53 protein-coding genes and 1 pseudogene are annotated in these 54984 nt (G+C 67.5%); 25 read left to right on the top strand and 29 right to left on the bottom strand.

Annotated elements, in window-relative coordinates; genetic code table 11:
* The first annotated feature begins 69 nt into the window (after nt 1–69).
* From VF522_RS03395 to VF522_RS03365, 7 genes are all read left to right on the top strand, one after another.
* On the top strand, nt 70–1317 hold the full coding sequence (locus VF522_RS03395) for a hypothetical protein (protein ID WP_330906813.1): 1248 nt from the start codon (nt 70–72) through the stop codon (nt 1315–1317).
* A gap of 5 nt (nt 1318–1322) precedes the next feature.
* Nucleotides 1323–2366: a GTP-binding protein gene (locus VF522_RS03390; protein ID WP_330906812.1), complete on the top strand. Its 1044-nt coding sequence runs from the start codon at nt 1323–1325 to the stop codon at nt 2364–2366.
* 51 nt (nt 2367–2417) lie between these two features.
* The gene (locus VF522_RS03385) at nt 2418–3551 is read left to right on the top strand and encodes an amidohydrolase family protein (RefSeq protein ID WP_330906811.1); all 1134 of its coding nucleotides are present in this window, start codon (nt 2418–2420) and stop codon (nt 3549–3551) included.
* Nucleotides 3552–3558: 7 nt separating this feature from the next.
* Nucleotides 3559–4668, top strand: a complete 1110-nt coding sequence (locus VF522_RS03380; RefSeq protein WP_330906810.1) for a flavin reductase — start codon at nt 3559–3561, stop codon at nt 4666–4668.
* Nucleotides 4665–5768, top strand: coding sequence for an LLM class flavin-dependent oxidoreductase (locus VF522_RS03375; RefSeq protein ID WP_330906809.1), 1104 nt, complete (start codon nt 4665–4667; stop codon nt 5766–5768). The genes VF522_RS03380 and VF522_RS03375 overlap by 4 nt, the downstream gene beginning before the upstream one ends.
* A complete protein-coding gene (locus VF522_RS03370) occupies nt 5765–6553 on the top strand; it encodes an alpha/beta fold hydrolase (RefSeq protein ID WP_330906808.1) in 789 nt (262 codons plus the stop codon). The genes VF522_RS03375 and VF522_RS03370 overlap by 4 nt, the downstream gene beginning before the upstream one ends.
* Nucleotides 6554–6666: 113 nt before the next feature.
* Nucleotides 6667–7098, top strand: a complete 432-nt coding sequence (locus VF522_RS03365; protein WP_330906807.1) for a response regulator transcription factor — start codon at nt 6667–6669, stop codon at nt 7096–7098.
* 48 nt (nt 7099–7146) lie between these two features.
* On the opposite strand, the gene VF522_RS03360 is transcribed toward VF522_RS03365, so the two are convergent.
* From VF522_RS03360 to VF522_RS03345, 4 genes are all read right to left on the bottom strand, one after another.
* Nucleotides 7147–8811: a Na/Pi cotransporter family protein gene (locus VF522_RS03360; RefSeq protein WP_330906806.1), complete on the bottom strand. Its 1665-nt coding sequence runs from the start codon at nt 8809–8811 to the stop codon at nt 7147–7149.
* Between the two features lie 92 nt (nt 8812–8903).
* Entirely contained in the window at nt 8904–9419 is a 516-nt protein-coding gene (gene lspA / locus VF522_RS03355; RefSeq protein WP_330906805.1) for a signal peptidase II, read from the bottom strand.
* A complete protein-coding gene (gene ileS, locus VF522_RS03350) occupies nt 9419–12283 on the bottom strand; it encodes an isoleucine--tRNA ligase (RefSeq protein ID WP_330906804.1) in 2865 nt (954 codons plus the stop codon). Before ileS ends, lspA begins: the two co-directional genes overlap by 1 nt.
* 124 nt (nt 12284–12407) lie before the next feature.
* Entirely contained in the window at nt 12408–13418 is a 1011-nt protein-coding gene (locus VF522_RS03345; protein ID WP_330906803.1) for a bifunctional riboflavin kinase/FAD synthetase, read from the bottom strand.
* A gap of 153 nt (nt 13419–13571) precedes the next feature.
* Here VF522_RS03345 and VF522_RS03340 point away from each other — a divergent pair, with 153 nt between their 5' ends.
* Nucleotides 13572–14132 carry an HNH endonuclease gene (locus tag VF522_RS03340; RefSeq protein WP_330906802.1) on the top strand — a complete coding sequence of 187 codons (561 nt, stop codon included), beginning with the start codon at nt 13572–13574 and terminating at the stop codon, nt 14130–14132.
* A 109-nt stretch (nt 14133–14241) separates the two neighbouring features.
* Here the strand turns inward: VF522_RS03340 and VF522_RS03335 are convergent, their stop codons facing one another.
* From VF522_RS03335 to VF522_RS03320, 4 genes are all read right to left on the bottom strand, one after another.
* Nucleotides 14242–15573, bottom strand: coding sequence for an alpha/beta fold hydrolase (locus VF522_RS03335; RefSeq protein ID WP_330906801.1), 1332 nt, complete (start codon nt 15571–15573; stop codon nt 14242–14244).
* Nucleotides 15574–15688: 115 nt separating this feature from the next.
* Nucleotides 15689–16813, bottom strand: a complete 1125-nt coding sequence (locus VF522_RS03330) for an acyl-CoA dehydrogenase family protein (protein ID WP_330906800.1) — start codon at nt 16811–16813, stop codon at nt 15689–15691.
* A gap of 11 nt (nt 16814–16824) precedes the next feature.
* Nucleotides 16825–18003 carry an acyl-CoA dehydrogenase family protein gene (locus VF522_RS03325; RefSeq protein ID WP_330906798.1) on the bottom strand — a complete coding sequence of 393 codons (1179 nt, stop codon included), beginning with the start codon at nt 18001–18003 and terminating at the stop codon, nt 16825–16827.
* 26 nt (nt 18004–18029) lie between these two features.
* The gene (locus VF522_RS03320; protein ID WP_330906797.1) at nt 18030–18707 is read right to left on the bottom strand and encodes a YceH family protein; all 678 of its coding nucleotides are present in this window, start codon (nt 18705–18707) and stop codon (nt 18030–18032) included.
* A gap of 29 nt (nt 18708–18736) precedes the next feature.
* Between VF522_RS03320 and purN the strand changes: the two genes are divergently transcribed.
* The 3 genes from purN (at nt 18737) to VF522_RS03305 (ending at nt 21926) form a co-directional block, all read left to right on the top strand.
* Complete coding sequence (gene purN, locus VF522_RS03315; RefSeq protein WP_330906796.1) at nt 18737–19318, top strand: phosphoribosylglycinamide formyltransferase; 582 nt, start codon at nt 18737–18739, stop codon at nt 19316–19318.
* A 7-nt stretch (nt 19319–19325) separates the two neighbouring features.
* Nucleotides 19326–20594 carry an RsmB/NOP family class I SAM-dependent RNA methyltransferase gene (locus tag VF522_RS03310; protein ID WP_330906795.1) on the top strand — a complete coding sequence of 423 codons (1269 nt, stop codon included), beginning with the start codon at nt 19326–19328 and terminating at the stop codon, nt 20592–20594.
* A 117-nt stretch (nt 20595–20711) separates the two neighbouring features.
* On the top strand, nt 20712–21926 hold the full coding sequence (locus VF522_RS03305; RefSeq protein WP_330906794.1) for a DesA family fatty acid desaturase: 1215 nt from the start codon (nt 20712–20714) through the stop codon (nt 21924–21926).
* 50 nt (nt 21927–21976) lie between these two features.
* Here the strand turns inward: VF522_RS03305 and VF522_RS03300 are convergent, their stop codons facing one another.
* The gene (locus VF522_RS03300; protein WP_330906793.1) at nt 21977–22369 is read right to left on the bottom strand and encodes a DUF3597 domain-containing protein; all 393 of its coding nucleotides are present in this window, start codon (nt 22367–22369) and stop codon (nt 21977–21979) included.
* 250 nt (nt 22370–22619) lie between these two features.
* Between VF522_RS03300 and VF522_RS03295 the strand changes: the two genes are divergently transcribed.
* Entirely contained in the window at nt 22620–23078 is a 459-nt protein-coding gene (locus tag VF522_RS03295; RefSeq protein ID WP_330906792.1) for a hypothetical protein, read from the top strand.
* 90 nt (nt 23079–23168) lie between these two features.
* Here the strand turns inward: VF522_RS03295 and rpmG are convergent, their stop codons facing one another.
* The 3 genes from rpmG to VF522_RS03280 form a co-directional block, all read right to left on the bottom strand.
* Complete coding sequence (rpmG, locus tag VF522_RS03290; protein ID WP_055899695.1) at nt 23169–23339, bottom strand: 50S ribosomal protein L33; 171 nt, start codon at nt 23337–23339, stop codon at nt 23169–23171.
* 14 nt (nt 23340–23353) lie between these two features.
* Nucleotides 23354–23587, bottom strand: a complete 234-nt coding sequence (rpmB, locus tag VF522_RS03285) for a 50S ribosomal protein L28 (RefSeq protein WP_330906791.1) — start codon at nt 23585–23587, stop codon at nt 23354–23356.
* Nucleotides 23588–23982: 395 nt separating this feature from the next.
* The gene (locus VF522_RS03280; protein ID WP_330906790.1) at nt 23983–25017 is read right to left on the bottom strand and encodes a P63C domain-containing protein; all 1035 of its coding nucleotides are present in this window, start codon (nt 25015–25017) and stop codon (nt 23983–23985) included.
* Between the two features lie 136 nt (nt 25018–25153).
* Here VF522_RS03280 and VF522_RS03275 point away from each other — a divergent pair, with 136 nt between their 5' ends.
* The 3 genes from VF522_RS03275 (at nt 25154) to VF522_RS03265 (ending at nt 26719) form a co-directional block, all read left to right on the top strand.
* Entirely contained in the window at nt 25154–25990 is an 837-nt protein-coding gene (locus tag VF522_RS03275; RefSeq protein WP_330906789.1) for an IS1 family transposase, read from the top strand.
* A gap of 103 nt (nt 25991–26093) precedes the next feature.
* Nucleotides 26094–26396, top strand: coding sequence for a hypothetical protein (locus VF522_RS03270; protein ID WP_330906788.1), 303 nt, complete (start codon nt 26094–26096; stop codon nt 26394–26396).
* A 14-nt stretch (nt 26397–26410) separates the two neighbouring features.
* Nucleotides 26411–26719, top strand: a complete 309-nt coding sequence (locus tag VF522_RS03265; RefSeq protein WP_330906787.1) for a hypothetical protein — start codon at nt 26411–26413, stop codon at nt 26717–26719.
* Between the two features lie 168 nt (nt 26720–26887).
* Here VF522_RS03265 and trxB read toward each other — a convergent pair whose 3' ends face one another.
* Nucleotides 26888–27838, bottom strand: coding sequence for a thioredoxin-disulfide reductase (gene trxB, locus VF522_RS03260; RefSeq protein ID WP_330906786.1), 951 nt, complete (start codon nt 27836–27838; stop codon nt 26888–26890).
* A gap of 157 nt (nt 27839–27995) precedes the next feature.
* On the opposite strand from trxB, the gene VF522_RS03255 reads away from it, so the two are divergent.
* From VF522_RS03255 to lolA, 3 genes are all read left to right on the top strand, one after another.
* Complete coding sequence (locus VF522_RS03255; RefSeq protein WP_330906785.1) at nt 27996–28670, top strand: Crp/Fnr family transcriptional regulator; 675 nt, start codon at nt 27996–27998, stop codon at nt 28668–28670.
* A gap of 79 nt (nt 28671–28749) precedes the next feature.
* On the top strand, nt 28750–31083 hold the full coding sequence (locus VF522_RS03250; protein WP_330906784.1) for a DNA translocase FtsK: 2334 nt from the start codon (nt 28750–28752) through the stop codon (nt 31081–31083).
* Between the two features lie 86 nt (nt 31084–31169).
* Complete coding sequence (gene lolA / locus VF522_RS03245; protein WP_330906783.1) at nt 31170–31805, top strand: outer membrane lipoprotein chaperone LolA; 636 nt, start codon at nt 31170–31172, stop codon at nt 31803–31805.
* A 79-nt stretch (nt 31806–31884) separates the two neighbouring features.
* On the opposite strand, the gene VF522_RS03240 is transcribed toward lolA, so the two are convergent.
* Together VF522_RS03240 and VF522_RS03235 are read right to left on the bottom strand one after the other, a co-directional pair.
* Nucleotides 31885–32733 (bottom strand): GNAT family N-acetyltransferase, encoded by an 849-nt coding sequence (locus VF522_RS03240; protein WP_330906782.1) that lies wholly within the window; start codon nt 32731–32733, stop codon nt 31885–31887.
* Nucleotides 32734–32742: 9 nt separating this feature from the next.
* On the bottom strand, nt 32743–33114 hold the full coding sequence (locus tag VF522_RS03235) for a hypothetical protein (RefSeq protein ID WP_330906781.1): 372 nt from the start codon (nt 33112–33114) through the stop codon (nt 32743–32745).
* Nucleotides 33115–33138: 24 nt separating this feature from the next.
* Here VF522_RS03235 and VF522_RS03230 point away from each other — a divergent pair, with 24 nt between their 5' ends.
* From VF522_RS03230 to VF522_RS03210, 5 genes are all read left to right on the top strand, one after another.
* Complete coding sequence (locus tag VF522_RS03230) at nt 33139–34437, top strand: replication-associated recombination protein A (RefSeq protein WP_330906780.1); 1299 nt, start codon at nt 33139–33141, stop codon at nt 34435–34437.
* 152 nt (nt 34438–34589) lie between these two features.
* A complete protein-coding gene (locus tag VF522_RS03225; RefSeq protein WP_330906779.1) occupies nt 34590–35519 on the top strand; it encodes a branched-chain amino acid ABC transporter permease in 930 nt (309 codons plus the stop codon).
* A 13-nt stretch (nt 35520–35532) separates the two neighbouring features.
* Nucleotides 35533–36654 carry a branched-chain amino acid ABC transporter permease gene (locus tag VF522_RS03220; protein ID WP_330906778.1) on the top strand — a complete coding sequence of 374 codons (1122 nt, stop codon included), beginning with the start codon at nt 35533–35535 and terminating at the stop codon, nt 36652–36654.
* Between the two features lie 10 nt (nt 36655–36664).
* Nucleotides 36665–37471: an ABC transporter ATP-binding protein gene (locus VF522_RS03215; protein ID WP_330906777.1), complete on the top strand. Its 807-nt coding sequence runs from the start codon at nt 36665–36667 to the stop codon at nt 37469–37471.
* Nucleotides 37468–38184, top strand: coding sequence for an ABC transporter ATP-binding protein (locus tag VF522_RS03210; RefSeq protein WP_330906776.1), 717 nt, complete (start codon nt 37468–37470; stop codon nt 38182–38184). The genes VF522_RS03215 and VF522_RS03210 overlap by 4 nt, the downstream gene beginning before the upstream one ends.
* Nucleotides 38185–38190: 6 nt before the next feature.
* Here the strand turns inward: VF522_RS03210 and VF522_RS03205 are convergent, their stop codons facing one another.
* The 10 genes from VF522_RS03205 to VF522_RS03160 all read right to left on the bottom strand — a co-directional run bounded on the left by VF522_RS03205 (nt 38191) and on the right by VF522_RS03160 (nt 49781).
* Nucleotides 38191–38739 (bottom strand): hypothetical protein, encoded by a 549-nt coding sequence (locus VF522_RS03205; protein ID WP_330906775.1) that lies wholly within the window; start codon nt 38737–38739, stop codon nt 38191–38193.
* Nucleotides 38740–38845: 106 nt separating this feature from the next.
* Nucleotides 38846–39817 (bottom strand): tripartite tricarboxylate transporter substrate binding protein, encoded by a 972-nt coding sequence (locus VF522_RS03200; protein ID WP_330906774.1) that lies wholly within the window; start codon nt 39815–39817, stop codon nt 38846–38848.
* A gap of 94 nt (nt 39818–39911) precedes the next feature.
* On the bottom strand, nt 39912–40370 hold the full coding sequence (locus VF522_RS03195) for a hypothetical protein (protein ID WP_330906773.1): 459 nt from the start codon (nt 40368–40370) through the stop codon (nt 39912–39914).
* A gap of 92 nt (nt 40371–40462) precedes the next feature.
* Entirely contained in the window at nt 40463–41296 is an 834-nt protein-coding gene (locus tag VF522_RS03190) for a tyrosine-protein phosphatase (protein ID WP_330906772.1), read from the bottom strand.
* A complete protein-coding gene (locus VF522_RS03185) occupies nt 41289–42752 on the bottom strand; it encodes an O-antigen ligase family protein (protein ID WP_330906771.1) in 1464 nt (487 codons plus the stop codon). Before VF522_RS03185 ends, VF522_RS03190 begins: the two co-directional genes overlap by 8 nt.
* Nucleotides 42753–43946: a tetratricopeptide repeat protein gene (locus tag VF522_RS03180; RefSeq protein ID WP_330906770.1), complete on the bottom strand. Its 1194-nt coding sequence runs from the start codon at nt 43944–43946 to the stop codon at nt 42753–42755.
* A gap of 11 nt (nt 43947–43957) precedes the next feature.
* Nucleotides 43958–45436 carry a J domain-containing protein gene (locus VF522_RS03175; protein WP_330906769.1) on the bottom strand — a complete coding sequence of 493 codons (1479 nt, stop codon included), beginning with the start codon at nt 45434–45436 and terminating at the stop codon, nt 43958–43960.
* A 35-nt stretch (nt 45437–45471) separates the two neighbouring features.
* Entirely contained in the window at nt 45472–47835 is a 2364-nt protein-coding gene (locus VF522_RS03170; protein WP_330906768.1) for a polysaccharide biosynthesis tyrosine autokinase, read from the bottom strand.
* Nucleotides 47836–47888: 53 nt separating this feature from the next.
* On the bottom strand, nt 47889–48572 hold the full coding sequence (locus tag VF522_RS03165) for a polysaccharide biosynthesis/export family protein (RefSeq protein ID WP_330906767.1): 684 nt from the start codon (nt 48570–48572) through the stop codon (nt 47889–47891).
* A 156-nt stretch (nt 48573–48728) separates the two neighbouring features.
* Nucleotides 48729–49781: a CDP-6-deoxy-delta-3,4-glucoseen reductase gene (locus tag VF522_RS03160; protein WP_330906766.1), complete on the bottom strand. Its 1053-nt coding sequence runs from the start codon at nt 49779–49781 to the stop codon at nt 48729–48731.
* A gap of 44 nt (nt 49782–49825) precedes the next feature.
* On the opposite strand from VF522_RS03160, the gene VF522_RS03155 reads away from it, so the two are divergent.
* Nucleotides 49826–50752: an NAD-dependent epimerase/dehydratase family protein gene (locus tag VF522_RS03155; RefSeq protein ID WP_330906765.1), complete on the top strand. Its 927-nt coding sequence runs from the start codon at nt 49826–49828 to the stop codon at nt 50750–50752.
* A gap of 4 nt (nt 50753–50756) precedes the next feature.
* Here the strand turns inward: VF522_RS03155 and VF522_RS03150 are convergent, their stop codons facing one another.
* The 3 genes from VF522_RS03150 to VF522_RS03140 all read right to left on the bottom strand — a co-directional run bounded on the left by VF522_RS03150 (nt 50757) and on the right by VF522_RS03140 (nt 54204).
* Nucleotides 50757–52901, bottom strand: a complete 2145-nt coding sequence (locus VF522_RS03150; protein ID WP_330906764.1) for a hypothetical protein — start codon at nt 52899–52901, stop codon at nt 50757–50759.
* Complete coding sequence (locus VF522_RS03145) at nt 52898–53110, bottom strand: hypothetical protein (protein WP_330906763.1); 213 nt, start codon at nt 53108–53110, stop codon at nt 52898–52900. Before VF522_RS03145 ends, VF522_RS03150 begins: the two co-directional genes overlap by 4 nt.
* A 71-nt stretch (nt 53111–53181) precedes the next feature.
* Nucleotides 53182–54204 (bottom strand): S1C family serine protease, encoded by a 1023-nt coding sequence (locus VF522_RS03140; protein ID WP_330906762.1) that lies wholly within the window; start codon nt 54202–54204, stop codon nt 53182–53184.
* 145 nt (nt 54205–54349) lie between these two features.
* Between VF522_RS03140 and VF522_RS03135 the strand changes: the two genes are divergently transcribed.
* The gene (locus VF522_RS03135; protein WP_330906761.1) at nt 54350–54679 is read left to right on the top strand and encodes an H-NS histone family protein; all 330 of its coding nucleotides are present in this window, start codon (nt 54350–54352) and stop codon (nt 54677–54679) included.
* A gap of 9 nt (nt 54680–54688) precedes the next feature.
* Here the strand turns inward: VF522_RS03135 and VF522_RS03130 are convergent.
* Nucleotides 54689–54984, bottom strand: a pseudogene (locus VF522_RS03130) (glycosyl transferase); the annotation flags it as partial.

The following is a 54984-nucleotide window of genomic DNA, read 5'->3' as shown; positions in this document are numbered from 1 at the left end:
ACGGCGTGGCGTCGCTTCCCGATCCAATCTATTATCAGTTGCTAAACAAGCACTTCCGTACTTTCCCGCATGAACCGGACTGCCTCCCCCGCCGCCCGCGCCGACCAGACGCTGTCGCTCAACATGAAGCTGCTGGCCCACCATGAGCTGGAAGGCTACGGCGGGCTCGGCGAAGGGATGGCGATGCAGGTCACCGGCGACGGACGGCGCATCCTCTGGCTGGCGCACGAGGCGGCGCCCAAGAACTTCTCCGGGGTGGACGTCACCGATCCGCGCAACCCGAAGCTCATCGTGCAGACCGAGCTGCCGCACATGAAGCTGCGCTCCAACTCGCTCGACCTCGTGGGCGACATTCTGGCGGTGGCCTACCAGGCGAGCAGCGTGGGCATCACGCCGGCGGGTGTCGATCTCTTCGACGTGAGCAAGCCCGAAAGCCCGAAGCGGATCTCGCACTTCGACTGCTCGGGCCCGCATTCGCGCGGGGTGCACGCCCTGTGGTTCGTCGATGGCAAGACCATCCACATGGCCGCGGGCGCGCCCGACTTCCAGCCGCGCAATCCGCTGGACGACCAGTTCTACCGCATCCTCGACGTGTCGAATCCCGCCAGGCCGGTGGAAACCGGCCGCTGGTGGTATTCCGGCACGCGCGAGGGCGACGAGGCGCCGGCGCCGCCGCGCCTGGCGAAGAAATTCGACATGGGCTTTCGCGCCCACAACACCAACGTGTTCCCCGAGCGGCCGGACCGCGCGTACGTCGGCTACATCGACGGCGGCGCCTTCGTGCTGGACATCGCCGACCACTCGGACATCAAGGTGGTGTCGCAGTGGAACCCGTCGCCGCCTTTCAACGGCTTCACCCACACGGTGCTGCCGCTGTTCGACCGCAAGCTCTGGATCGTGAGCGACGAATGCGTGCTGGACGAGGGGGCCGACTGGCCCAAGCTGGTGTGGGTGATCGACGCCCGGAACGAAGCGAATCCAGTGCCGATCGGAACCTTCCCGGCGCCGCCTTACGAGGCCTTCGCCAAGCGCGGCGGCCGCTTCGGCGCGCACAACATGCACGAGAACCTGCCGGGGCCGGCGTCCTTCCGCTCCGACAGCATCATCGTCGGCACCTTCTTCAACGCCGGCGTGCGGGTCTACGACACCAGCGATCCCTACCGGGTGGAGGAGATCGCCTACTTCGTGCCGGGCGCGCCGCGGCTCTCGCCGGCCGGCGCCATCCAGCTGAACGACGTGTACGTCGACGAACGCCGCATCGTCTACACGGTGGACCGTTTCACCGGCGGCCTCTACGTGCTGGAGCTGAACATCTGAACGCCATGAGCGGCCGCGACCCGCTGGCCGGCAAGCTGCCGGTCACGCTCATCACCGGCTTCCTGGGCAGCGGCAAGACCACGCTCGTTTCGAAACTGGTGCGGCACCCGGCGATGAACCGGGTGGCCGTCGTGATCAACGAGGTCGGCGAGATCGGCATCGACCACGACATCGTGGCGATGTCCTCGGAGAACATCGCGCTGCTCGCCAACGGCTGCATCTGCTGCTCGGTGCGCACCGACCTGCAGGAGACCCTGCGCGACCTGTTCGCGCGCCGGCGGGTGGGCGAGGTGGCCGATTTCGATCGCGTGGTCATCGAGACCACCGGCCTGGCCGATCCCGCGCCGGTGCTGCAGACGCTCGCCAGCGACACGCTGGTGGCGGCCCATTTCCGGCTCGATGGCCTGGTGACGCTGGTCGATGCCGTCAACGCGGCGACGCAACTGAAGAACCACGCCGAGCCGGCCAAGCAGATCGCCCTGGCGGACAAGGTGTTCATCACCAAGGGGGACCTCGCGAGCACCGAGGCGCTGGAGCAGGTCAGGCAGGCGGTGGCGGAGATCAATCCGGGCGCGCCGGTGGCGCTGGTGCTGCACGGCGAGGTCGACCCCCAGTCGCTGGTCGACCTGGGGCTCGCGAGCGCCAAGGCCGGTCCCGCCACGCTGCGCTTCCTCGGCGAGCCGCTGGAGGGCGAGGGCTCCGGCGGCGAGCGGCGCCTGGCCCGCCGGCCCGAGCTGCACGACGCCTCGATCCGCACGTTGTCGCTGCGCTTCGACCGGCCCTTCACCTGGAACGGCTTTTCCGCCGCGCTGGAACTGCTCACCACCCTGCGCGGCCCCGACCTGCTGCGCGTGAAAGGCATCGTCAACGTGGAAGGCCGCCCGGTGGTGGTGCAGGGCGTCCAGCACATCTTCCATCCGCCGGTGGACCTCGATCGCTGGCCGAGCGAGGACCAGCGCACGCGGCTGGTGTTCATCACCCGCAACATCGAGGCGCACACGATCCGCAACCTGATGGAGGCGGTGGCGCAGGTGGCGGCGGCGCCTTGACGAGTCCGCCTCCAGAGGTGATCATCCGATCAACAACAACGAAGGAACCCCATGCTCTACACCTGCTCGCCGGGCTGCAGCGACCCCAGTCATGACCACGGCCGCGCCCGCTCGGCGAACCTGCGCGCGCCCTCGGCCAAGGCCACGTTGTCCAGGACGGTCGCCCGTTCCCGCAGCGGCAAGACCAGGGTGGTCGACCTGCACTGCCACTACCTCAACCCGGTGGTGAGCGGAAAGACGAAGCATCTCAACATCGCGCAGCACGATCCCACCGCGGTCTTCGCGGACGCGCTCACGCGCGAAACCAACGTGAAGCAGATGGCGACGCGCGGGCCCAAGCTCACGGACATCGCGGTGCGGCTGAAGGACATGGACCGCATGGGCGTCGACGTGCAGGCGGTCTGTCCGGCGCCCTACCAGTTCTTCTATTTCACCGAGCCCGATACGGGCGCGCAGCTCGCGCGCGAGGTGAACGAAGGCATCGCCAAGCTGGTGGCCGACACGCCGGACCGCTTCGTCGGCCTCGGCTCGGTGCCCCTGCAGGACGCCGAACTGGCGGTGCGCGAGCTCGATTACGCGGTGAAGGAACTGGGCCTGCGCGGCGTGGAGATCTGCACCAACGTCAACGGCAGGAACCTGACCGATCCGGGCCTGGGCCTGGAGAAGTTCTTCGCCCGCGCCGCGGAGCTGGGCATCCTGGTCTTCATGCACCCGCTCGGCTACACGCAGGCGGACCGCCTCACGCACCACTACTTCAACAACGTGATCGGCAACCCGCTGGATTCGACGCTGGCGGTGTCCTCGCTGATCTTCGACGGCGTGATGGCGCGGCACTCCAAGCTGAAGGTGCTGGTGGCGCACGGCGGCGGCTTCGTCGCGCACTATTGGGCACGCATGGACCACGCCTGGCGCGCGCGGCCCGACTGCCGCACGGTGATCAAGCGGCCGCCTTCCAGCTACCTCGAGAGGTTCTACTTCGATACGATCACGCACGACCCGGAGATGCTCAAGCGCCTGATCGACCGCTTCGGCTCCGACCACGTCGTGCTGGGTACCGACTACCCCTACGACATGGGCGACGAGGATCCGCTGGGCATGGTCGCCCGCATCAAGCGCCTGCCCAAGGCCGATCGCGACCTCGTCACGGGCGGCAACGCGGCGCGGCTGCTGAAGATCAAGGGCTAGCGCGCCCATGGGTCACGAGGCCGCCTTCGACAGCCGGGCCCTGCGCCAGGTGCTCGGGGCCTTCGTGACCGGCGTGACCGTGATCACCACGCTCGACCGCGACGGCAGGCCGCAGGGCCTCACCGCGAACTCCTTCAGCTCGGTGTCGCTGGATCCGCCGCTGATCCTCTGGAGCCAGTCGCTCACCGCGCCCAGCCACCCGGTGTTCCGCGAGGCGGAGCGCTTCGTGGTGAACATCCTGGCCGACGACCAGGTGGAAGTGTCGAACCGCTTCGCGCGCGGCAGCGCCGACAAGTTCGCCGGCTGCGCCACGCGGCCCGGCCTCGGCGGCGTGCCGCTGATCGAAGGGTGTTCCGCCTGGCTCGAATGCCGGCGCATCGACAGCTTCCCGGGCGGCGACCACGTCGTGTTCCTCGGGCAGGTGGACCGCATCGAGCGCACCGGCCGGCAGCCGCTGGTGTTCGGCGGCGGCCGCTATCTGGTCGCGCAGCCGCACGATCTCGGCGACGCCGCGAGCGGTGCGGGCGCGAACATCGCGCGCCTGAAAGCCGTGCGGCTCGCGACCCGTGCCCTGGTCGAACTGTCGGACGAACTGGACGAGACCCTGGGGCTCGGCGTCTGGGGCAACAAGGGGCCGACCATCGTGCGCTGGGAGGAAGCGAGCCAGCCGGTCAGCGACAACCTGCGCACCGGCCTCGTGCTGCCGGTGCTCACCTCCGCGACCGGCCTCGCCTTTGCGGCCTGGCTGCCGCGCGAAGCGACGGCGCCCTTCGTCGAGGCGGAGCTCGCGCACGACGCCGCCGCGCGTGGACTGGACGCCGCGGAACTCGAGCAGCAACTGGCGCAGGTCCGCGCCACCGGCATCGTGCGCCTGGTCGGCACCGACGCCTTCGCCGACCTGTACGGCACCAGCATCAGCGCCGCCAGCGTGCCGGTGTTCGATGCCTCGGGCGCCATGGTGCTCGCGCTCACCACCATCGGCAACACGCAGCGCCTGGACCTCGGCGAAGGCGGGCGGCTGGTGGGCGGCCTGCGCCAATGCGCCGCGACCCTCTCGCATCGCCTCGGTGCACGCAGCACCGTCGCTGCCAACGATTCCCAGGAGAACGACCCATGAAACTCGGCTGCTTCATGATGCCCCTGCACCCGCCCAGGCGGGTGGCGACGGAAACGCTGGCGGAGGACCGCGAGGCCATCCTGCTGGCCGACAAGCTGGGCTTCTCCGAGGCCTTCGTCGGCGAGCATGTCACCGACCTCTCCGAAAACGTGACCTCGTGCCTGATGTTCCTGGCCTCGCTCGCGCACGACACGAAGGACATCGTGCTGGGCACCGGCACGATCAACATGCCCAACACCCACCCGGCGGCCGTCGCCGCGCAGGTGGCGATGCTGGACCACATCCTCAAGGGCCGCTTCATCCTGGGCATCAGCCCGGGCGGGCTGATGTCGGACGCCGAGGTGTTCGGCAACTACCGGAAGAACCGCAACGCGATGTTCGTCGAGAGCATCGACATGGTGCTGAAGATCTGGGAGAGCGAGCCGCCTTACGACCTGCAGGGCGAGTTCTTCAAGGTGTCGACCCAGCAGACGGCGATCCCCGAGATCGGGCAGGGCGCGATCCTCAGGCCGTACCAGCGGCCGCATCCGCCCATCGTCGGCACGGCCGTCGCGCCCTTCTCGCAGGGCGTCACCGAGATGGCCAAGCGCGGCTGGACGCCGATCTCGGCCAACTTCCTGCTGCCGGAATGGGTGAAGACCCACTGGCCCAAGTACGTGGAGGGCCGCGACGCCGTCGGCGCGAAGGCTTCGCCCTCGGAATGGCGCGTGGCCAAATCGATCTTCGTCGCCGACGACGACAAGACGGCGCAGCGTTACGGCAAGAGCGCGGAAGGCCCGTACCACTTCTACTTCAAGCAGCTGGTGCGCAAGCTGGTGGGCTTCTCCGGCCGCTCCAACCTCTTCAAGCTGGACCAGGCGCAGCCCGATTCGGAGATCACGCCCGAGTACGTCACCAACCGGCTCGTCATCGCCGGCACCGTGAACGGCGTCGTCGACCAGATCCTCACCTTCCGCGAACAGGTGGGCGATTTCGGCACCTTGCTCTATGCTTGCCACGACTGGGTCGACCCGGCGCTCGGCAAGCGCTCCATGCAGCTGATGGCCGAGGAGGTGATGCCGCGGGTGAACGCCGCGATCGCGGCCGAAGGAAAGCGATGAACCTCCTGCGCCTGCCGGACCGCGAGATCGCCTGGACGCAGGAGGGGCGCACGGGCGCGCCCCCGGTGCTGCTGGCGCACGGCCTGCTCTCGGACCACCGCATGTGGGACCGCGTGGTGGAACTGGTCTCGCGCGAGTTCTCCGTGCTGCGCTACGACCTGCGCGGACATGGCCGCAGCAGCGCGCCGCCCGCGCCCTACACGCTTGCGCAGCTCGCCGACGACGTGCCGGTGCTGCTCGATGCGCTGGGCGTCGATCGCGTGCACTTCGTCGGCACTTCGCTGGGCGGCATGATCGGCCAGCAGCTGGGCGCCCGCCATGCGCAGCGCCTGCTGTCGCTCACGCTGGCCAACACCGGGGCCGCGCAGGCGGCCCGCCAGGCCTGGGAAGAGCGCATCGCGGTGGTCCGCCGCAGCGGCGTGTCGGCTCTGGCGGATGCGACCATCGACCGCTGGTTCCCGTCGGTCTTCCAGCGCGCGATGCCTGGCGAGACCGCGCGGATGCGCAGCCTCCTGCTGGACACCTCGAACGAGGGCTACATCGGCTGCGCGTCGGCGGTGCGCGATCTCGCGCAACTGGACCTGCTGCCCCTCATCCAGGTGCCCACGCTGGTGATCGCCGGCACGCTCGACGAGGCGATCCCGCACGCGGCCACCGCGAAGCTCGCGGAGCTGGTCCGCGGTGCGAAGCTGGTCTCGCTGCCCACCGGGCACCAGGCGGCGGTGGAGCACCCGGAGGCTTTCGCCGAGGCGTGGCTCGCATTCGTGCGCAGTATCCGCGCCTGAGTTGCCCTCTCCTACATGGGCATGGCTTGGCGCCTCTCAGTCGGGCGGGAGAACGCTGCGTACATTCGTTTCCCAGGACGGACCGAACGAAGGCCGTCGCCGGGAGCATTGCCATGACCTTTCGCGCCTATATCGTCGACGACAGCTCGACGGTGCGGGACAACCTGATCGACACCCTGCGGGAGCTCGCGCAAATCGAGCCCGTGGGCCACACCGACAACGAGCACGACGCCAAGCGCTGGCTGCTCGAGAACGACTGGGACGTGGCCATCATCGACCTGTTCCTGCGGGTGGGCAGCGGCATGAACGTGCTGCAGGCGGTGCGCAAGAAGCGCCCCGGCCAGCGCGTGGTGGTGCTGAGCAACCATTCCTCGGCCGACGTGCGCTGGCGCTGCCGCCAGCTCGGGGCCGATGCACTCTTCGACAAGTCGACCGAGCTGGAAGCGCTGGTGGAGTATTGCAAGCAGCTGCGCGGCGCCGATGTGGCGGAGGCCGCGAGTGGCGCGCCGGCAACCCTCGGGTCGACGGCCCAGCCTGCGGCTTGACGGCCCCCGGCGGGGTTCGGCTACGCGCTCACCCCGCCCTGCGGGAAGTCACAGCAACGCGCCCTGACGGCTGTCCGGCGACCGGAACCGGCTCGGGGCGAGAGCGCCAGCCGAATCGAGGATCGGATACGCGATCGAGCAGATGTGCGAGTTGATCCGCTTCAGGTCGCTGATCAGGTCCAGGTGCAGCGAGCTGGTCTCGATGCTCTGCACCGTGTTCTCGGCCAGGCGCGTCAGGTGCGTGCCGGCGTAGGCGCGCTCGAGGTCGCCGAAGCGCACCTTCTCCTCCAGCAGCTTGTGCGCGTCGCGCACCGAGCCGTTGAGGAACACGCTCATGCCCAGGCGCAGGTTGTCGATCAGGCGCGCATGCAGCTCGCAGATCTCCGCCATGCCGGCATCGGAGAAGCTGCGGTTCTTGCGGATCTTCTTGTCCTCGATGTCCTGCAGGATCCGCTCGATGATGTCGCCGATCTGCTCCATGTTGATCGTGAAGCTGATGATGTCGGTCCAGCGGCGGCTTTCCTCCTCGCCCAGCGCCTCGCGCGAGATCTTGGTGAGGTAGTACTTGATGGCGGAGTAGAGCTGGTCGACGGTGTCGTCCATCTTGCGCAGCTCCTCCGACAGCCGCACGTCGTTGTCCTTGATCACGCGCAGCATGCCGATCAGCATGGTCTCGACGATGTCGGCCTGGTGCAGCGCCTCGCGCGCGGCGTTGGAGATCGCCAGCGACGGGGTGGCCAGCGCGGACGGGTCGAGGTGGTGCGGCCGGCCCGCCACCAGGCTCTTGTCCGGCTTGGGCAGCCAGTTCTCCACCCAGTGCGCGATGACGTGCGTGAAGGCGAGGAAGATCAGCGCGATCAGCACGTTGAAGACCAGGTGGTACAGCACGACCACCATCGACGGCTCGGGCAGGTAGGGCCGCAGGGTGTGGATCCAGAAGCCCACGAAAGGCGCGGCCATCAGCACGCCGGCGCACTTGAACACCAGGTTGCCCATGGGCACCTGGCGCACTTCCACCGAGGACTTGGCGGTGGCCACCACGCCCAGCAGGCCGCTGCCCAGGTTGGCGCCGAGCGTGAGGCCCAGTGCGACGTCGAGCGGGATCGCGCCGGAGGAGGCCAGCGTGGCCGTCAGCAGCACGATCGCCAGGCTGGAGTAGGCGACGACGGACAGCATGGCGCCCACCGTGATCTCCAGCAGGATGTCGCTGGTGAGGGACTGCAGCAGGGCTTTCACCGCCGGCGACTGCACGATGATGCCGGTGGATTCGGAGACCAGCCGTAGCGCCAGCAACATCAGCCCCAGGCCGATCAGCACGCGGCCGAAGCGTCCCACCGGCGTGGCCTGGCGCGTGATGAACAGCACCACGCCGATGAAGATGAACAGCGGCGACAGCCAGGAGAGGTCGAAGGAGAACACCACCGTCATCAGGCTGGTGCCGACGTCGGCACCGAGCATGACGGCCAGCGCCGTCGGCAGGGCGATCAGGCCCTGGCCCACGAAGGACGAGACGATCAGCGCGGTGGCGGTACTGGACTGCACCAGGGCCGTCACGCCGAGGCCGGCCGTCGCCGCGGCGGGCCGGGTGGAGATGCTGCGGGCGAGCACATGGCGCAGGTTGGCGCCGAAGACCCGCAGGATGCCCGTGCGAACGAGATACGTGCCCCAGACCAGCAGCGCCACGGCCGCCAGCAGGTTCAGCAGATGCTTCATGTTTGAAACAATGATACGCCCGCGACGCGGTTGACCGCGTAAACGTGAACCGGGAGTGTTGCTCCCTCCCCCACTGGGTGAGGGAGAAAGGCCTACTTCGAGCGCCGCACCCGCAGCAGCTCGTCGAGGATCAGGCAGGCGGCGCCGATCGTGATCGCGGCGTCCGCGATGTTGAAGGCCGGGAAGTACCAGCGGTTCTGCCAGTGCACCTGCAGGAAATCCACCACGTAGCCGTGCAGCACGCGGTCGATCACGTTGCCGATGGCCCCGCCCAGGATGCAGGCGAGCGCGAAGGAGAACAGCTTCTGGCCGGCGTGCGTGCGCAGCAGGTACAGGATGAACAGCGTGGCCGTCACCGCGATGCCGGTGAACAGCCAGCGCTGCCAGCCCGAGGCGCCGGCCAGGAAGGAGAAGGCCGCGCCGGTGTTGTGGGCCCGCACGATGTTGAAGAAGGGCGTGATGGTGGTCGAGTCGCCCAGCTTGTAGTAACCGAGGATCAGCACTTTCGTGAACTGGTCCACGATCACGAGGATCAGCGCCAGCGCCAGCCAGGGCAGCAGGCTGCCCGCGGTGGACCCCCCGATGGTGAGCGTGTTGCCGCGCGACATCAGGCGTGCACCCGGGTTTCGCCGGCTCCGAACAGGTTGCTCACGCAGCGGCCGCAGAGCGCGGGATGCGCCGGGTCCTGGCCGACGTCGGCGCGCCAGTGCCAGCAGCGGTCGCACTTGGTGTCCGCGCTCGGCACCGCCTCGATCGCCAGGGCGTCGCCCTGCTGCAGCGTCACGGCCGAAGTGATGAAGATGAATTTCAAGTCGTCTCCCAGGCCGGCGAGCAAGGCATGGTCCTCCGGCGGCGCGGTGATCGCGAGCTTGGCCTGCAGCGATGAGCCCACCTGGCCCTTCTCGCGCACCGCCTCGATCTCCTTGTTGGCGGCATCGCGGACCGCGCGGATGCGCTCCCACTTCGCCAGCAGTTCCGTGTCGGGGCTGCCGATCTCGGCGTACTCCTCGAGGAAGATCGACTGCGAGCTGCCGAACACCTTCCACGCCTCCTCCGCGGTGAAGCTGAGGAAGGGCGCCATCCAGCGCAGCATGGCATGCGTGATGTTCCACAGCGCCGTCTGCGCGCTGCGGCGGGCCAGCGACTTGGGCGCGGTGGTGTACAGGCGGTCCTTCAGGACGTCGAGGTAGAAGGCACCGAGGTCTTCCGAGCAGTACACCTGCAGCTTGGCCACGACGGGATGGAACTCGTACACCTCGTAGTGGGCCAGCACCTCGGCCTGGAACTGCGCCGCGCGCGACAACGCGTAGCGGTCGATCTCCAGCATCTGGGCCAGCGGCACGGCGTCCTTCGCCGGATCGAAGTCGCTGATGTTGGCGAGCAGGAAGCGCAGCGTGTTGCGGATGCGGCGGTAGGCATCCACCACGCGGGCGAGGATCTTGTCGTCGCCGGCGATGTCGCCCGAGTAATCGGAAGCGGCCACCCACAGGCGGATGATCTCGGCGCCCAGCTTGCCGCTCACCTGCTGCGGCTCGATGCCGTTGCCGAGCGACTTGCTCATCTTGATGCCCTTGCTGTCCACCGTGAAGCCGTGGGTGAGCAGGCCGCGGTAGGGCGCGCGTCCGTACATCGCGCAGGCGGTCAGCAGCGAGCTGTGGAACCAGCCGCGGTGCTGGTCGTGGCCTTCGAGGTAGAGGTCCGCCTCGGGACCGTTCTCGTGCGCGGCGCCCGCGTGCGAGCCCTTGAGCACCGTGGTGTGCGTGGTGCCGGAGTCGAACCAGACCTCCAGGATGTCCTGGCTCTTGGTGTACTGCGGCGCATCGGCGCCGGCGCCGACCTTGGCGAGGATCTCCTCGGTGGACGCCTTGCTCCAGGCCTCGATGCCGCCCGATTCGACCATGGTGGCGGCGAGGTCGAGGATCTCCATCGTCTTCGGGTGCAGGTCGCCCGAGTCCTTGTGCAGGAAGAAGGGCAGGGGCACGCCCCAGCTGCGCTGGCGGCTGATGCACCAGTCGGGCCGGCCGGCGATCATGTCGCGCAGGCGCGCCTGGCCGTTCTCCGGGAAGAAGCTGGTTTCCTCGATCGCCTTCAGCGCCATGTTGCGCAGGGTGTCGGGCGCCTTGTCCTTCGTGAACACGCCTTCGCCTTCGTCCATGCGGATGAACCACTGGGCGGCCGCGCGATAGATCACCGGCGTCTTGTGGCGCCAGCAGTGCGGGTAGCTGTGGACGATGCCTTCGGTGGTGAGCAGGCGGCCGGCCTTGTCCAGCGTGTCGATGATGTGCGGCACGGCCTTCCAGATGTTCTCGCCGCCGAACAGCGCGAAGTCCGGCGCGTAGGAGCCATTGCCTTGCACCGGGTTCAGGATGTCGTCGTACTTCATGCCGTGCGAGACGCAGCTGTTGAAGTCGTCGAGGCCGTAGGCCGGCGAGGAGTGCACGATGCCGGTGCCGTCTTCGGCGGTGGCGTATTCGGCCAGCAGCACCGGCGACAGGCGCCGGAAGCCCGCGTCCACGTCGTACAGCGGATGGCGGAACTGCAGGCCGGCGAGGTCCTTGCCCGGCGCGGTGGCCAGCACCTTGCCTTCCAGCTTGTAGCGCGCGAGCGCCTTCTCCACCAGCACCTCGGCCAGGATCAGGCGGCCGCGCGGCGTGTCGACCAGCGCGTAGACGATCTCGGGATTCAGGTTCAGCGCCTGGTTGGCCGGGATGGTCCAGGCGGTCGTGGTCCAGATGACGGCGAAGATGTCTGCAGCGCCCCCACCCCCGCCCTCCCCCGGAGGGGGAGGGAGCGAAAACGCTTCGTACACCTTCGCCGCGTCATCGGCCTGGAACGCGACGTCGAGCGTCTGCGATTTCTTGTCGGCGTACTCGATCTCGAACTCGGCCAGCGAGGAGCCGCAGTCGAAGCACCAGTACACGGGCTTCAAGCCGCGGTAGACGAAGCCGCGCTCGATCACGCGCTTGAAGGCGCGGATCTCGTTGGCCTCCGTCACGAAGTCCATCGTGCGGTACGGGTTGTCCCAGTCGCCCAGCACGCCCAGGCGCTTGAAATCGGCGCGCTGTAGGTCGATCTGCTCGGTGGCGAAGGCGCGGCTCTTGCCCTGCATCTCGTCGCGCGGCAGGTTGCGGCCGAACTTCTTCTCGATCGCGTTCTCGATCGGCAGCCCGTGGCAGTCCCAGCCGGGGATGTAGGCGGCGTCCAGCCCCTTGAGCTGGCGCGACTTCACGATCATGTCCTTGAGGATCTTGTTGACCGCGTGGCCCATGTGGATCTGGCCGTTGGCGTACGGCGGGCCGTCGTGCAGGATGAACTTCTGGCGGCCGGCGCGCGCCACGCGCAGGCGCTTGTACAGGCCCTGGTCCTCCCACTCCTTCACCCAGCCCGGCTCGCGCCTGGGCAGGTCCCCGCGCATCGGGAACGGCGTGTCGGGCAGGTTGAGGGTGGCGCGGTAATCGGTCTTGTCGGTCATGGGGAAGCCTTCACGAACTCGTCTTGCCGGGGCTGGCCCGGCATCCACGCGCTGGCGCGCGTGGGGGTGGATTGCGGGAGGATTCGAAGGATCCCTCCGGGATCGGCCCGCAAGGACAAGGTCGTTAAATTCGGTCGCGCGTGGTCTGCCGCCGGGTCTCGGCGTGCGTGGACGCGAAGAACGCGCGCGCGGCCTCGACGTCGCGCGCGATGCCCGCCTTCAGGGCATCGAGGCCGTCGTAGCGCAGCTCGTCGTGCAGTTTGTGCAGCAGTTCCACGCGGATGATTTTACCGTAGCCCCCCTCGTCGCCGAGGCTGGCGGGCCATTGCAGGCAGTGCGTCTCCAGCAGCACCCGGCCGCCGTTGACGTCCCGCGGGTCCAGCGAAGGCCGGATCCCGAGGTTGGCGACGCCCTCCACCGGGCCGCCGGGCAGGCCGTGGACCATGACGGCGAAGATGCCGCTGGCGGCCGGCTTCCAGTGGGCGAAGCGCAGGTTCAGCGTGTTGAATCCGAGGTCGCGTCCCAGCTTGCGCCCGTGCACGACGTGGCCGCTGATGCTGTACGGGCGGCCGAGCAGGGCGGCCGCGCCGGCCATGTCGCCGCGGGCCAGCGCTTCCCGGACCGCCGAGCTGGACACCCGCAGGCCGTGCACCTCGTAGCTGTTCATCCTGGCCACGTCGAAGCCCTGGCGGCTGCCGGACGAATCCAGCAGGGAATAGTCGCCGGCGCGCTTGGCGCCGAAGCGGAAATCGTCGCCCACCAGCACGTACTTCGCGCCCAGGCCCTTCACCAGCACGTCGGTGATGAAGGCTTCGGGCTGCTGGCTCGACAGGCGCGCGTCGAACTTCAGGATCACGCACTGGTCGACGCCGCACTTGCGCAGTTCGGTGAGCTTGTCGCGCAGGGTGGCGATGCGTGCCGGCGCCAGTTCCGGCTTGCGCAGGACCGAGGCGAAATAGTCGCGGGGATGCGGCTCGAATGTGAGCACGCAGCTCGGGACGCCGCGGTGCCGGGCCTCGCTGTTCAGCAGCGCCAGCATGGCCTGGTGGCCGCGGTGGACCCCGTCGAAATTGCCGATCGTGACCGCGCACGCCCGGGCAATCTGGGGGTGGTGGAAGCCTCGCAGGATCTGCATCGCGGGTGATATCTTTTTGATAGCAGTGGGTGGCCGTTGGGCGTGGCCAACGGACGCATGGCTTGCCATGAGCCGGTCACGAAAACACGGTATATTGTGTCTCACGCTGCCGGGAGGCGCATCGTTCTGTTCGTCGTTGAATGGAGGCGCGTTTTGAAGGTACTGAAGCTGTCCGCACAGGGACTGCCCCAGTCTTGGATCTCGCTGGAGCAGGCCGTCCTGCACTATGCCGCCGACCAGGTTCGCTGGGAGGCAGGCGCGGAAGTGGCCGTTTTCCGCGGGGGCTTCAACGCCCACAGCGGCCAGCAGTCGATCATCGCCGTCAACAGCATCATCGGCACCAAGGGCGTGCCGAACATCAATCCCTTCGACCTCAAGCCCGGCCTCACCAACGGCAAGCTGTTCGCGCGCGACCGCAACGTGTGCGCCTACTGCGGCGAACTGCACGAGGAGGACGAGCTCACCCGCGAGCACATCGTGCCCTTCGCCCAGAACGGCAAGGACCACTGGATGAACGTGGTGACGGCCTGCCGGGCCTGCAACCACCGCAAGGGCAGCCGCACGCCCGAGCAGGCGGGCATGTCGCTGCTGTACACGCCCTACGTCCCCAGCCTGTGGGAAGACTTCATCCTGCGCAACCGCCGGATCCTGGCGGACCAGATGGAGTTCCTGATGGCGCACCTGCCGAAGAATTCGCGGCTGCACGATAGTTGATCCGTCACCCCCGCGGAGGCGGGGACCCAGGGCATCGAAGAAGGCGGCCAGTGGCCGCCTTTGCACTCGAACGCGCTGGATTCCCGCCTTCGCGGGAATGACGGCAACGTCAATACGTCAATTCGAGAACGGCCACATGCCCCTCGGCCAGCGGCCAGCTGCGCCCGACGACCCGCTCCCCGTTGAACTCGCCCACGACCGCACGTGAGGGGCCGGCCGGCCGGATGCGCGAGCTCGACACGCCGGCTCCCGGCAGCGCCCCCGGCGGCGGCGTCTGCCCGTCGAACGCCATGCGGTCCCGGCCCGGATCGAAGTAGCCGCGCGGCCGGTCCAGGATCACCAGCGACGGGGCGCTGCGGTCCGCCTCGGCGATGCGTTGCGGCCGCATGTGGATCACGTTGCTGGAACGCGGGAAGGCGCTGCGGTAGACGTGCGTCGTCGCGTAGCCGGGCGCCGTGATGACGAACTCGTAAGGCATGCCGGGCTGCGCCTGGAACGGTCCCCAGCGGCCGTCGGCCCCGATGACTTGCGCATGCACCGCGCCGCCGCGGCGCTCGCCGCTCGCCGGGTCCGTTGCGAAGATGTCCAGCCGCGCCCCCGGCAGCGGCAGGTTCTGGTCGCCGACCTTGCCCGAGAGCACGATGCGCTCCTCCGGCACGATCGCCAGCGTGCGGGGCGGCTGCCCCGTGATGAAGCGCCAGGTCGCCTCGAAGGCCGCCGGCGAGAACGAGGTCTCGCGGTGGTCCACGCGCGGGATCACCACGTTGGTCGCGCCCTTCAGCTCGGGCCCGGCGAAGGTCACGCCGGTGGGCACGCCCCGCTTGCCGATCCACAGGCCGTCCGGCTGCGCGTACTTGTCGTTGCCGTCGGAGCGGATCGTGAGCCACTTCACCGGGCCGGTCACTTCGTCGCCGTTGGCGTTCTTCGGCGCATTCAGCGCGCGCAGGAAGGGACCCGCGCCGGCGAACTCGCTGCCGGCGTTCATGCCGGCCATCTCGTGCCACACGCCGTGGTTCGGCACGCCGCCGAGGATCGCGTGGCTCACGGTGCGGTCGCCGCCGCCGTTCTGGATGTAGTTGCGCACCGCATAGCCGCCGCGGGAATTGGCGACCAGCACCACCTGGCGCGCGCCGGTGGCCTGCAACACCTTTTCGACCTCCGACTTCAGGAAGGCCATGTGCTCCGCGCTGGAAGTGCGGCCCGGCTGCGGGCGGCCGTCGTCGTCGCGCGCGAGCGGATAGGGCAGGTCGATCGCATGCAGCCGCTCGCGCGGCCAGCCATTGGATTCGAAGCGCCAGATCGTCGTCTGCCAGAGGGCCGCGGTGTCGCCGTTGCCGTGGACGAAGACGATCGGAGGCGTGTCGGTCATCGAGGGGGTGGTTGCGCAGGCGCTGAGCAGAAGGCTGCCCGAAAGGCCCAGAAAGTCACGGCGGTTCGTCATGCTCGGGTCTCCTCTTGTCGTCATCCCCGCGCAGGCGGGGATCCAGGGCGTTCCACAAAAAAGCGGCCGGTGGCCGCTTCTCCGGGCCCCCGCCTCACGCGGGGGTGACGGAAATTCAGGCGAAGACGCCCGCCGTGTCCTGCATCCTCTCCGACACCTCGCCCAGGTGGTGCAGCGTATCGCCGAAGCTCATTTCCAGCTGCGTCAGCCGCTTGAAGTAGTGGCTGCCCGCGTATTCGTCGGTCACGCCGATGCCGCCGTGCAACTGCACCGAGTTCTGGCCGACGAAGCGCATGGACACGCCCAGCTGGTACTTCGCGCGCGACATCGCGCGGCGGCGCTCCTCCGCCGGCGCATTGAGCTTCAGCGAGGCGTAGTAGCTCATGGACCGGGCCAGTTCCTGCTGCATCTTCATGTCGGCCATGCGATGGCGCAGGGCCTGGAAGGTGGCGAGCGTCACGCCGAACTGCTTGCGCGTGTTCATGTATTCGGCCGTGAGCTGCATGGTCCTGTCGATCACGCCCACCGCTTCGGCGCAGGTGCAGGCGATGCCGATGTCCACCGCGTGCTCCAGTGCCGGCAGGCCGTCGGCCGTGACCAGCGTCGCCGGCGCGTCGCGCAGGCTCACTTCGGCGGCGCGGCCGCCGTCCAGCGTGGGATAGCCGCGCGTCGCGACGCCCTGGGCCTGGCGTTCGACCAGGAACAGCGCGATCTTGCCGTCGGCGCGCGCCGGCACGAGGAAGGCGTCGGCCTGGTCGCCCGCGGGCACCACGCTCTTGTCGCCGCTCACCTTCCAGCCGTTGCCGGCCTGCGTGGCCTGCGTGGCCTGCGTTTCGACCTGGTCGAGGCGGTAGCGGGCCTTGCGTTCCTGGTGCGCGAGCACCACCAGCGCTTCGCCGCTCGCGATCTTCGGCAGCCACAGCTGCTTCACCGCGTCGGGCGCATAGCCGCCGAGGACACCGCTCGCGACCAGTGTCTGCGCCAGCGGCTCCAGCACGATGCCGCGCCCGAGTTCCTCCAGCGCCACCATCGCCTCCACCGGACCCATGCTCATGCCGCCGTGGTCCTCGGCGACGTAGAGGCCCGCAAGCCCCAGTTCCGCCAGTTCACCGTAGGCCGCGCGATCGAAGCCGCCCGCCTTGGTGATGCCGCGCCGGCGCTCGAAGCCGTAGCTGCGGTCCACCCACTTGCGCACCGCGTCGCGCAGCTGTTCCTGGTCGTCGGAAAAGTTGAAGTCCATGTCCTGCCTCCTCAGCCCAGCACCGTCTGCGCGACGATGTTGCGTTGCACTTCGTTCGAGCCGCCATAGATGGTGGTCTTGCGCATGTTCAGGTAGGTGGCGGCCAGCGGGGCGAGATAAGCCGCGCCCACGAATTCGCCCTGGTAGCCCGCTTCCATCGCTTCCTGCACGAAGGGAATGGCGTAGGGGCCGGCGGCCAGCATCATCAGCTCGGAATAGCGCTGCTGGATCTCGCTGCCCTTGATCTTCAGCAGGCCGGCGATGTCCAGCGGGTTCTTGCCCGACTTCTCGGCGGACAGCACGCGCAGCACCAGCATCTCCAGCGCCACGACGTCCACTTCCAGCTTCGCGATCTCGTCGCGGAAGCGCTGGTCGGTCCAGACGCCTTCGTTCTTCGCGATGCGCTTGAGGCGCTCCAGCTCGCGCTTGGCGCGGTTGACGTCGGCGATGTTGGTGCGTTCGTGCGAGAGCAGGTGCTTGGCGTAGGTCCAGCCCTTGTTCTCCTCGCCGACCAGGTTCCCGGCCGGCACTTCGACGTTGTCGAAGAACACCTCGTTCACTTCGTGGCCGCCGTCCAGCATGATGATCGGCCGCACCGTGACGCCGGGCGACTTCATGTCGATCAGCAGGAAGGAGATACCGGTCTGCGGCTTGCCCTCGGTGGAAGTGCGCACCAGGCAGAAGATCCACTCGCCGTGCTGTGCCAGCGTCGTCCACGTCTTCTGGCCATTGACGATGTACTTGTCGCCCTTGCGCTCGGCCCGCGTCTTCACCGAGGCCAGGTCGGAGCCGGAGCCGGGCTCGCTGTAGCCCTGGCTCCACCACACTTCGCCGCTGGCGATGCCGGGCAAAAAGCGCTTCTGCTGCTCGGGCGAGCCGAAGGCCATGATCACCGGCGCCACCATCACCGGGCCGAAAGGCACGATGCGGGGCGCGCCGGCGAGGGCGGCTTCTTCCTCGAACAGGTGCTTCTGCACGGCCGTCCAGCCGGGGCCGCCGAATTCCTTGGGCCAGCCGTAGCCGAGCCAGCCTTTCTTGCCGAGGATCCGGGCCCAGCGCTGCATGTCCTCGCGCGTGAGGTGCAGGGCGTTGTGCACCTTGTGGGCGATCTCCTGCGGAAGGTTCGCGCGCACCCAGGCGCGGACCTCCTCGCGGAACTTCTGTTCTTCAGGGGTGAAGGCGAGGTCCATAACGTTGTCTCCGGGGGAAGGGAGATTTAAGCACGGTCGTTCGATTCGGCCTGTCCGGGTTGCGACAAGCCGAGCTGCTGGGCGAGGTCGGAGACGAATGCGCGGAGTTCCGCCAACTCCGATTCCAGCGCGCTGACGCGGGCGGCCAGCGGCGACTCCGGCGCGCTCACGCCCGGCGGGTTCGCGGTCGCGGTGTTCACATCCACCGGCCCGCACAGCAGGTGCGCCCAGCGGGCCTCGCGCGAACCCGGCGCCCGCGGCAGTTGTACGACCAGCGGCCCGCCCTTTTCTTCGCTGCGGTCGCGCATTTCCTCGAGAAACCCTTCCACCGAGGAGATGTCGGCGAAGCGATACCAGCGTTCGGAATGGATGCGCAACTCGCCGGCGGTCTGCGGCCCGCGCAGCATCATCAGCCCGAGCAGCACGGCCGACTGCTCCGGCACCACCATCGCCCGCTGGAAGTTGTGTTCCCAGCGCTCGACGCGGCTGCCGCGGGTGGTGAAGGCCAGCGAGCGGCGCTTCAGGCCGTCCAGTCCTTCCTGCACTTGCGCTTCGGAAAGGTTGGTGATCGGCTCGCGGCTGCTCTTCTGGTTGCAGCCGCCCACGAGTGCGTTGAGCGACATCGGGTAGCTGTCCGGCACGGTGCGCGCCTTCTCCATCAGCGTGCCCAGCACGCGCGCTTCGACAGGGGTCAGCGGTTCCATTTCAGTCGGCAGGGATAATCGCGGGCGAGATGAAGAACATCGTGATCCTGATTTCCGGCGGGGGCTCCAACATGGCCGCCATTGTGCGCGCCGCGCAGCGCGAGCATTGGGGCAGGCTCTACGGCGCCGAGGTCAAGGCCGTGATCAGCAACCGGCCCGACGCCAAGGGCCTGCAATTCGCGCGCGAGCAGGGCATCGCGGCGGAGGTGCTGGACCACAAACCCTTTGCCAGCCGCGAAGCCTTCGACGAAGCGCTGGCGGCGCTGATCGATCGCTTCGAGCCGGCGCTGGTCGTGCTGGCCGGCTTCATGCGCATCCTCACGCCGGCCTTCGTGGCGCGCTACCAGGGGCGCATGCTGAACATCCATCCTTCGCTGCTGCCGGCGTTTCCTGGCCTGCACACGCACCAGCGCGCACTCGAGGCGGGCTGCCGGTTCGCCGGCGCCACGGTGCACCAGGTGACCGCGGAGCTCGACTTCGGCCCCATCCTCGCGCAGGCCGCGGTGCCGATCCTGCCCGGCGACAGCGCCGATGCGATCGCCGCCCGCGTGCTGACCCAGGAACACCTGATCTACCCCCGCGCCATCGCGGAACTGCTGCCCAAGCTGTAGGAACCGCATGCATCCCAAGGCCTTGCTCGAGGCCTGCGCCGAACTGGTCGCGCAGGTCCTGAAATTCGACCATCCCGCCGACGCCGTCGTGTCGCGCTACTTCCGCGAGCATCGCTCGCTGGGCCCGCGCGAGCGGGCGACGCTCGCCGAGACCGCCTACACGGTGCTGCGCAAGAAGCTGCTGTTCGAGCAGCTCGCCGGTTCGGGCAGCGGTTCGCGCGAGCGGCGCCTCGCCATCCTCGGTTTCGCCGGCCCGCGCGAATTCCTCAAGGGCGCGCTGAACGAGCAGGAGAAATCCTGGGTGGAGCAATGCGATGCCGTCGACGAGGCGACGCTGTCGGAGCGGCACCGCCACAACCTGCCCGAGTGGCTCGCCACGGCGCTGAAGCAGCAGCTGGGCGACGGGTTCTGGCCGATGATCGAAGCGCTGAACCAGCCGGCCCCGCTGGACCTGCGGGTGAATGCGCTCACCGACAAGCGCGACGACGTGCGCCGGGAACTCGAGCTCGCCGGCCTGCCGGCTCAGCCGACGCCGTATTCGCCGTGGGGGCTGCGCCTCGACGGCAAGCCCGCGCTGACCAGGATGGATGTTTTCGCCCGCGGTGCGGTCGAGGTCCAGGACGAGGGCTCGCAGCTGCTGGCGCTGCTGGCGGATGCCCGCCGCGGCCAGATGGTGGTCGACTTCTGCGCCGGCGCCGGCGGCAAGACCCTGGCCCTCGGCGCGATGATGCGCAACACGGGCCGGCTCTACGCTTTCGACGTGTCCGCGCACCGGCTGGAGAACCTGAAGCCGCGGCTGGCCCGCAGCAAGCTCTCCAATGTGCATCCCGCGGCCATCGCCCATGAGCGCGACGACCGCATCAAGCGCCTGGCCGGCAAGATCGACCGGGTGATCGTCGATGCGCCTTGCTCCGGCCTGGGAACCTTGCGCCGCAATCCGGACCTGAAGTGGAGGCAATCGCCCCAGGCTTTGGCGGAGCTGACTGCCAAGCAGGCGGCGATCCTGGACAGCGCCGCGCGCCTGCTCAAGCCCGGCGGTCGGATCGTCTATGCCACCTGCAGCCTGCTGCGGGCCGAAAACGAAGAGATTGCTGACGGATTCAGCGCCTCCCACCCCGCATTCCGGCGGATTTCCGTGCAGGAACTGCTGGAAAACGCGAAAATAGGGGCCGCTGCCGAGCTTTGCGGGGAAGCTGGGCAGAACCTGCGGCTCTGGCCGCACCGGCACGGGACCGACGGTTTCTTTGCCGCAGCGTGGGAAAAAGACCAAGCATGACCCCACGGTCCAATAAATCGTCCGTTCGGGTGAACCCCCGGCCCTAAAATCCCTCCAACTGCCTTGCACGCACTTTCTGCGGGCTTTCGTCTTACAAGAGAAAGAGACATCTTCCCCATGTTGCTTCCCGACTGGGCCGTCCTGAACGCGGCCATCGACTGGCTGGCCAACGGCCTGTGGAACCTGTCCTGGTGGCAGGTCATCCTGTACACGCTGGTCACCACGCACATCACGATCGCCAGCGTGACCATCTTCCTGCACCGGACCCAGGCCCACCGCGCGATGGACCTGCATCCGATCGTGTCCCATTTCTTCCGGTTCTGGCTGTGGCTGGGCACCGGCATGGTGACCAAGGAATGGGTGGCCATCCACCGCAAGCACCACGCCAAGTGCGAGACGGAGGAAGACCCGCACAGCCCGCAGACGCGCGGCATCGACACCGTGTTCTGGAAGGGCTCCGAGCTGTATCGCGCCGAGGCCAAGAACCAGGAGACCATCGCCAAGTTCGGCCACGGCACGCCCAACGACTGGATCGAGCGCAACCTGTACACCCGCTACAGCTGGCAGGGCGTCGGCGTGATGCTGATCGTCAACGTCGCCCTGTTCGGCGTCCTCGGCCTGGCCGTGTGGGCCGTGCAGATGGCGTGGATCCCGGTTTCCGCCGCCGGCGTGATCAACGGCATCGGCCACTACTGGGGCTACCGCAACTTCGAGGCGCCCGACGCCAGCACGAACATCTCCCCCTGGGGGATCATGATCGGCGGCGAGGAGCTGCACAACAACCACCATACCTACCCGACCTCGGCCAAGTTCTCGGTCAAGCCGTACGAGTTCGACATCGGCTGGGTGTACATCAGCGCCATGAGCAAGCTGGGCCTGGCCACCGTGAAGAAGGTGCCGCCGAAGCTGCGCCTGGGCACGATCAAGCCGGTGGCCGACGAGAAGACGCTGGAGGCCGTGATCGCCAACCGCTACGAGGTGATGGCCGGCTATGCCCGCGAGATGCGCCTGGCCTGCCGCGCCGAGATCGCCACGCTGAAGGCCAAGGGCGTCGACTCCGGCATGCTCAAGTCCGCCAAGCGCTGGCTGCATCGCGACGAGGACAAGGTGCCGGCCGCCGCCCGCCCGCAGCTGCAGCAGGTGCGCGATGCCCACCCGGTGCTGGACAAGATGGTCAGCATGCGCGAGGAACTGCGCCAGATGTGGCTCAACACGAACCACTCGCGCGAGCAGCTCGCCGTCGAACTGCAGGCCTGGTGCCGCCGGGCCGAGGAAAGCGGGATCGAGGCGCTGCGGCAGTTCTCGCTGAAGCTGCGGTCGGCGCACGCGTAAGACGCGCCGCCCCCTTCGGAAAAGCCCCGCATCGCGGGGCTTTTTTCATTTCAGGCCTTCAGCCGATCCATCAGCTTCCCGTGCAGCCACTGGTTCATGGCCGCCGTGTCGTTCTTGTCGCCGGTGTAGCCCAGTTCGTCGGCCAGTTCACGGCGCTCCTGCAGCGTGCTTTCCATGCCGGTCAGCTTCATCAGGTCGACGACCGAGCTGCGCCAGTTGAGCTTCTGCGGGTTGTGGGCGGCCATGTCGTCCAGCACCTTTTCCATGTCCACGCGTTCGATCGTGGCCGTCGGCGCGTCCTGGGGCGCGGCCTGAGGGGTCGCCTGAGGCTGTGCGGTCGGCTGGGCGGCGGCGGTGGTCTGGGCCGGCGCCGGCTGGGCCTGCGGCTGCGCCGCATTCGCGTGGTTCTGCAGCCGGCTGAAGATCTTGCCGAGGATGCTCATGTCGTTCTCCTGGGTGCGGGAGAGGCAGTGTCGGCGTGGCTCGGCGGCAGCCGCTGTCGGACAGGGGCGCATGGAGGGAAGGGTGACGGCTGGCACAGCCGAACGGCAGCGCAGTCCTGCCGTTGAGCAGGGACTGCCTACGCCGGATGCCATGCCCTTCGTACGCGGCGGTAGCGAATCGCCGCTACCGAAGGCTTGTCCCCGGCACTCAAATGAGGTCAAGCGGACCTTCCGCGTACAGGAGATTCAAATGAAGAAGTTCATCCTTTCGGCCGTCGCAGCGGGGGCGCTCGCCTTCGGCGGGGCGGCCTCGGCGCAGGACCTCGGCTCGATCATCAACGGCATTTTCGGGATCGGGACGCCGACGTACAACTACGGCTACGGCAGCAACGGCACCCCCGCCGTGGTGGCCGGCACCACGCCGTACTACGGCCAGGCGCCTTACTATGGCAGCACCAACCAGATCTATGCGGACCAGTACGGCCGCCAGTTCTACTACGACCAGTACGGCCGCCAGGTGTTCGTGCAGTCGCAGTCGCAGTCGAACGTCTACGGCAACAACGTCTACGGCAACGTGCAGTACGACCAGTGGGGCCGCCCGATCTACGGCACCTACAGCAGCAACTCCGGCTACCGCTCGTGGGACCGCGACGGCGACGGCGTGGCCAACACGCAGGACCGCTGGCCGGACGACCGGCGCTATTGGTAAGCGCGCAAAAAAAAGCCCCGCGATGCGGGGCTTTTTCTGGATCCCGGCCTGCGCCGGGATGAAATGACTTGGCGCCCTGGGGCGCCGACGTCACTTCAGCTTGGTCTCCTTGTACTCGACGTGCTTGCGAGCCTTCGGGTCGAACTTCATGATCGACATCTTCTCGGGCATCGTCTTCTTGTTCTTGCTCGTGGTGTAGAAGTGGCCGGTGCCCGCGGTGGACTCCAGCTTGATCTTTTCGCGACCGCCTTTGCTAGCCATGTTCTGCTCCTTGCTTAAGCCTGGCCGCGGGCGCGCATGTCCGCCAGCACGGCATCGATACCGTTCTTGTCGATCAGGCGCACGGCGGCGTTGGAAACGCGCAGGCGCACGAAGCGGTTCTCGCTCTCGACCCAGAAACGGCGGTATTGCAGGTTCGGCAGGAACCGGCGCTTGGTCTTGTTGTTGGCGTGGGAAACGTTGTTCCCCACCATCGGGCCCTTGCCCGTCACTTCGCAGACGCGTGACATCTGGAACTCTCCGTCAAACCGCCCGGCACTCACCGCGAACGCATGCGTTCGCTCCGAGGACCGGGCTCACCTCGCCCTGACGGGGGCGGTAACCGGCCGGTTTCCCGGCGAAGCCCGCGATTATAGCCAGAAAGCGGTCATCCCCGCGGAGGCGGGGATCCAGGTACTGGTTCAGGCTGACCCGGCGCGCGTTACAAAAAAGTTGGCCCCTCTGAACTCGCCTGCTACCCTCGCCCCATGTCCTCTCGGAAAGACTTCGCTCAGGTAGCCCTCGATGTGGTGCGCCAAGCCACTGGCGAGGCCCCCAAGAAGCCGCCTGAGCCCCAAAAGGAAGCCGCCCCCAAGGTGACCAAGGTGGCGGCGAAGAAGGCGCCCAGGACGCGGAAGCAATCGCTCTAGGCGTCTTCCGGCTCGATCAGGGGCAGTTCCAACGTTTCCCCGCGCTTCGGCATAACTTGGTCAACGGTTTTCAAGAATCGGTGCCAGCCGTGCCCGTTGGCCAGCGCGAGGCGCTGCAGCATTACCAGCGAGTGCATGTGCTGTGCGAGCATGGGGTCGCCAATGTCCTCGGTCAGGAACTGGTGAAGCTTCGCCTTGCGGTTGCCCCTCTCATCCCTCGGGCTCTTCTTCTCCAACTCCTTTAACAGCCCCGGTGCGATCCGGTTGTAGACAAGATCGCGCGTGTAGTGCGCCACTACGCTGAAGCGGTTCTTGCCCATGCCAGGCCATATCCAGCCCTTGAGCTTGTAGATGTTCTCGTAGAACTCGTCCGGGAACTTCTTGACCCAAGCTGCCAGTTCCTTTCGAACCAGCATTTCCAAATACTGCTGGAGGGCATCTTGAGGACGGACGGCCTGATAGCCCGTGGCTTCATCCACCAACGCCACGATGCCGACCCGAGCGAAGGCACGTACCAGCATGTCGGCAAACTGACCGTAACGGATTTCTTGGTCCGTCTTCAGAAGTCCCGCATCACGGGCGGTGAGCAGCGCCTCACACAACTCCTGCAGGACTGTGGCCTCAAAACCATCGCTGGGTACGCCTACCTTTGGTGAGCTGCCGGTGAACTGGATCGGCGCCGCGATGGCCACTGGTATGTTGTTGTTTTGTAAGGACTTTAGCGCCTTGAGGCCCTGAATCCGAGCGATACCTTGGCCACGGCCTTTCATGCCGATGGCTGTAGTCATCCCGCGCCCAGAGATCACCCGCCTGCCGTCATCCAGAACGAAGCAGGCGATCTCCAAGTCCGCAATCTTCAACACTCCTTTGTAGGCGGCGTGCGGAAGCTTGGGCGGTTCGTCCTTCTTCGCCCGTTTGGCCAAGCCACCCTTTCGCGCGATTTCGCTGCGCTCCTCGGGGGTCAGTTTCGCCGCCCTGGCCATGCCGCCCTTCGCGCGGCCAGTTACTTCGCCGGAGTCGTCCTCGCTCATAGCAAGCACCTTTTATCTTCTGATGCTTGCATTGTGAAGTCTCGCGCGGCCATGATGCAAGCACCGTCCGTCCGTTTTTGCTTGCTTTGACGACGTTACAAACTAGAATTCAAACTGACCCGAACGAAAGAAGCCGATGAACAAGCTCTCCATCCAAGACCGCGTTCAGATCCTCAACTGCCTCTCCGAAGGCATGGGCGTCAACGCCACGGCGCGGGTCACGGGCAAGAGCAAGAACACGGTGCTGAAGCTGCTGGAGGAGGTTGGCGAAGCCTGTGCCGCGTATCAAGACCGCGTGATGCGCGGCCTGCGCGTGAACCGTCTGGAGTGCGATGAAATCTGGTCGTTCGTGGGCGCGAAGCAGAAGAACGTGACGCAGGACCATCCCGAGGAGTTCGGCGACTGCTACACGTTCACCGCCATCGACGCCGAAACCAAGCTGATGCCCTGCTGGCTGGTTGGTGTGCGCAGCCCGGACTGCACCTATGACTTCATGGCCGATCTGGCTTCGCGCATCGCGGGCCGCGTGCAGATCACCACCGATGGCTGGGGCGCATACGTTGGTGCGGTGGAAACTGCGTTCCACGACCGCGTTGACCACGCAGTTCTGAACAAGTCCTATGAAGGCGGGCCGTCCGTGGTGGAAGGCCGTCGCCGCTACAGCCCTGCGACCTTCGTGAAGTGCAGCAAGGAATCCGTGTGCGGCAACCCGGACATGAACCTCGCCAGTACCTCAATCGTGGAGCGTTCCAACCTGAGCCTGCGCATGGGCAACCGCCGCTTCACGCGCCTGACCAACGCCTTCAGCAAGAAGATGGCGAACCACATGCACGCCATCAGCTTCTACTTCATGGTCTACAACTTCGTGAAGATTCACAAGACCATCAAGACGACGCCCGCCATGGAGGCGGGCGTGACGGACTTCCTGTGGTCCATGGAGGACATAGCCGTGATGGCTGACACGAACGGCTAGCCCTTCTGATGTGCGCAACTGTATGGATGATCAGCGGCCATTGGGCCATTGCGGACCTCTACCGCACCCTTTAGGATGGCCAGCAAGGAGAGAACAAAAAGAAGTGCTGATCACGGTCGGTCGGTGGATGTCGGACGCTGAACTTCAGCAATTGATTACGACGGGTAGGGTTGTGGAGAGCAACCTGGGTGGCGTCACGAACGTTATCTTTCCAGCAAGCAGCACAGGCTACAACGCAGCCGCTGCGGGGAGTTGTTACGTGGAGTTCGACGTTGAGGATTCTCGTGTGGTCGTATGCGTGCCTCCTCCGCCATGGGGGAAGATTTACGGACCGGGGCATCTCTTCGCAGGAACACTCGGCATCAAAGATATGCCTCTGGCAGCGAGCATCCGCCGGGTCATCTGAGATTGGAGGTCGATATGAGCGCAGAACTGGATATCCGACAGTGGGTCGATGGGTGGCTCAGGGACCACCGTGCTCAACTCCAAGCGCGTCATGTGACGTTCAAGGTTGACAGTGTCCGCAACGCGCACGTGCCAAAGGGCAAGGCAGTTCTTCGTCTTGAGGCTCCAGCCTCTCTGATGCAAGTCGATCTTTGGGGTTCGGGCGAGGCTGATGTCATGGAGCTGCGGCACGGAAACATCACATCGCAGCACAAGAGATTCACTGGTCAGGTCTCTTTGCTCCAATTTCTCGACAGTTGCTTCCGCAAGCTCGCTGCGGGGTGACTGCGCGGAGTCCCGCATGACACCGCCAATCCGGCCCTTCGGGGCCGGTTCTCTTTTGGCGCTTGTCCGCTTACAAACCCAGCCTCAAACTGACCCACTACCGGGATCCAGGGCATGGCAGGGGCCGAATGGGGAAGCCCTGGGTTCCCGCCTTCGCGGGAATGACGATTACTCCTGCTGTTCCAGGAATCGCTGGGCGTCCAGGGCCGCCATGCAACCCGTTCCGGCGCTGGTGATCGCCTGGCGGTACACGTGATCCTGCACGTCGCCCGCGGCGAACACGCCCGGGACGCTGGTCATGGTGGCGAAGCCGTTGAGGCCGCCCTTGGTGATGATGTAGCCGTCCTTCATCTCCAGCTGGCCCTGGAAGATGTCGGTGTTGGGCTTGTGGCCGATGGCGATGAAGGCGCCCTGCAGCTCGATGTCCTCGGTGGCGCCGGTCTGGGTGTCCTTCAGGCGCACGCCGGTCACGCCGCTGGCGTCGCCCAGCACCTCGTCCAGCGTCTTGAACAGCTTCAGTTCGATCTTGCCTTCCTCGACCTTCTGCTTCACCTTGTCCACCAGGATCGGCTCCGCGCGGAACTTGTCGCGCCGGTGCACGAGGTAAACCTTCTTCGCAATGTTTGAGAGGTACAGCGCTTCCTCCACCGCCGTGTTGCCGCCGCCGATCACGCAGGTCACCTGGTCGCGGTAGAAGAAGCCGTCGCAGGTGGCGCAGGCGCTCACGCCCTTGCCCATGAACTCGGCTTCCGAAGGCAGCCCCAGGTACTGCGCCGACGCGCCGGTGGCGATGACCAGCGAGTCGCAGGTGTACGTGCCGCTGTCGCCCGTGAGCACGAAGGGGCGCTTGCCGAAATCGACCTTGTTGATGTGGTCGAACACGATCTCGGTCTTGAAGCGCTCGGCGTGCTCGAGGAAGCGCTGCATCAGCTCGGGGCCCTGCACGCCGTGCACGTCCGCCGGCCAGTTGTCCACTTCGGTGGTCGTCATCAACTGCCCGCCCTGCGCGATGCCTGTGACCAGCACGGGGTTCAGGTTGGCGCGGGCGGCGTAGACGGCGGCGGTGTAGCCGGCGGGGCCGGAGCCGAGGATCAGGACTTTGGCGTGCTTGGTATTCATCTGGAAACACCTGTGTGGGAAACACCACAGGTCGGTGTACATTTCGGGCCGGTTCGAGAAGTATCAAGCACGTAGCCAGACACAATGCTTGCGTGATCTCGATCACGGCGATTGTAAGAACCCACGCGCCGGCCGCGATTCAGGAGGGATAAAGAAGATGTCGATGCTGTCCAACCTGGAGTTGATCCGCAGAGTGCCCCTGTTTGCCCTGCTGACCTCCAACCAGGCGGAGTCGGTAGCCGACGCGGTCGTCAAGCGGCGCTTCAAGCGCGGCGAGACCATCGTGGAACAGGGCGAGAAGACCAATACCCTCTTCATCATCCTCACCGGCCGCGTGCGTGTCGTCACCTCCGACAAGCGCGGCCGCGAAGTGATCCTCGCCACGCTGAACCCCGGCGACTACATCGGCGAGATGAGCCTCATCGACAACGAACCGCATTCGGCCACCTGCCGCGCCGAGGTGCAGACCGACATGCTCACGCTGGGCCGCGCCGAGTTCGCGCGCTGCCTGCCCGAGAACAGCTCGATGTCGTACGCCATCATGAAGGGGCTGGTGCAGCGCCTGCGCCAGGCCGACCGCAAGATCGAGTCGCTGGCGCTGATGGACGTGTATGGCCGCGTGGCCCGCGCCCTGCTGGAATTCGCCCAGCCCGATCGCGAAGGCCTCATGACGATCCGCGAGCGCATCTCGCGCCAGGACATCGCCAAGATGGTCGGCGCCTCCCGCGAGATGGTCAGCCGCGTGATGAAGGACCTGGAGGACCGCGGCTTCATCGAGACGCGGGAAGACGGTTCGATGCTGGTGAAGGACCGGCTGACGACGCTGGGCTGACGCGCAAACAACAGAAAGCCCTGGGTTCCCGCCTCCGCGGGAATGACCCACCGGACGCTGCGCTAAGCTTGCGCTGCGCATGACGTATTCCCTGAACACCCTGACCGACGAGTCCTCGCCGGGCTCCGGCCCGCGCTCGGGGCTGGCGCGGTTCGCCCACGAGACGGCGCTGGTGCTCGGCGCCGTGGCCCTCGTGTTCTGGCTGCTGGCGCTGGTCAGCCACTCGCCCTTCGATCCTGCCTTCTCCACTTCCGGCGACGGCGAGGCCCTGCGCAACTGGGGCGGCCGCCTCGGCGCCTGGCTGGCCGATGCGAGCTTCTTCCTGCTTGGCTACTCGGTCTGGTGGTGCTTCGCCGCCGGCCTGCGCGCCTGGCTGGCTTCGCTGGCGCGCTGGATGCGCGGCAGCGAGCCTGCGCCGGAGCCGCCGGGCAACCGCCGGTTGAACACCCGCTGGGCGTTCTGGACCGGCTTGGCCGTGCTGCTGGTCGCCAGCACCGCGCTGGAGTGGTCGCGCCTGTACCGTTTCGAGGAGCGGCTGCCCGATCACGCCGGCGGCTCGCTCGGCTTCCTGGTCGGCCCGGGACTGGTGAACGTGCTGGGTTTCATCGGCTCGGGGCTGGTGTGCGTGGCGCTCATGGTGCTCGCCTCGGCGATCGTGTTCCGCTTCTCCTGGAGCCACGTCGCCGAGCGCATCGGCGGCGGCATCGACCGCTTCATCGAGTCGCGCCGCAAGAAGAGCGAGATCGCCGTGGACGTGGCATTCGGTCAGCGCGCCGCCAGGGAGCGCGAGGAGACGGTGCAGGTCGAGCGCGTGGAGAGCGAGGAGCACCATCCGACGCCCGTGCTGATCGAGCCCGTGGTGATCGACGTGCCCAAGAGCGAGCGCGTCGTCAAGGAACGCCAGAAGCCGCTGTTCTCCGACATGCCGGACAGCAAGCTGCCGCAGGTCGACCTGCTCGATGCGTCCGCCGGCCGCCAGGAGACCGTCTCCTCCGAGACGCTGGAGATGACCTCGCGGCTGATCGAGAAGAAGCTGAAGGACTTCGGCGTCGACGTGCGCGTCGTGGCCGCCGCGCCGGGCCCGGTGATCACCCGCTACGAGATCGAGCCCGCCACCGGCGTGAAGGGCTCGCAGATCGTCAACCTCGCCAAGGACCTCGCGCGCTCGCTGTCGCTGGTGTCGATCCGCGTGATCGAGACGATCCCGGGCAAGAACTTCATGGCGCTGGAACTGCCCAACGCCAAGCGGCAGGCGATCAAGCTGTCGGAGATCCTCGGCTCGCAGGCGTACAACGAAGCCAAGTCGCAGCTCACGCTGGGCCTGGGCAAGGACATCGTCGGCAACCCCGTGGTGGCGGACCTCGCCAAGATGCCGCACGTGCTGGTGGCCGGCACCACCGGCTCGGGCAAGTCGGTGGGCATCAACTCGATGATCCTCAGCCTGCTGTACAAGGCCGAGGCGCGCGACGTGCGCCTGCTGATGATCGACCCCAAGATGCTGGAGATGTCGGTCTACGAGGGCATCCCGCACCTGCTCGCGCCCGTCGTGACCGACATGAGGCAGGCCGGCAACGGCCTCACGTGGTGCGTCGCCGAGATGGAGCGCCGCTACAAGCTGATGTCCAAGCTGGGCGTGCGCAACCTGGCCGGCTACAACCACAAGATCGACGAGGCGAAGGCGAAGGAACAGTTCATCTACAACCCCTTCAGCCTGACGCCGGACAGCCCCGAGCCGCTGGAGCGCCTGCCCTACATCGTCGTCGTGATCGACGAACTGGCCGACCTGATGATGGTGGTCGGCAAGAAGATCGAGGAACTGATCGCGCGCCTGGCGCAGAAGGCGCGCGCCGCGGGCATCCACCTGATCCTCGCGACGCAGCGTCCCAGCGTCGACGTGATCACCGGCCTGATCAAGGCGAACATCCCGACCCGCATTTCCTTCCAGGTGTCCAGCAAGATCGACAGCCGCACCATCCTCGACCAGATGGGTGCCGAGGCGCTGCTCGGCATGGGCGACCAGTTGTACATGGCCAGCGGCACCGGCCTGCCGATCCGCGTGCACGGCGCCTTCGTCAGCGACGAGGAAGTGCATCGCGTGGTGGCCTACCTGAAGGAGCAGGGCGGCGAGCCGAACTACATCGAGGGCGTGCTGGAAGGCGGCACGGTCGACGGCGAGGGCGGTGACCTGCTGGGCGGCGAAGGCGGCAGCGGCGAGGCCGATCCCTTGTACGACAAGGCCGTCGAAGTGGTGCTGAAGAACCAGAAGGCGAGCATCTCGCTCGTGCAGCGCCACCTGGCCATCGGCTACAACAAGGCCGCGAACCTGCTCGAAGCGATGGAAAAAGCCGGGCTCGTGAGCGCGATGAATGCTCGCGGCCAGCGTGAAATCCTGGTGCCCGGCCGGGCCGAATGACGGCGTTTTCGCCGACGTTCACCATCCGTAACGAACTTCGGCGCGGGGCGGCCACCCAACCGACAATGTCGTGTTGGGAGTACCTCATGAAGAAAACCTTTCTCACCCTCGCCCTGTCCGCCGCCGCCGTCGTCGCCCACGCCGGCGCCATGGACAGCCTCGAAGCGTTCATCAAGAACGCGAAGACCGGCCGCGCGGAATTCACCCAGGTGATCACCGCGCCGTCGCGCGAAGGACAGGCGCCGCGGACCAAGTCCTCCAACGGCACCTTCGAATTCAGCCGCCCGAACCACTTCCGCTTCGAATACCGCAAGCCCTTCGAGCAGACCATCGTGGCCGACGGCCAGACGCTGTGGCTGTTCGACAAGGACCTGAACCAGGTGAGCCAGCGCAAGCAGGCGAAGGTGCTGGGCTCCACGCCCGCGGCGCTGATCGCCGCCTCGCCGGACCTCGCGACGCTGAAGCGCGATTTCGAGCTGCAGGAACTGCCGGACAAGGACGGGATGCAGTGGGTGCAGGCCACGCCGAAGCAGAAGGAAGGCCAGCTCACGAGCATGCGCGTGGGCTTCCGCGGTGAACAGCTCGCCGCGCTGGACATCCTGGATAGCTTCGGCCAGCGCTCGGTGATGACGTTCAACAACATGCAGTTGAACTCGGGCGTCGGCGCGGATGCCTTCCGCTTCACGCCGCCGAAGGGCGCAGACGTGGTGCAGGCGCCGTAACCCGTCATCCCCGCGCAGGCGGGGATCCAGGGCTTCGATGCGGATGCCCTGGCTTCCCGCCTGCGCGGGAATGACGCGGTCAGCCCAGTTCGAACGTCGTGATCCCGTACAGCCGGTGCATGGGCACCGCCGGCGGGCGTCCGGTGTACATGCGCGCGGTGTCGAACACCTTGTGCATGTGGTGCCGCTGCGCCAGCGCCACGGCGTCGTAGTTCGCTTCGGGCACGTCGAGGTAGACCGGTTCGCCTCCCGCGGCGCGGGCCGCCAGCGCGGCGTACAGGCCCTCGGCGATGCGCTCGCCGTCGGCGAACAGCGGGCCGATCTTCCAGCCTTGCCGGCACTGGCGGATCACGCCATAGCCTTGCAGGCGGCCGTCTTCCAGCCAAGCCACCCCCGCGGCATCGGGCTGCGCGAGCCAGGCGCGCAGGAAGCTGCCGCGGTCGGCGGGGAAGAAGGGGCTGTCGTAATCCTTGACCGTGTCGAACGGGACGCGAGCCAGGTCGACCAGCTGCGCATCTTCGGGTGCCGAAGCGCCGCCGCGTCCTTCGTAGCGCGCATTGCACCAGGCCAGCTCGAAGCCCGACTTGCGGTAGTTGGGCTGCTGCGCCGGCACCCCGTCCAGGCCCACCTGGCGTCCCGCCGCGGAATCCATGCCGTGCTTCCACAGGGCATGACCGAAGCCGCGCCCACGCCACTCGGGCCGCACGATGTACAGGCCGAGGAAGGCGAAGCCGGGGTCGTACTTCACCACCGAGATCGACGCCACCGGTTCGCCGTCGAGCACTCCGACAAAGAAGCCTTGTGGATCGGCGGCATGGAAACTGGCCGCATCGTGCAGGCCGGGATTCCAGTCTTCGCGCGCGGCCCACTCCACGGCGAGCGCGCACTCGTCGCGGGTCATCGTCCGGGTGACGTACCCCGCTTCCATGACGCCACTTTAGATCTCGCGGGTGATTTTCTCCAGCGCCTTGCGCTCGATGAATTCGTCCATGCGCGAGAGCAGCCGCCACCACTCCGACCCGTCCTCGCGATAGACGCGGATCGCCCCGGCGCGCACCAGGATCTTGCGCAGTTCGTCGTCGCCGAAGCCGCCGAGGTGGTTGCGCAGCGTCTCGAAGGAGCGGTCGGTGAAGCTCTTGTGGCTGAGGAAGTGACGCGCCGTCTCCTCCGCCATGAACTCCACCTTGTGCTGCTCCTGCTGGATGCGCAGCTGGTTGCTGAACTGCTGCCGGTTCAGCACGTAGCTGATCCCGCCGCCGACGAGGGCGCCGAGCAGGGCGGAGAGGGTGGACCAGAGCGCCGATTCCATGACCGCGCAATATAAACTGGCTGGATGAGCAAGCCCAACGCCGCCCATGCGCCGCTGGCCGAGCGCCTGCGGCCGCAGAACCTCGGCGAAGTGATCGGGCAGCAACACCTGCTGGGCGAAGGCATGCCGCTGCGCATCGCCTTCGAGTCCGGCCAGCCGCACAGCTGCATCCTCTGGGGGCCGCCCGGCACCGGCAAGACCACCATCGCCCGCCTGATGGCGCAGGCCTTCGACGCGCAGTTCATCACCATCAGCGCCGTGCTCGGCGGCGTCAAGGACATCCGCGAGGCCGTGGAGCAGGCGTTGATCGCGCAGGCGCATGGCCGGCGCACCATCGTCTTCGTCGACGAGGTCCATCGCTTCAACAAGAGCCAGCAGGATGCCTTCCTGCCGCACGTGGAGTCGGGGCTCTTCACCTTCATCGGCGCCACCACCGAGAACCCCTCGTTCGAGGTGAACTCCGCGCTGCTGTCGCGGGCGGCGGTGTACGTGCTGCAGCCGCTGGCCGAAGACGACCTGAAGCAGATCGTGCAGCGCGCGCAGGCGATCGATGCGGTGCCGCCGATCGAGGACAAGGCGCTGGACCGCCTGATCGCCTATGCCGACGGCGACGCCCGCCGCCTGCTGAACACGCTGGAGACGCTGGCCGTCGCCGCGAACAAGGAAAAGCGCGGGCAGATCGCCGACGACTGGCTGCTCAAGGTGCTGGGCGAGCGCATGCGCCGCTACGACAAGGGCGGCGAGCAGTTCTACGACACGATCAGCGCGCTGCACAAGTCGATGCGCGGCTCCGATCCCGATGCCACGCTGTACTGGTTCGTGCGCATGCTCGATGGGGGGGCCGATCCGCGCTACATCGCCCGCCGCATGATCCGCATGGCGGTGGAGGACGTCGGCCTGGCCGACCCGCGCGCGCTGCGGCTCGCACTCGATGCCTCGGAAGTCTACGAGCGGCTCGGCTCGCCCGAAGGCGAACTGGCGCTGGCCGAATGCCTCGTGTACCTCGCGGTCGCGCCCAAGTCGAACGCGGTCTACACCGCCTACAACGAGGCGCGCGCGCTGGTGCGCAGGGACGGCACGCGCCCGGTCCCGCTGCACCTGCGCAATGCACCCACGGGCCTGATGAAGGACCTGGGCTACGGCAAGGAATATCGCTACGCGCACGACGAGGAGGGCGGCTTCGCTGCCGGGGAGAGCTACTTCCCCGAAGGCATGAAGCCGCCGCGGTTCTACCGTCCGGTGGAGCGCGGGCTGGAAATCCGCATCGGCGACAAGTTGCGGGAACTGCGCGAATTGAACAAAAGACAAGGGACAAACCCCTAGAAGAGGATGGCGTCCCCGCCAGGTGGCACCGCTACAATTTCGCTCGAACAACCCGCCCACGGATCCGCTTGGCGGGTTTTTTGCTAGATGGCGAGGCGCCCCACAAAGGCGCCATCGGCACGACAAGCGGCAAAGAAACGGAGAAAGCCTCTATGGAGATCCTGCTGCAGCAGATCATCAACGGTCTGGTCCTCGGCAGCATGTACGCACTGGTGGCCCTCGGCTACACCATGGTGTACGGCATCATCAACCTGATCAACTTCGCGCACGGCGAGGTGCTGATGGTGGGGGCCCTCACCAGCTGGGCGATCATCACCAGCGCGCAGGACGCCATGCCGGGCGTTCCCGGCTGGCTGATGCTGCTGGTCGCCACGATCATCTCCTGCGTCGTCGCATCGGCCCTCAACTTCGTGATCGAGAAGGTCGCCTACCGGCCGCTGCGCAACAGTCCCAAGCTCGCTCCCCTCATCACCGCCATCGGCATGTCGATCCTGCTGCAGACGCTGGCGATGATCATCTTCAAGCCGAACTACAAGCCGTACCCGGCGCTGCTGCCGGCCGCGCCCTTCGAGATCGGCGGCGCGGTGATCACCACCACGCAGATCATGATCCTGGGCGTCACCGCGATCGCGCTGGCGGTGCTGATGTACCTGGTGAACTACACGCGCCTGGGCCGCGCGATGCGCGCCACCGCGGAGAATCCGCGCGTCGCGGCGCTCATGGGCGTGAAGCCCGACCACGTGATCTCGGCGACCTTCGTGATCGGCGCGATCCTGGCCACCATCGCCGGCGTGATGTACGCGTCGAACTACGGCACGGTGCAGCACACCATGGGCTTCCTGCCCGGACTGAAGGCCTTCACCGCGGCGGTGTTCGGCGGCATCGGCAACCTGGCCGGCGCGGTGGTGGGCGGCGTGCTGCTCGGGCTCATCGAGGCGATCGGCTCCGGCTACCTCGGGGTGCTCACGGGCGGCGTGCTGGGCAGCCACTACTCGGACATCTTCGCGTTCATCGTGCTGATCGTCGTGCTGACGCTGCGGCCCTCCGGCCTGCTCGGCGAGCGCGTGGCCGATCGCGCCTGAGGAGGACGGCACCATGATCAACAAGCAGAACAAGACCGTGGTGTGGGTGCTGGCGGCGCTCGCCCTGGCCATCCTGCCGCTGATGCTGCAGTCCGCGGGCAACTTCTGGGTCCGCATCGCCGACACCGCGCTGCTCTACGTGCTGCTGGCCCTGGGCCTCAACATCGTGGTGGGCTATGCCGGCCTGCTGGACCTGGGATTCGTCGCCTTCTTCGCCATCGGCGCCTACATGTACGCCCTGATGGCGTCGCCGCACCTGTCCGAAGCCTTTCCCTGGTTCGCGCAGATGTTCCCCAACGGCTTGCACACCTCGGTGTGGCTGGTGATCCCGGCAGGCGCCTTGCTGGCGGGTTTCTTCGGCATCCTGCTCGGCGCGCCGACGCTCAAGCTGCGCGGCGACTACCTCGCGATCGTGACGCTCGGCTTCGGCGAGATCATCCGCGTGTTCCTGAACAACCTGGACCATCCGGTCAACATCACCAACGGGCCCAAGGGCCTGAGCCAGATCGACTCGATCCGGCTGTTCAAGTTCGATGCGCTGGGCATCCCGGGGGTGAACCTCTCGGGCCAGACGGAGTTCCTGGGCATCACCTTCAACTCGGTCACCAAGTACTACTACCTGTTCCTCGTGCTGGTGGTGGTGAGCGTGATCCTCTGCCACCGCCTGGAGCTCTCGCGCATCGGCCGCGCCTGGATGGCGATCCGCGAGGACGAGATCGCCGCCAAGGCGATGGGCATCAACACCCGCAACATGAAGCTGCTCGCCTTCGGCATGGGCGCCACCTTCGGCGGCGTGTCGGGCGTCATGTTCTCGGCCTTCCAGGGTTTCGTCTCGCCCGAGTCCTTCAGCCTGATGGAGTCGGTAATGATCGTGGCGATGGTGGTGCTCGGGGGCATTGGGCACCTGCCCGGCGTGATCCTGGGCGCGGTGCTGCTGTCGGCGCTGCCCGAGGTGCTGCGCTGGGTGTCGGGCGCGCTGGACCTGCAGTCCGTGACGGGCGGCCGCCTCGACCCTGCCATCCTGCGCCAGCTGCTGATCGCGCTGGCCATGATCATCGTGATGCTGCTGCGTCCGCGCGGGCTGTGGCCGACGCCCGAACACGGCAAGGTCCTCTCGCGCAACGGCGCGCGCTGAGGGGAACGGCATGGCAGACAACGTTCTCCGCGTGGCCGGTATTTCCAAGCGCTTCGGCGGCCTGCAGGCCCTGTCGGACGTGGGCCTCACCATCGACCGCGGCCAGGTCTACGGACTGATCGGGCCCAACGGCGCCGGCAAGACCACGTTCTTCAACGTGATCACCGGCCTCTACACGCCCGACAGCGGCACCTTCGAACTCGCGGGGCAGCCCTACAAGCCCACGGCCGTGCACGAAGTCGCCAAGGCGGGCATCGCGCGCACCTTCCAGAACATCCGCCTCTTCGCCGACATGACGGCGCTGGAGAACGTGATGGTGGGCCGGCACATCCGCACGGGTTCCGGCCTGCTGGGCGCGATGTTCCGCACGAGGAAGTTCCGGGAAGAGGAGGCTGCGATCGCCAAGCGCGCGCAGGAACTGCTCGACTACGTGGGCATCGGCCGCTTCACCGACTACAAGGCGCGCACGCTGTCGTACGGCGACCAGCGTCGCCTGGAGATCGCGCGTGCGCTGGCGACCGACCCGCAGCTGATCGCGCTGGACGAACCGGCCGCCGGCATGAACTCCACCGAGAAAGTGGTGCTGCGCGAGCTGATCGACCGCATCCGCAAGGACGGCCGCACCATCCTGCTGATCGAGCACGACGTGAAGCTGGTGATGGGCCTGTGCGACCGCGTCACGGTGCTCGACTACGGCAAGATGATCGCCGAGGGCACGCCCCACGACGTGCAGCGCAACGAGAAGGTGATCGAGGCCTACCTGGGCCACGGGCACAAGCCGGCCGCGACGCCGGCGGTGAGCGGAGCAGAACAATGAGCGAGACGCTGCTGAAGGTGAAGGGCCTCAAGGTGGCCTACGGCGGCATCCAGGCCGTCAAGGGCGTGGATTTCGAGGTGCGCGAGGGCGAGCTGGTCACGCTGATCGGCTCCAACGGCGCCGGCAAGACCACCACCATGAAGGCCATCACCGGCCTGCTGCCGCTGAACGACGGCGACATCGAGTTCCTGGGCAAGAGCATCCGCGGGCGCGGCGCCTGGGATCTCGTGAAGGACGGCCTGGCGATGGTGCCGGAAGGCCGAGGCGTGTTCACCCGCATGACGATCACCGAGAACCTGCAGATGGGAGCCCACATCCGCAAGGACAAGGCCGGCATCGCGCAGGACATGGAGCGGGTCTTCGCGACCTTCCCGCGCCTGAAGGAACGCAAGGACCAGCTCGCCGGCACCATGTCCGGCGGCGAGCAGCAGATGCTCGCCATGGGCCGTGCCCTCATGAGCCGGCCGAAAGTGCTGCTGATGGACGAACCGTCCATGGGACTGTCGCCGATCATGGTCGACAAGATCTTCGAGGTCGTGCGCGAAGTGCACGGCCAGGGCGTGACCATCCTGCTCGTCGAACAGAACGCCAGCCGCGCGCTGGAGATCGCCGACCGCGGCTACGTGATGGAGTCGGGGGTGATCAGCATGTCCGGCGCCGCGCGGGACATGCTGGACGACCCGAAGGTGCGCGCCGCCTACCTGGGCGAATAGGGCGGCTCAATACCGCCACTGCAGCCCGAGGCTGGTGGTACGCACGTCGCGCGTCTCGCCACCGAGCGCGCGGAAGTCGTAGAGGTCCCATCCCACCGTGGCGGAGCCGCGGCGCGAGAAGTCCCAGCTCAGGCCCACGCCATAGGTGATGCCGCCTTCGCCGGCCGATGTGCCGGCCAGGCTCGCGCGCGTGGCCGTGCCCAGGCGGCCATAGAGGCCCAGCGAAGGCCCGATGTCGGTCCTGCCGATCAGGCTGACGTTCGGCGCCTGCGGGCGTCCGAGACGCAGGACGGGCAAGGCGTCCTCGGGGTAGGCCACCTGCAGGCTGAGCGTGCGCGGGGCCTTGGGGCTGGCATACAGCCGCAGCGTGCCGCCGGAGTCCTCGCAGGGGAATGCGACGCTGCCGCAGGGCCCGCGCCATTCGCTCGCCGGTGCCTGCAGCCCCAGGGAGCTGGCACCCGCCCGCCATCGCAGCTCCCCGTTCGCTTGGGCCCAGGCGCCGCCGACGACGCCCAGGCCGGCCACCAACCCCAGGAGAATGCGCTGCGACCGCATGGCGGGCCCCCTCTCGTTGCTGTTTGGAGGACCAATGTGCCTCGGCCGTTGCGCGCCTGCGTGTCAGACGAATCTCACAAGCCCTGTAGGCGCTCCGGCTCAGCCATTAATCGACCTTAGCGCCCGAGGCTTTCACCACTTTTTCGTATTTGGCGAGCTCGCCGTGCATGAAGCGGCCGAACTCCTCGGGAGTGGTCGCCACGGGTTCCGCCATCAGGCCGGCGAAGCGGGCCTTCGCCTCCGGCGAGTTCAGTGCCGCGACGAAGGCCGCGTTCAGTTTCTGGATCACGTCGCGCGGCGTGCCGGCCGGCGCCACCAGACCCCACCAGGTGTCGATCGCGAACCCCATGAGCGTGGCGGCGACGGCCGGCACGCCCGGCAGGTTGGGCGAGGGCTGCAGGGTGGTGACGGCGAGCGCCTTCAGCTTGCCGGAACGGATGTTGGGGGCGGCGGTGGCCAGGTTGTCGAAGTTGAAATCGACCTGCCCGGAGAGCAGCGCGAGCTGCGCCGGGTTGCCGCCGTTGTAGGGGATGTGCACGGCGAAGATGCCGGCGTCGCGCTTGAACATCTCGCCCGCGAGATGGCCCGCGCTGCCGTTGCCGCCGCTGCCGTAATTGAGCTTGCCCGGATTCGCCCTGGCATACGCGATCAGGTCGCGCAGCGTTTCGATCTTCAGGCGGGCGGCCGTGTCGGCGTTCATCACCAGCACGTTCGGCACGCGCACCATCTGCGTGATGGGCGCGAAGTCCTTCGCCGCGTCGTACGGCATCTTCGAGAACAGCCACGGGTTGATCGCGTGCGTCGCCACGGCCGAGATGCCGATGGTGGTGCCGTCCGGCGCCGCCTTGGCGATGGCATCGGCACCGATGTTGCCGCCGCCGCCCGGACGATTCTCGATGATCACGGTGCCCAGGCTGTCCTTGACGCGCTCGGCCAGCACGCGCGCAGTGACGTCGATGGGGCCGCCCGCCGCGTAGGGAACGATCAGGCGGATGGGACGCGCCTGCGCGAGCGCCGCAGGCGTCGCCAGGGCCGCGGAAGCGGCCAGGCTGCAGAGGAGGAGATGTCGGCGTTTCATGGGAGCGCTATTGTGGGGCAAGCGCCCAGCGCGGCCGCAAACGCGAACGGGGCCCGAAGGCCCCGTGTTGCATCACGCGAAGTGAGCAGAAGTTTCAGCGACCGCTGAGCGGCGCGTCCTCGCCGTTGTCGTTGGCGATCATCAGGCCGGCGCCGAGCAGCAGCGCACCCGCCGCCAGCGCCGTGTTGCCGGTGAACGGGCCGATGCCGACCGGAACCTGCGTGGCCGTCGTCGTCGTCGTGACCGTCGTGGTCACCGGCTGGATCGCCGCGCGCAGTTGCTCGCACGTGAGGCTGGACAGCACCGTCACGCCATGGCCCGGGGGCACCGTCACCGTGCAGCCGTTGTTCAGGCGCAGGCTCACCGAGCCCGACGAAGTGGTGATCACGCGCGAGCCGTTCACGATCGGAGCACCCGTGACGACGGCGGTGCCGGTGGTGCCGGTGGTGACGGTCGCCACGCCATTCACGGTGGTCACCGTTCCAATGGTCTGTGCGAACGCAGGCGCCGCTGCGACGGCGGAAAGAACAAGCAGCAGGTTCTTCAGTTTCATTGGAGGGCCTCCGTGAGGTTTGTGATGACGAGGCAGCGACATTACCACCGCGTTCAGACACCGTGTGTGAATGTTTATTGCTGTCTTGACCCTCAACCACCCGCCGACCGAGTGGCGCCGAAGAGGGACTTCCACCAGCCTCTCCCTTTCGGGAGATCCACGTGCGACTGCGGCTGCGGCGACATCTGCGACGGCGGCGGCTGCACTTGCGACGGCAGTGCGTTGTCGAGGATCTTCTGCGGCCGTCCACGCACGAGCAGTTCGGCCTCTTCACGGCCGAGCATCCGCTCCGCGATGTCCCGCGCCTGGGACAGGATCGGCGACCGGCGCCCGGACGAATGCGCATCGCTGGCGATGATGTGCGTCAGGCCGTCATCGAGGAAGCGCTCGCCCCAGTACTTCGCGCGCGGCCCGAACACGCCGGTGAGCGCGCCGGCGGTGACCTGCATCCAGGCGCCCTGGCGCACCAGCGCGGCGAAGGTCTCGTAATGGTGCTCGACCCACGTGAGGCGCTCCGGATGCGTGATCACCGGCACGTAGCCCTCGGCCACCAGCCGGAAGACGGATTCCTCGAAGTGCGGCGGCGCCACGTGGTGCGACGGTTCCAGCAGCAGGTAGCGGGTGTCGTGCAGGCAGGGCACGCGTCCTTCGCGCAGACCGTCGAGCAGCCCGGGGACGAGGTGCACGTCCGCTCCGATCGTGAGCTTCAGCGGGATGCCGGCGTCGTCCAGCGATCGCTGCAGGGCGTCGCGGGCGGTGCGGATGCCCGCGGTGTCGTTCATGTACAGGCCCGGGTAGATGTGCGGCGTGCAGGCGATCGTCTCGACGCCGTCGCCGACGGCCATGCGGGCCATCTCCAGCGACATGTCCAGGCTGCGCGAGCCGTCGTCGATGCCGGGAAGGATGTGGCAATGGAGGTCAATCATGTGGCGCAGGCTCCGGATGCGCGCCGCGCGTTTCGTGGGCTTCCAGCGGGCGCAGGTACACGCCGGCGAGCAGCGACGCGATGATCGCGTTGGCCGGGATGTGCATGTTGAATTCCGCGATCGAGTGCAGCAGGAATCCCAGCAGGCCGATGCCGCAGACGGCGCAGGTCATTTCCTCGCGGCTCAGCTTGTGGTGCCTTCTCGCGCTGCGAACGAGTTCGAAGGCACGCTTGATCAGCAGGTACGCGCACGCCGCCGCGAGCACCGCGCCGAAGATGCCTGCTTCGAACAGCATCTGCAGATAGTCGTTGTGCGTGTAGTCGGCGATGCCGACGAGATTCGACGGCTGGAACCGTGGATACACGGAGTAGTACGTGCCCCAGCCCGCGCCCCAGGGCCACAGCTCCGCCGCTCCCTGCAGGGTGGTGGTCGCCTGGATGGCGCGGAACGGAATGGCGCCCTGCAGCTTCTCGAGGTCGAACCGGGCGAGCATCGCGTCCGCCCCGACGAGCACCACGCCCGCGACGACGGCGATGGCCGGGAGAACGATCCTGGCGCGCCAGGATTTGCGCCGCGACCGTGAACCGAATGCCATCACGAGCATGAACGCGGCGGTTGTCGAAGCCAGCGCCGCGACGGTTCCCGCCCGGGAGCCGGACATCAGGATGCCCACGAGCAGGAACACTCCGCCGGAGGACCAGAGGATCAGCGGTCCCTCCCGCGAAGTCTTGCGCGGTCCCTCGTGCCAATCGCGTCGCCGGGTGAGCCCCTCGTGGGCGAGCAGGATGAACGCGACCAGCGCCATCCCGAGGTAGTTCGCGAAGTGGTTGGGATTCGCGAAAGTCCCGAACGGCCGCCCCACCTTGCCGCCGAAGTACAGGCTCGAGCTTTCGCCGCCACTCGCCTGCAGCAGGCCGAACACGACCTGCACGAACGACGCCGCGACGAACACGATCAAGACCTTGCGCAATTGCGCCGCACTCATCCGCGAGCCCGCAAGGGCGGCTGCGATCAGCAGGGTGCCTGACAGGAGCGACACCAGCGTCGCGTCAGGAGCGAGCGAGAGGGGCTGCCACTCCATCGCGGGGATGCCCGCGTTGGCCAGCAGCTCGGAGTACATGGCCCGTACCGACCCCGCACCGGAGAACGACGGCGGTATCGGCAGCAGGTAGACCAGCGCCAGCCAGGCGGGACTGAGCAGGACGAAAGCAAGAACCCACTGCCTGCGCGATCGCTCCGGACGGTGCGTGCCCGACGTGAGGACCATCGCGATGAACGCGATCGCCGCGGCTTCCAGGAGCACGAGGGCGACATGGCGATTGCCCCCGCGCATGAGGGGGGAAGCGATCAGCAGGCACAGGAACGCACCCAACGCGGCCGGGCTGACGCCGGCGCGCGGATCGATACCGGTCGTGCCCAGCGACAACCACTCCCGCTTCGTGACGGCTCGCTGCATCTAGTCCTCCACGCGGGTGATCTTGAGCGCATCGAGTTCGACGTGGCCCCTGATGCCGGCAGCGGCCTCGTACTTCTGTGCGGGCTCCAACTGCAGACTGGCGATCGGCCCGCAGTCCGCGGGCACCTTGAAGTCCATTTCGAACGTCCGCCAGATGCCGCCGCTGTCCTGTATCGGGCTTCCCTTCGCCAGCAGGCTGGACCCGTTCGACGTGCAGTACACGACCCAGTTCAATCCGCCTTCGGAACGGAATTTGGACGCCATGTACTCGCCCTCGAGACGATACGCGCCGCCCGGCGCGAAGATCAGCTGGCGCAAGATGGGCAAGGCAAACCGCCGCCCCGTGAATTCGAGTTCGAGCACCAGACCGCGCTTGGCCCCGGGCTGCTGCTCCACGACCACGCCGGCGCGGCTGCGCGTGACGGAAGTGAACTCCCAGTCGAAGCCTTCCGGCACGAAAGCGTTGTCGAAGGAGCCGTTGTAGAGCAGCGGGACCTGGCGCTTGTGCAGCGTGAGCCACAGCCCGTACGCGTCGAGCAACTGACCCCTGGCCCTGAGCTGCTGCATGTAGGCGCGGCGTGTCGAAGGAGGCAGCGCATCCTGTTTCGCCGCTTCCACCACCAGCGGAAGCACGTCACCGGGCGGCAGCTTCAGTGCGCTGAAGCTGTCCAGGACACGTGGAAACCAACGCTTCGAATCCTTGATGTGCCCCTGCAGCAGCTCGCGGCCTTCGGGTGTCGATGCAAGCTGTGCGAGCGCGCCCGCCGCGTCCCTGGAGCCCCTGTACTCAAGCAGTTGGACGAGCAGAGAGATCGCTTCCTCGAGTTCGCCGCGGTCGAGGGCGGCGGCGGCGCGCCAGCGAAGGACGGTCGCATTGTTCGGAGCCACGGCCGTCGCCCCGCGAAGGACGGCCTCCTTCTCGGCATCTGCCGTGACGGGGAGCAGGAGCGTCCAGGCCCAGGAATCGCCGGGATTGCGGTGGATCCGGTCGCGCAGCTCCGATCGCAGGTCTCCAGGATCCGGCGAGGTCTCCGGGCAGATCGGGAGGTACGGCGTGTCCTTCACCGTGCAGGAATACTCGAGGTGGGCACGGGCGGCCACCCATAGCAAGGTGGCGCTCAGAACCGTGACCGCCACTGCGAACAGCCAGCGGCTCAAAGGCAGGCGCCTCGTTCCCGCCGCTTCGAATTCCATCGCGGTCACTGTCATTCCGCCACTCCGCTAAGCCGGGTCAGTCTCACATTTCCCCCGCGCGATGCGAATTCCGCGCGCAGGAGCAGCTTCTCGCCGAGCGATCCGATCGTGGACTCGCCCACCTGCAGGCGCAGTTGCCCCACGACGACGAGGACATCATCACTCGTTTCGCTCCTGAATTCCACTTGGGACAGCTTCACGGCCCGGGTGCCCCTGACGATGCGCTGGTACTGGCGAGAGAGCGCCTGCGCGGCGGGAGCCTGCTTCGCGACCGGGTCCAGGAGGTTCAACACCTGCTCCGCGTTTCCGCTTTCCAGGTCCTGCAATAGTTGCGTGATCAATGGCTGGGCGTCATCGAGCGTCGGCGCTTTCCACGGCCGGATCGCGACGGTGGAGATCGCGCCGCCGCTTCCGGCGCCGTACCCCGCGAGCGGGGCGGGCGCCGGCGCACCGGCAGCCGCAGGAGCGGCCGCGGGCGCTGGAGCAGGCGCGGCCGCAGCCGCAGGGAGCGCGGAAGGTGCCGGTGCAGACGGCGGCACGTTGAGGGCGGGGAGCGGCACGGCGACAGGCGCCGGCGTCGCGGCGAGTTCGTCGCGGGGGCGTGCCCTGCCCACCGGCGGTTCCGGTGGAACGATCGTGCGGGCATTGCCTTGCCCTTGCGCCGCGCGTCCCGGCTGGATGGGGAGCGGGGCTGGGGGCACCGGCGCCGCAAGGGCAGCGTCGGCCCCGGAGCGCGACGGGGCCGGCTGTGAAGCAGGACCGGGCTCCGGCGGGACCGCATGCTCCGCGGCGGCGTGCTGGCGCGCGGGCGCATCGCTGTAGCTCGCCGGGAAGGCCGGCGCCGGCTTCTTGCCGGGGGACGGTGCGGTCTCCGGCTTCTGCACGAGCCGGACGGGCGCCGGATGCGGCAGCAGCAGGCCGAGCGCGAGCAGCGAGACCAGGACCACGAAAGCCCATGCCGCTCTTTTGGCGGTGCGACCGCGCGAGGACAGCCTGGCGCCTTTCGGCACCGGGACGGCGCGCCTCGCTTCCTTCACGGGACCGTGCTGCGGTCCGCTGGCGACCTGGTCGTCGTATTCGCGGCGCCGCACCGGCGAGGACAGGACCTCGTACGCGCGATTGACGCGCACCGCGGAATCGTCCGGCCAGTTCGCGCGCAGCGTGCCGGCGAAGTCCGGGTGGACGAGCCGCATCAACAACCTGTAGCGTTCCTTCAGTTCGGGCAGGTCGGCGCTGCGCGAAACCCCGAGCAGCGCATAGGGATCCGCGCCGGGATAGAGCAGGGCGGCTCCGATGAAGAACGCCGCGGCATCGCGCAACTCCTCGGTGCGATGCCCGTCCACCGCGGCCATGCGTCCGGTCGCGATCTGGAGCACCTCGCGGACGGCGTTGAACAGCTCCTCGGGCTGCCCCGAACCCAGCCGGTAGTTGCCGGGTGCGCGGAAGTAATCGAGCAGGGCTGACTGCACCCGGCCGGGAGAAGGGCTCATCGCCGTTGCAGCCGGGCCCATGGCATGCCTAGCGGCTATTGCGCACGGGGCAACGCGGTGGCCACCGTTTCGTCCGCGGACCGGTAGCCGTAGTACGACTCGTAGTCGTACGCCATGGCCTGGCTCACGGCCTGCGTCAGCACCGCGCCCCGCGGCACGAGGCCCGCCTGGCGCAAGCGCCGCAGCGCGTTCTTGATCTGCGCCTTGCGCGTGCTGCTGGCCTGGACGACGAACAGGACGTTCTGCAGCTGGTTGCCGAGCACGACGGAGTCCGCCAGTCCGAGCATCGGCGGTGCATCGACGATCACGTAGTCGATGCCGAGCGCCGCGGTGATGTTGAGCAGCAGCAGCAGCTTGGGGCCGGTGAGGAGGTCCACCGGGTTCGGAGGGATCGGTCCGGCGGTGAGCACCGAGAGGTTGGGGATGCTCGTGGCGGTGATCATCTTGTCGCCCCGGTTGTCGCTGGACAGCAGGTTGGACAGGCCGAAGTCGTTGGGGATTCCGAGCAGCTTGTGGACCGTCGGGTTGCGCATGTCCGCGTCGATCAGCAGCACCCGCTGTCCCATCTGGGCAAAATTGATGGCCAGCGCGAGCGAGGTCGTGCTCTTGCCTTCGTTGCGCGTCGTGCTGGTGACGACCAGGCGCTTGGGTGCGCCGTCCGCCGTCGAAAACTGGAGCGCGGTGCGGACGGAGCGATAGGCTTCGGCGATGGCCGAGCGTGGATCGTCGTGCACCTCCAGCGCGATCGGCTTGCTGCTGGAGCGCTTCGCGCGGATCTTGGGGATCACGCCCATGAGCGGCACGCCGAGGACGCGCTCCACTTCGTCGGGGAACTTGATCGAATCGTCCATGACCTCCAGGGCCACGACGACGGCCACTCCGAGCAGGAGACCCGCGACGAGGCCGACGAGGAGGTTGTTGAGCAGGCGGGGCTTGTACGGAAAAAGGGACGGCTCCGCCGAGTCCACGACCGAAATGTTGTTGCTGCTGATGTTGGCGGAAATGCCGACTTCCTTGAAGCGCTGCAGCAGGTTGTCGTACAGCTGCCGGTTCGTGTCGACCTCGCGCTTGAGCAGGTTCAGGTCGATGCTTTGCTCCTGCGTGGTCATCAGCTTCTTCCGGACCTGCTCCAGCTTGTCCCGCATCTGGGCTTCCTGCGCGGCCGCTGCGTCGAACTGGGCTTTCAGGTTGATGCCGGTGGCGCCGATCTCCCCCTGGATCTGGGCTTCGATCTCGGCGAGCTGCGCCTTCAGCTGCTGCATCTTCGGGAACTCGGGCTTGAAGATCCGCAGGTTCTCCTGGTACTCCATGTTCAACTTGGCGCGCCGCTCCTTGAAGGAGCCGATCGTCTTGTTGTCGAAGACTGCCGGCGCACCTTCCGGATTCCGCAGCATCTCCGCGAGCACGGCCCTCGCCTTGATGGTCTCCTGCTCCGACTTCGCCAGGGCCGTCGCATAGTCCACGTACGTCTGGTTCACGGCGCTGGTCTTCTCGTCCAGCGTGACGATCTGGTTCGACTGGGCGTAGGCGTTCAGGCGGCGCTCGGATTCCTCGAGCTTGGCCTTGACCTGCCGGATCTGGTCTTCCAGGAAGCTCTTGGCGTAGGAAGTCGCTTCGAGCCGCCTTTCCATGGCCATGGCGATGTACGACTGCACCGTGGTGTTGGCGATGCGCGCGGCGAGCGCCGGATTCGTGTTCTCCACGTGCAGCCTGACGAGCCGGGAACTGCGGACCGGCTCGACCGTCAGGGAGTTCAGGAATTCGCTGATGATGGCCTCGCGACCCAGCACCTCGCTGCTGCGCGAGCTGGGGCTGGTCATCTTCCGGTAACCCGCGATCAGCCGGTCAACGTAATCCCCCAGCGGTTCGGCGCCCGCTTGCGGGTCGTCCTCGCCGGGCGCCTGCGCTGACTCGCCGGCCGCGGGCGCCGACTCGACCGCCAGGTTCGCCTGGTTGCGGCCGGAGGACCGGTCCAGGCGCAATTCATCCACGACCCGCTCGGCGAGGGAGCGGCTCTTGAGGAGTTCCTGCTGGGTCCGCATCGACACGGAGTCGTCGCCACCCAGACGCTCCTGCTCCGGGTCATTCTCGAAACGCACGACGCGTGGAGTGGCGCGGTCGATCTGCAGGATCACGGTCGAACGGTAGATGGGCGTGCTGAGGAACGTCCTGACCGTCGAGGCCGCGAGCGCGAGGCCGACCATCAGCAGCAAGGTCCACTTGTGCTTGAGGATGATCCGCCCGAGGTCCTTCAGGGTCAGGCCGTCCTCGACGGAGGGCTCCTCTTCGGGCCGCCCGTAGCCGGCCTGCAGCTGGTACGGCTCTCGAAGGGCGACCTCCGTGGCAGCCGGATTCGCAAGGGCGGGGGGGTCGTTTCGGATGATCTCGGATGCGGACATTGGGCTGCTCTGAAAGTTGGACTAGTCAGCCGCGCAGCGCGCGGAGCGCGAAATTAGCGCGAGAACACGGAGAACGGGTTGAAGAAATCGAAGACGTCCCGCAGCACCGAGTCCTTCAGCATCGCGCGCGTGGGGTTGCGCTGCACGACGATCAGGTCGTTGCCGCGAAGCTCGGGATCCTCGCTCTGGCCCGCGCGGATCTTCTCGATGTCGAAGGTGGCGATCTGGCGTTCCCCCTTCTCCATGCGGAACACCTTCACTTCGGATCGGTTCGCGATGTTCCCGAAGCCACCCGCCAGCGCCAGCGCGCGCAGCAAGGTCATCTGGCCGATGATGGGAAAGATGCCGGGCTTCGCGACGGCGCCATCGACAGTGATGCGCTCGGTGGTGTATTCGCGGATGAAGAGGGAGACCTGCGGCTCCTGCAGGTATTTTTCACCGTACAGCGCCGCGATGTGCGTCTCGGCTTCCTGCTGCGTGAGTCCGGCGACGGCGACGCCGCCGATCAGGGGCATCGTGATCGTGCCGACCGCGTTGACCCGCACCGTCCGCCTGCCGTTGTCGAGATTGAGGACCTCGATGTCGAGCAGGTCGTTGCTCCCGATCCGGTATTCCTTGCCCGGGTTGAACACGGCCGTGCCCTGGGCCGTGTTGGGGTCCGGCACCACCGGCGCAGGCGGGATGCCGGGGGATGTCGTCTCGATCGCGGGTGCCGAGCGGAAGGGAGTGGACCGCATGTCCCCGCTTGCGCCCACGTTTCCCTGGACATTGGTCTGGGCAATGCTCGCTGATGCAATCAGCAGCGCCGCCAGGGAAAAAGCGAATCGGTTCATCATGGCCACCCCCCGAATAAAGTCGCCCGAGTCAGCATCGACCTGGCGACCGAAGGGTCGCTAGGATGAATGCTTGTCGGCCTCCGTTGTGAAAGAGTCGGCAAAAAACTCTTCTGGCGGCAAACCGCAAACCGCGCTGTACTCGTTCCGCGCCGAGTCTACGACGATAGGCGCTCCGCAGGCGTACACCTGATAGGTGGAGAGGTCAGGGTAATCCTCCATCACGGCGCGATGCACGAAACCTGTTCTTCCTGTCCAGTTGTCTTCGGGCAGCGCATTCGAGACAACAGGCACATAACGCAGGTTGGGTAACTCGACAGTTCGCTCCTTCATCCACGCGTCCATATATAGATCCGCGGGACGCCTGCCACCCCAGTAAAGCGTCGCGGGCCGGTGGATGCCCTTCATCTGCATGTGCTCGACCAGCGCCTTGATCGGCGCGAAGCCGGTGCCCGACGCCAGCAGGACCATCGGCTTGTCCGAATCCTCGCGCAGGAAGAAACTGCCGAACGGGCCTTCCACGCGCAGGATCTCCTTCTCCTTCATCGCGGTGAAGACGTGGTCGGTGAACTTGCCGCCGGGCATGTGCCGGATGTGCAGTTCGACGCCGGGGCCGTTGTGCGGGGCGTTGGCCATCGAGTAGCTGCGCCGCGCGCCGTCGCGCAGGATGAATTCGATGTATTGGCCGGCGTGGTAGCGCAGGGTGTCGTTCGCCGGAAGTTGCAGCTTCACGACCATGACGTCGTGCGACACTTTTTCGAGTGTCGTGACGCGCGCGGGCATCTTGCGAACGGGGAAGGCGCTTTCGTCCGTGACCTGGCGCGACTCGAGCACCACGTCCGTCTGCGGCACGGCGCAGCAGGTGAGGATGAGTCCCTTCGCTTCTTCTTCCGCGGAGAGCGCCTTGGTCTGGTGCGGGCCGTGCACGACCGTGCCTTCGAGCTTCTTGCACTTGCAGGATCCGCAGGCGCCGTCCTTGCAGCCGTAGGGCATGCCCACGCCCTGGCGGATGGCGGCCGCGAGGATCGCCTCGCCTCCCTCCACGCTGAACGCACGGCCACTGGGCTGCACGGTGATCTGGAAGGGGCCGGCCGCTGCGGTGGCTTCTGTCATGCTTTCGGTATCCTCGGGCTTTGTTCGGTCTGTCCCGCCCGATTTTGCCTTCAAACCAGCACCCCCTCGGCGCCTTGCCCAGCCGTTTCCGGCGCACGCGGGTCCTCATCGTCGGCTGTGGCGACGTCGGCTTGCGGGTGGCGCGGGCGCTGCCGCCGGCCGTGCGCGTGCTCGCCCTCACGTCGACGCCGTCCCGCGCCTCCCTCCTGCGAGCGCGCGGCATCACGCCGCTGCCCGGCAACCTCGACGACCCCCGCACGCTCGCCCGCCTGGCCGGCCTGGCGGACCACGTGATCCACCTGGCCCCGCCCGCGTCCGAAGCGCAGGACCAGTGGTGGCGCGATCGCCGCACGCAGGCGCTGCTGCAGTCGCAGCGCCTGCGCACGGCGCCGCGCTCGTTCGTCTACGCCTCCACGTCCGGCGTGTACGGCGATTGCGGCGGCGACCGCGCGGTGGAGGCTCGCGCGGTCGCGCCTCGCACGCCGCGCGCGCAGCGGCGCGCCGATGCCGAGCGGCAGGTGCGTTTCTTCGCGCGCGCCACCGGCGCCCGCGCCAGCATCCTGCGCGTGCCGGGCATCTATGCGCCGGACCGCGAAGGCGGCACGCCGCGCGACCGCCTGCTGAAGGGCACGCCGGTGCTCGCCGCCGGGGACGACGTGTACACGAACCACATCCACGCCGACGACCTGGCCCGCACGGTGGTCGCCGCGCTGTGGCGCGGACGGCCCCTTCGCACGTACAACGCCAACGACGACACCGAGCTGAAGATGGGCGACTACTTCGACTTCGCGGCGGACCTGTACGGGCTGCCGCGGCCACCGCGCGTGGCGCGCAGCACCGCGCAGGAACAGCTCCCGCTGGTGCTCCTGAGTTTCATGGGCGAGTCGCGGCGGCTGGACAACGGCCGCATGAAACGCGAGCTGCGCGTGCGCCTGAGCCACCCCACGGTGGCAAGCGGCCTGCGCGGATAGGGACCTACTGCGTCAGGCTGGCCGCCGGCGAGCCCGCCTGCCGAAGTTCGTTGCAGCGCGTGGCCAGCGCGTTGTGCAGCTGCATGTGCCGCTGGGCGATCTCGTCGCCGGGAATGGGAGAGGGCACGTGGGCGACCAGGCGCTCCGTGCAGTTCTCCCGCCGCAGGTCCGGGCCCATCGCCGCCAGCCAGCGCTCCAGGCGCAGCAGGCTGCTGTCCTGCGCGCGCGCCTTGTAGCGTTCCAGTTCCGCCTGCACGTGCAGCCAGCGCTGCGCGGACGGATCGTTCGCGAGCGCGGGGCTGCCCAGCGCGAGCAGCGGCCTGGCCTGCTGCACCAGGACCTCCAGGCGCGCCGCGCTGCGCCCGAGCGAGACCTGCGGCGCGCCCGGCTCCGCCGCGCCCATCGCCTGCGCCAGCGCGAAGGGCTCGCCCTGCCACCAGGCGAACTCGGTCACGCGGGCTTCGTTGATCGGCAGCCGCTTCCATTCGTCCTGGATGCCGGCGAGGCGGCGCAGCACTTCGGCGTCGAGCGTGGCGACGAGGCGCTCGCCCAGCCAGGCGCCGCCGCATTGCTTCAGCACGGCCTGCAGGGCGAGCACCTGGTCGCGCTGCTGCCTGAACACGTTCGGATCCAGCGGCGCCTGCGGATCCTCGGGCAGGCCTGCCTTGAGCGTGCGGAAGGCACGCTGGTAGATCAGTTCGGAGACCCGCGCGTCGACGACCCGCGCGACGACGGGCTGCGCCTGCGGCGGGAACACCGGCACGATTTCCGCGATCGCGCGGGCGCGTTCCTCGGCGAGTGCGCGCGCTTCCTGCGCGACCTTCGCGAGCGAGGTGTTCTCGCGGTTGTTCTTCGCCGGAGGCCGCGGCGCCTCGTCGGACATGAAGGACGTCTTCAGCAGCGCGCCGAGGCCCTGGCGCATGGCGGCGCGCTGCGCCGACAGGCCGAAGCGCTGCTCCGCGTCGATCCAGACCACGCCGGGTTCGCCGCGATTGCGGAACACCTCCTCGAACTGGCGGCGGAATTCGGCGAACGCGCTGCCCGACTGGTTGTGCAGCTGCTGCACCACCTCCGGACCGAGCAGGCGCGTGTGCTCGATGCGCTTCATCACGTCCTCGTAGGCCGGCCCGAGCTGCAGCTTGGCCTGGCCCATCCAGTCGTTGCGTCCCTTGGCCAGCATCTTGTGCTGGTCCTCCAGCAAAGCGTACACGGCCCGGTAGCGCTCCAGCGTGCGATCGAAGGTGGCATGCCTCACCGGGCCGTCGAACAGCCCATGGCTGCGTTCCACGTACCCCTGCTCCAGCGCGAACAGGTCGTTCGTGTTGAGCAGGCGGGTGTGCAGCGAGCTCATCGCCTTGCCCAGCGAGCAGCGCGCGGCCCACTGCAGCCGCGACTGCATCAGCGCCGGCTGGATGTTCACTTCCTCGTTCGCCTGGAACATGCGCACGCTGCCCGCCAGCGCGCCCGGCAGTTCCTTCTGCAGCGTGTACGCGACCAGCTGGCGCAGCTGCTCGGGATTGCCGCCGCCGCTGTACTGCAGGGAGAAGAAGGATTGGACGGCGCGATCGAGGCGCTCGACTTCGAGCACGTACTCCTTCACGGCGACGAACTCCGGCAGGTCTTCCGCCGCGGCGGTCAGCCGCCGCTCCACCGCTTGCGGCACGGGCGACTGGCATTCCATTCCCGCCTGCAGGTCGCCGGTGCCGCGCACCAGGGCCACGCCCGTGAGCTGGCTGGCGCGCGCATACAGCTCGCGGCGCACCGTCTCGACCACGATGTCGTTGAACTCGCGTTCCAGCCGCGCCTGCAACTGCTCCTCCAGCTTGTCGAAGCTGCGCCAGGAGCCCGGGATGAACACCGTCCAGGCGGCGTCCTCCTGCAGCCGCCCGGTGGCGGAGAGCAGGGCCAGCGCCTTGCGGCGATACCACTCCGGATCGACCGCCTCGCGGTGGTGGGCGCGGGCGCGGAACTGCGCGTCCGCATTCAGCTGCATCAGCGTGCGGGTGAGGTCCTGGCGCCAGGCATCGAGCTGCCAGGCGCCGATGGCGATGCCCACGGCCCATCCCGCGAGCAGGACCCAGAGGGCGTAAACGGCGCGCTGTGCCCAGCCGGCCGCCATCCATGCGCGAAGAGCGGGTGCGAGCTTCATTGCGGGCCTGCCATGGGAGCCGCGGGCTGAAGCAGTTCACGCACCGGCCAGGTCTGCCAGAGCCACAGCGCTTCGGAGACCAGCAGCAGGAGGAGAGCGGCCGCGGCGAGCTGCAGCCACGGCTTCCAGCGCGCAGGCTTCTCCCGCGCCTGCGTGGACCCTGGTGTTTCCGCCGTCATCACGACCCCCTCCGTCTGGTGGTCTGCCAAGACTAAGGACTGTGGCGCGCGTTCCTGTCAGGTTTTCCCCGGAGGCCGTGTCGGACAGCGCTGGCAAATGTTCAGATGCCGGGGGGACGCGTCATCGTGTTCATGCGGTCGACCGGCTTGACCGTCACCTGCCGGATTTCCGAGCCCTTGAGGACCGTGAGCTGCACTTCCCCTTCCGGGTCGCCGCGCGCCCAGAGCTTCTTGTAGAACGCTTCGAGCGTGGCCACCTTTTCCCCGTCGATCGCCAGCACGATGTCGCCCTCGCCCAGTCCCGCGTGCCACGCCGGGCCTTCGCGGCTGACGCGGACGATCTGCACGCGCCCGCCCTGTTCGGTGGAGCTCAGTCCCAGCCAGGGGCGGTGGCCCGCGCGGGTACTGCCGGTCTCCTGCATCTCGGCGAGCACCGGCTTCAGCAGGTCCACCGGCACCCACATGTTGCCGGGGATGCCCTGCTTGTCGCCCGTGGTGTCGCCGACGAACAGGCTGCCGATCCCCAGGAGCTGGCCGCGCGCGTCGAAGAGGGCGGCGCCACTGTGGTTGCGCAGCGGCGGGCTGGTGAACAGGGCGCTTTCGATGTGGTATTCCCAGTAGCCGGAAAACGGCCGGGTGCTCAGGAGCCTGGTGAGGCCCATGCCGCCTTGTTCGCCGCCGGTGGCCGCGAGCAGGGCCGACTGGGCCGGAGTTTCCGCGGCGCTGCCCAGCGCCACGGGCTGGATGCCGCGGAGCGGCAGCAGCGGCCGCAGCAGGCCGAAGCCCGTCGCGAGGTCGTAGGCCACGGGCCGGGCGGGGATCACGCGGTTGTCGTGCGTCGTGATCTGGATGGCGTCCGCCTCCAGCATCAGGTAGCCGATGGTGAGGATCAGCCCGTCGCTGCCGATCACGACGCCGGAGCCGCTGCGTTCGCGCCCCAGCGTTTCGGCCGAACGCGCGCCTTCGGCCGCCGTGACTTCCACCCCCACAACCGCCTGCATCGCCCGCGTGAGCGCATCGATGCCCGCCTGCTGCGTGGCGGTGGGTGTCGCCCCTTGCACCGCGGCACACCAGACACAGAACGCGAAGGCGGCGAGCCGCCGGCACCGGGCGAGCAGGGACATGGCCGTACCCCAGGAGTTGGCGATCAAGAATGCTTCAAAAGCACCCCCCATGCAAGGCTGGGCCATTCGGCGGAAAAAGCATGAAGATTCGAAAAGGAGGTCGATCTTTTGCATAATCCGCCGCATCCAGTTGAGAGGAGGATCCGTGGCGACCTACCAGGAACTCAGGGAACAGGCGGAAAAACTGCTGGCCGAGGCCGAGCGGATCCGCGAGCATGAAATCGCGGACGCGATCGCGGACATCAAGAGGAAGATCGAGATCTACGGGCTGACGGCGTACGACCTCGGCTTCGAGCGAGGCGGCCCGGGGACGGCGCGCCGCAGCATCGGCAAGGCCGCGGCCCCCGTCGTCAAGTACCGCGGACCCAACGGCGAAACGTGGTCCGGCGGCCGCGGCCGCAAGCCGCAATGGGTGACGCAGGTCCTGAAGGAAGGCCGCGACCTCGAGGAATTCGCCGTCAAGAACGGCCGCTGAGTTCCCGGTTCAGGAGGGCCGGGCGCTGGCGGCCTGCTCCTGTTCCGTCCTGCCGCCGGCCAGCGAGGCCACGAAGCGGTAATAGAAGTGGTAGGCGGCGAAGCAGCCTGCCAGCACGCCGAGCAGCAGTTCCCCTTGCGTGGGGAACAGCACTGCGGGAATCACCGGCAACACCGCGCAGATCCACATCAGCACCGACACGGCCGCATTGCGCAGGTTGGGGGCGAGCCGCGGCAGGCGCGGGTGCACCACGTTGGTCGCGATCAGGCTGTGGAGGTGGAAGCGATCGGGATCGCCGGGCGAAC

It is taken from the genome of Ramlibacter sp. (assembly GCF_036383835.1).
Classification (GTDB): Bacteria; Pseudomonadota; Gammaproteobacteria; order Burkholderiales; family Burkholderiaceae_C; genus Ramlibacter.
This window is presented reverse-complemented; position numbering and strand designations above follow the sequence as displayed.

What these genes read in the sequence shown, in the direction of transcription:
- purN (WP_330906796.1), top strand. Translation starts at nt 18,737, where the DNA reads ATGAAGAACATCGTGATCCTGATTTCCGGCGGGGGCTCCAACATGGCC.
- VF522_RS03380 (WP_330906810.1), top strand. Translation starts at nt 3,559, where the DNA reads ATGGGTCACGAGGCCGCCTTCGACAGCCGGGCCCTGCGCCAGGTGCTC.
- VF522_RS03170 (WP_330906768.1), bottom strand. Translation starts at nt 47,835, where the DNA reads ATGTCCGCATCCGAGATCATCCGAAACGACCCCCCCGCCCTTGCGAAT.
- VF522_RS03195 (WP_330906773.1), bottom strand. Translation starts at nt 40,370, where the DNA reads ATGAAACTGAAGAACCTGCTGCTTGTTCTTTCCGCCGTCGCAGCGGCG.
- VF522_RS03390 (WP_330906812.1), top strand. Translation starts at nt 1,323, where the DNA reads ATGAGCGGCCGCGACCCGCTGGCCGGCAAGCTGCCGGTCACGCTCATC.
- VF522_RS03325 (WP_330906798.1), bottom strand. Translation starts at nt 18,003, where the DNA reads ATGGACCTCGCCTTCACCCCTGAAGAACAGAAGTTCCGCGAGGAGGTC.
- VF522_RS03265 (WP_330906787.1), top strand. Translation starts at nt 26,411, where the DNA reads ATGAGCGCAGAACTGGATATCCGACAGTGGGTCGATGGGTGGCTCAGG.
- VF522_RS03210 (WP_330906776.1), top strand. Translation starts at nt 37,468, where the DNA reads ATGAGCGAGACGCTGCTGAAGGTGAAGGGCCTCAAGGTGGCCTACGGC.
- VF522_RS03295 (WP_330906792.1), top strand. Translation starts at nt 22,620, where the DNA reads ATGAAGAAGTTCATCCTTTCGGCCGTCGCAGCGGGGGCGCTCGCCTTC.
- VF522_RS03305 (WP_330906794.1), top strand. Translation starts at nt 20,712, where the DNA reads ATGTTGCTTCCCGACTGGGCCGTCCTGAACGCGGCCATCGACTGGCTG.
- rpmG (WP_055899695.1), bottom strand. Translation starts at nt 23,339, where the DNA reads ATGGCTAGCAAAGGCGGTCGCGAAAAGATCAAGCTGGAGTCCACCGCG.
- VF522_RS03280 (WP_330906790.1), bottom strand. Translation starts at nt 25,017, where the DNA reads ATGAGCGAGGACGACTCCGGCGAAGTAACTGGCCGCGCGAAGGGCGGC.
- VF522_RS03385 (WP_330906811.1), top strand. Translation starts at nt 2,418, where the DNA reads ATGCTCTACACCTGCTCGCCGGGCTGCAGCGACCCCAGTCATGACCAC.
- VF522_RS03175 (WP_330906769.1), bottom strand. Translation starts at nt 45,436, where the DNA reads ATGAGCCCTTCTCCCGGCCGGGTGCAGTCAGCCCTGCTCGATTACTTC.
- VF522_RS03255 (WP_330906785.1), top strand. Translation starts at nt 27,996, where the DNA reads ATGTCGATGCTGTCCAACCTGGAGTTGATCCGCAGAGTGCCCCTGTTT.
- lspA (WP_330906805.1), bottom strand. Translation starts at nt 9,419, where the DNA reads ATGTCGCGCGGCAACACGCTCACCATCGGGGGGTCCACCGCGGGCAGC.
- VF522_RS03365 (WP_330906807.1), top strand. Translation starts at nt 6,667, where the DNA reads ATGACCTTTCGCGCCTATATCGTCGACGACAGCTCGACGGTGCGGGAC.
- VF522_RS03190 (WP_330906772.1), bottom strand. Translation starts at nt 41,296, where the DNA reads ATGATTGACCTCCATTGCCACATCCTTCCCGGCATCGACGACGGCTCG.
- VF522_RS03185 (WP_330906771.1), bottom strand. Translation starts at nt 42,752, where the DNA reads ATGCAGCGAGCCGTCACGAAGCGGGAGTGGTTGTCGCTGGGCACGACC.
- VF522_RS03370 (WP_330906808.1), top strand. Translation starts at nt 5,765, where the DNA reads ATGAACCTCCTGCGCCTGCCGGACCGCGAGATCGCCTGGACGCAGGAG.
- VF522_RS03220 (WP_330906778.1), top strand. Translation starts at nt 35,533, where the DNA reads ATGATCAACAAGCAGAACAAGACCGTGGTGTGGGTGCTGGCGGCGCTC.
- VF522_RS03320 (WP_330906797.1), bottom strand. Translation starts at nt 18,707, where the DNA reads ATGGAACCGCTGACCCCTGTCGAAGCGCGCGTGCTGGGCACGCTGATG.
- VF522_RS03275 (WP_330906789.1), top strand. Translation starts at nt 25,154, where the DNA reads ATGAACAAGCTCTCCATCCAAGACCGCGTTCAGATCCTCAACTGCCTC.
- VF522_RS03375 (WP_330906809.1), top strand. Translation starts at nt 4,665, where the DNA reads ATGAAACTCGGCTGCTTCATGATGCCCCTGCACCCGCCCAGGCGGGTG.
- lolA (WP_330906783.1), top strand. Translation starts at nt 31,170, where the DNA reads ATGAAGAAAACCTTTCTCACCCTCGCCCTGTCCGCCGCCGCCGTCGTC.
- VF522_RS03240 (WP_330906782.1), bottom strand. Translation starts at nt 32,733, where the DNA reads ATGGAAGCGGGGTACGTCACCCGGACGATGACCCGCGACGAGTGCGCG.
- VF522_RS03395 (WP_330906813.1), top strand. Translation starts at nt 70, where the DNA reads ATGAACCGGACTGCCTCCCCCGCCGCCCGCGCCGACCAGACGCTGTCG.
- VF522_RS03215 (WP_330906777.1), top strand. Translation starts at nt 36,665, where the DNA reads ATGGCAGACAACGTTCTCCGCGTGGCCGGTATTTCCAAGCGCTTCGGC.
- VF522_RS03225 (WP_330906779.1), top strand. Translation starts at nt 34,590, where the DNA reads ATGGAGATCCTGCTGCAGCAGATCATCAACGGTCTGGTCCTCGGCAGC.
- VF522_RS03360 (WP_330906806.1), bottom strand. Translation starts at nt 8,811, where the DNA reads ATGAAGCATCTGCTGAACCTGCTGGCGGCCGTGGCGCTGCTGGTCTGG.
- rpmB (WP_330906791.1), bottom strand. Translation starts at nt 23,587, where the DNA reads ATGTCACGCGTCTGCGAAGTGACGGGCAAGGGCCCGATGGTGGGGAAC.
- ileS (WP_330906804.1), bottom strand. Translation starts at nt 12,283, where the DNA reads ATGACCGACAAGACCGATTACCGCGCCACCCTCAACCTGCCCGACACG.
- VF522_RS03200 (WP_330906774.1), bottom strand. Translation starts at nt 39,817, where the DNA reads ATGAAACGCCGACATCTCCTCCTCTGCAGCCTGGCCGCTTCCGCGGCC.
- VF522_RS03150 (WP_330906764.1), bottom strand. Translation starts at nt 52,901, where the DNA reads ATGAAGCTCGCACCCGCTCTTCGCGCATGGATGGCGGCCGGCTGGGCA.
- VF522_RS03205 (WP_330906775.1), bottom strand. Translation starts at nt 38,739, where the DNA reads ATGCGGTCGCAGCGCATTCTCCTGGGGTTGGTGGCCGGCCTGGGCGTC.
- VF522_RS03165 (WP_330906767.1), bottom strand. Translation starts at nt 48,572, where the DNA reads ATGCGGTCCACTCCCTTCCGCTCGGCACCCGCGATCGAGACGACATCC.
- VF522_RS03345 (WP_330906803.1), bottom strand. Translation starts at nt 13,418, where the DNA reads ATGCAGATCCTGCGAGGCTTCCACCACCCCCAGATTGCCCGGGCGTGC.
- VF522_RS03180 (WP_330906770.1), bottom strand. Translation starts at nt 43,946, where the DNA reads ATGGAATTCGAAGCGGCGGGAACGAGGCGCCTGCCTTTGAGCCGCTGG.
- VF522_RS03160 (WP_330906766.1), bottom strand. Translation starts at nt 49,781, where the DNA reads ATGACAGAAGCCACCGCAGCGGCCGGCCCCTTCCAGATCACCGTGCAG.
- VF522_RS03310 (WP_330906795.1), top strand. Translation starts at nt 19,326, where the DNA reads ATGCATCCCAAGGCCTTGCTCGAGGCCTGCGCCGAACTGGTCGCGCAG.
- VF522_RS03250 (WP_330906784.1), top strand. Translation starts at nt 28,750, where the DNA reads ATGACGTATTCCCTGAACACCCTGACCGACGAGTCCTCGCCGGGCTCC.
- trxB (WP_330906786.1), bottom strand. Translation starts at nt 27,838, where the DNA reads ATGAATACCAAGCACGCCAAAGTCCTGATCCTCGGCTCCGGCCCCGCC.
- VF522_RS03300 (WP_330906793.1), bottom strand. Translation starts at nt 22,369, where the DNA reads ATGAGCATCCTCGGCAAGATCTTCAGCCGGCTGCAGAACCACGCGAAT.
- VF522_RS03335 (WP_330906801.1), bottom strand. Translation starts at nt 15,573, where the DNA reads ATGACGAACCGCCGTGACTTTCTGGGCCTTTCGGGCAGCCTTCTGCTC.
- VF522_RS03235 (WP_330906781.1), bottom strand. Translation starts at nt 33,114, where the DNA reads ATGGAATCGGCGCTCTGGTCCACCCTCTCCGCCCTGCTCGGCGCCCTC.
- VF522_RS03330 (WP_330906800.1), bottom strand. Translation starts at nt 16,813, where the DNA reads ATGGACTTCAACTTTTCCGACGACCAGGAACAGCTGCGCGACGCGGTG.
- VF522_RS03140 (WP_330906762.1), bottom strand. Translation starts at nt 54,204, where the DNA reads ATGTCCCTGCTCGCCCGGTGCCGGCGGCTCGCCGCCTTCGCGTTCTGT.
- VF522_RS03230 (WP_330906780.1), top strand. Translation starts at nt 33,139, where the DNA reads ATGAGCAAGCCCAACGCCGCCCATGCGCCGCTGGCCGAGCGCCTGCGG.